This is a genomic window from Bradyrhizobium hipponense, from assembly GCF_008123965.1.
Lineage (GTDB): Bacteria > Pseudomonadota > Alphaproteobacteria > Rhizobiales > Xanthobacteraceae > Bradyrhizobium > Bradyrhizobium hipponense.
Window position 1 is genome coordinate 1 of sequence record NZ_VSTH01000023.1, and the last position, 57,671, is coordinate 57,671.

General features: G+C 64.3%; 45 protein-coding genes (1 of these 45 running past the window's edge). 19 read left to right on the forward strand and 26 right to left on the reverse strand.

What is annotated here, in order from left to right; translation table 11 throughout:
* Positions 1 to 61: 61 nt before the first annotated feature.
* Together FXV83_RS08540 and malQ are read right to left on the reverse strand one after the other, a co-directional pair.
* Positions 62 to 1,861 carry a glycoside hydrolase family 15 protein gene (locus FXV83_RS08540; protein ID WP_148738747.1) on the reverse strand — a complete coding sequence of 600 codons (1,800 nt, stop codon included), beginning with the start codon at positions 1,859 to 1,861 and terminating at the stop codon, positions 62 to 64.
* A gap of 30 nt (positions 1,862 to 1,891) precedes the next feature.
* Complete coding sequence (gene malQ, locus FXV83_RS08545) at positions 1,892 to 3,871, reverse strand: 4-alpha-glucanotransferase (RefSeq protein ID WP_148738748.1); 1,980 nt, start codon at positions 3,869 to 3,871, stop codon at positions 1,892 to 1,894.
* 206 nt (positions 3,872 to 4,077) lie between these two features.
* Here malQ and FXV83_RS08550 point away from each other — a divergent pair, with 206 nt between their 5' ends.
* From FXV83_RS08550 to treY, 6 genes are read left to right on the forward strand one after another with little or no spacing between them, the layout of a single operon-like run.
* Positions 4,078 to 6,024, forward strand: coding sequence for a maltotransferase domain-containing protein (locus tag FXV83_RS08550; protein ID WP_148738749.1), 1,947 nt, complete (start codon positions 4,078 to 4,080; stop codon positions 6,022 to 6,024).
* 11 nt (positions 6,025 to 6,035) lie between these two features.
* A complete protein-coding gene (gene treS, locus FXV83_RS08555; protein ID WP_148738750.1) occupies positions 6,036 to 9,329 on the forward strand; it encodes a maltose alpha-D-glucosyltransferase in 3,294 nt (1,097 codons plus the stop codon).
* Positions 9,322 to 11,469: a 1,4-alpha-glucan branching protein GlgB gene (gene glgB / locus FXV83_RS08560; RefSeq protein WP_187435757.1), complete on the forward strand. Its 2,148-nt coding sequence runs from the start codon at positions 9,322 to 9,324 to the stop codon at positions 11,467 to 11,469. Before treS ends, glgB begins: the two co-directional genes overlap by 8 nt.
* Before the next feature lie 3 nt (positions 11,470 to 11,472).
* Positions 11,473 to 13,551 carry a glycogen debranching protein GlgX gene (glgX, locus tag FXV83_RS08565; protein WP_148738752.1) on the forward strand — a complete coding sequence of 693 codons (2,079 nt, stop codon included), beginning with the start codon at positions 11,473 to 11,475 and terminating at the stop codon, positions 13,549 to 13,551.
* Positions 13,548 to 15,302, forward strand: coding sequence for a malto-oligosyltrehalose trehalohydrolase (gene treZ, locus FXV83_RS08570; RefSeq protein WP_148738753.1), 1,755 nt, complete (start codon positions 13,548 to 13,550; stop codon positions 15,300 to 15,302). The genes glgX and treZ overlap by 4 nt, the downstream gene beginning before the upstream one ends.
* A 1-nt stretch (position 15,303) precedes the next feature.
* A complete protein-coding gene (treY, locus tag FXV83_RS08575) occupies positions 15,304 to 18,087 on the forward strand; it encodes a malto-oligosyltrehalose synthase (RefSeq protein ID WP_148738754.1) in 2,784 nt (927 codons plus the stop codon).
* A gap of 3 nt (positions 18,088 to 18,090) precedes the next feature.
* Here treY and FXV83_RS08580 read toward each other — a convergent pair whose 3' ends face one another.
* On the reverse strand, positions 18,091 to 18,408 hold the full coding sequence (locus tag FXV83_RS08580) for a polyhydroxyalkanoic acid system family protein (protein ID WP_148738755.1): 318 nt from the start codon (positions 18,406 to 18,408) through the stop codon (positions 18,091 to 18,093).
* Between the two features lie 160 nt (positions 18,409 to 18,568).
* Between FXV83_RS08580 and FXV83_RS08585 the strand changes: the two genes are divergently transcribed.
* Positions 18,569 to 18,733: a DUF3309 family protein gene (locus FXV83_RS08585; protein ID WP_084292022.1), complete on the forward strand. Its 165-nt coding sequence runs from the start codon at positions 18,569 to 18,571 to the stop codon at positions 18,731 to 18,733.
* Positions 18,734 to 18,788: 55 nt separating this feature from the next.
* On the opposite strand, the gene ligD is transcribed toward FXV83_RS08585, so the two are convergent.
* Positions 18,789 to 21,467: a DNA ligase D gene (gene ligD, locus FXV83_RS08590; protein WP_148738756.1), complete on the reverse strand. Its 2,679-nt coding sequence runs from the start codon at positions 21,465 to 21,467 to the stop codon at positions 18,789 to 18,791.
* A gap of 119 nt (positions 21,468 to 21,586) precedes the next feature.
* Between ligD and ku the strand changes: the two genes are divergently transcribed.
* Positions 21,587 to 22,468 carry a non-homologous end joining protein Ku gene (gene ku, locus FXV83_RS08595; RefSeq protein WP_148738757.1) on the forward strand — a complete coding sequence of 294 codons (882 nt, stop codon included), beginning with the start codon at positions 21,587 to 21,589 and terminating at the stop codon, positions 22,466 to 22,468.
* Positions 22,469 to 22,601: 133 nt separating this feature from the next.
* Here the strand turns inward: ku and FXV83_RS08600 are convergent, their stop codons facing one another.
* The 6 genes from FXV83_RS08600 to FXV83_RS08625 all read right to left on the reverse strand — a co-directional run bounded on the left by FXV83_RS08600 (position 22,602) and on the right by FXV83_RS08625 (position 30,816).
* Complete coding sequence (locus FXV83_RS08600; RefSeq protein WP_148738758.1) at positions 22,602 to 23,291, reverse strand: response regulator; 690 nt, start codon at positions 23,289 to 23,291, stop codon at positions 22,602 to 22,604.
* Positions 23,288 to 26,011 (reverse strand): sensor histidine kinase, encoded by a 2,724-nt coding sequence (locus FXV83_RS08605; RefSeq protein WP_148738759.1) that lies wholly within the window; start codon positions 26,009 to 26,011, stop codon positions 23,288 to 23,290. Before FXV83_RS08605 ends, FXV83_RS08600 begins: the two co-directional genes overlap by 4 nt.
* Positions 26,012 to 26,048: 37 nt before the next feature.
* Positions 26,049 to 26,651 carry a K(+)-transporting ATPase subunit C gene (locus FXV83_RS08610; RefSeq protein WP_148738760.1) on the reverse strand — a complete coding sequence of 201 codons (603 nt, stop codon included), beginning with the start codon at positions 26,649 to 26,651 and terminating at the stop codon, positions 26,049 to 26,051.
* A gap of 111 nt (positions 26,652 to 26,762) precedes the next feature.
* On the reverse strand, positions 26,763 to 28,877 hold the full coding sequence (kdpB, locus tag FXV83_RS08615) for a potassium-transporting ATPase subunit KdpB (protein ID WP_148738761.1): 2,115 nt from the start codon (positions 28,875 to 28,877) through the stop codon (positions 26,763 to 26,765).
* 33 nt (positions 28,878 to 28,910) lie between these two features.
* On the reverse strand, positions 28,911 to 30,614 hold the full coding sequence (kdpA, locus tag FXV83_RS08620) for a potassium-transporting ATPase subunit KdpA (RefSeq protein ID WP_148738762.1): 1,704 nt from the start codon (positions 30,612 to 30,614) through the stop codon (positions 28,911 to 28,913).
* A gap of 112 nt (positions 30,615 to 30,726) precedes the next feature.
* On the reverse strand, positions 30,727 to 30,816 hold the full coding sequence (locus FXV83_RS08625) for a K(+)-transporting ATPase subunit F (RefSeq protein ID WP_038965694.1): 90 nt from the start codon (positions 30,814 to 30,816) through the stop codon (positions 30,727 to 30,729).
* 506 nt (positions 30,817 to 31,322) lie between these two features.
* Between FXV83_RS08625 and FXV83_RS08630 the strand changes: the two genes are divergently transcribed.
* The 5 genes from FXV83_RS08630 (at position 31,323) to FXV83_RS08645 (ending at position 34,805) form a co-directional block, all read left to right on the forward strand.
* Positions 31,323 to 31,790: a hypothetical protein gene (locus FXV83_RS08630; RefSeq protein WP_187435758.1), complete on the forward strand. Its 468-nt coding sequence runs from the start codon at positions 31,323 to 31,325 to the stop codon at positions 31,788 to 31,790.
* Positions 31,791 to 31,971: 181 nt separating this feature from the next.
* Positions 31,972 to 32,241 (forward strand): hypothetical protein, encoded by a 270-nt coding sequence (locus tag FXV83_RS42540; protein WP_187435777.1) that lies wholly within the window; start codon positions 31,972 to 31,974, stop codon positions 32,239 to 32,241.
* A gap of 1 nt (position 32,242) precedes the next feature.
* Positions 32,243 to 32,371 carry a hypothetical protein gene (locus FXV83_RS44895; RefSeq protein WP_283811701.1) on the forward strand — a complete coding sequence of 43 codons (129 nt, stop codon included), beginning with the start codon at positions 32,243 to 32,245 and terminating at the stop codon, positions 32,369 to 32,371.
* A gap of 166 nt (positions 32,372 to 32,537) precedes the next feature.
* Positions 32,538 to 33,173 (forward strand): uracil phosphoribosyltransferase, encoded by a 636-nt coding sequence (gene upp / locus FXV83_RS08640; protein ID WP_148738765.1) that lies wholly within the window; start codon positions 32,538 to 32,540, stop codon positions 33,171 to 33,173.
* Between the two features lie 48 nt (positions 33,174 to 33,221).
* Positions 33,222 to 34,805 (forward strand): AMP-binding protein, encoded by a 1,584-nt coding sequence (locus tag FXV83_RS08645; protein WP_148738867.1) that lies wholly within the window; start codon positions 33,222 to 33,224, stop codon positions 34,803 to 34,805.
* A gap of 74 nt (positions 34,806 to 34,879) precedes the next feature.
* On the opposite strand, the gene FXV83_RS08650 is transcribed toward FXV83_RS08645, so the two are convergent.
* Complete coding sequence (locus tag FXV83_RS08650; protein ID WP_148738766.1) at positions 34,880 to 36,046, reverse strand: acyl-CoA dehydrogenase family protein; 1,167 nt, start codon at positions 36,044 to 36,046, stop codon at positions 34,880 to 34,882.
* 324 nt (positions 36,047 to 36,370) lie between these two features.
* On the opposite strand from FXV83_RS08650, the gene FXV83_RS08655 reads away from it, so the two are divergent.
* The gene (locus tag FXV83_RS08655; RefSeq protein ID WP_187435759.1) at positions 36,371 to 37,222 is read left to right on the forward strand and encodes an HpcH/HpaI aldolase/citrate lyase family protein; all 852 of its coding nucleotides are present in this window, start codon (positions 36,371 to 36,373) and stop codon (positions 37,220 to 37,222) included.
* A 114-nt stretch (positions 37,223 to 37,336) separates the two neighbouring features.
* On the opposite strand, the gene FXV83_RS08660 is transcribed toward FXV83_RS08655, so the two are convergent.
* Together FXV83_RS08660 and FXV83_RS08665 are read right to left on the reverse strand one after the other, a co-directional pair.
* A complete protein-coding gene (locus tag FXV83_RS08660) occupies positions 37,337 to 37,726 on the reverse strand; it encodes a hypothetical protein (RefSeq protein ID WP_187435760.1) in 390 nt (129 codons plus the stop codon).
* A gap of 140 nt (positions 37,727 to 37,866) precedes the next feature.
* Positions 37,867 to 38,664: a fumarylacetoacetate hydrolase family protein gene (locus tag FXV83_RS08665; RefSeq protein ID WP_148738768.1), complete on the reverse strand. Its 798-nt coding sequence runs from the start codon at positions 38,662 to 38,664 to the stop codon at positions 37,867 to 37,869.
* A gap of 210 nt (positions 38,665 to 38,874) precedes the next feature.
* On the opposite strand from FXV83_RS08665, the gene FXV83_RS08670 reads away from it, so the two are divergent.
* The gene (locus FXV83_RS08670; RefSeq protein WP_148738769.1) at positions 38,875 to 39,774 is read left to right on the forward strand and encodes a LysR substrate-binding domain-containing protein; all 900 of its coding nucleotides are present in this window, start codon (positions 38,875 to 38,877) and stop codon (positions 39,772 to 39,774) included.
* A gap of 141 nt (positions 39,775 to 39,915) precedes the next feature.
* Positions 39,916 to 40,131 carry a hypothetical protein gene (locus FXV83_RS08675; RefSeq protein WP_148738770.1) on the forward strand — a complete coding sequence of 72 codons (216 nt, stop codon included), beginning with the start codon at positions 39,916 to 39,918 and terminating at the stop codon, positions 40,129 to 40,131.
* A 256-nt stretch (positions 40,132 to 40,387) separates the two neighbouring features.
* On the opposite strand, the gene FXV83_RS08680 is transcribed toward FXV83_RS08675, so the two are convergent.
* The 12 genes from FXV83_RS08680 to FXV83_RS08735 all read right to left on the reverse strand — a co-directional run bounded on the left by FXV83_RS08680 (position 40,388) and on the right by FXV83_RS08735 (position 52,906).
* Positions 40,388 to 41,503, reverse strand: coding sequence for a trypsin-like peptidase domain-containing protein (locus FXV83_RS08680; RefSeq protein ID WP_430648929.1), 1,116 nt, complete (start codon positions 41,501 to 41,503; stop codon positions 40,388 to 40,390).
* A 153-nt stretch (positions 41,504 to 41,656) separates the two neighbouring features.
* Positions 41,657 to 41,992 carry a hypothetical protein gene (locus tag FXV83_RS08685; RefSeq protein WP_148738772.1) on the reverse strand — a complete coding sequence of 112 codons (336 nt, stop codon included), beginning with the start codon at positions 41,990 to 41,992 and terminating at the stop codon, positions 41,657 to 41,659.
* 88 nt (positions 41,993 to 42,080) lie between these two features.
* Positions 42,081 to 42,572 carry an Hsp20/alpha crystallin family protein gene (locus FXV83_RS08690; protein ID WP_148738773.1) on the reverse strand — a complete coding sequence of 164 codons (492 nt, stop codon included), beginning with the start codon at positions 42,570 to 42,572 and terminating at the stop codon, positions 42,081 to 42,083.
* Positions 42,573 to 42,649: 77 nt separating this feature from the next.
* Positions 42,650 to 43,108: an Hsp20 family protein gene (locus tag FXV83_RS08695; RefSeq protein WP_148738774.1), complete on the reverse strand. Its 459-nt coding sequence runs from the start codon at positions 43,106 to 43,108 to the stop codon at positions 42,650 to 42,652.
* A 232-nt stretch (positions 43,109 to 43,340) separates the two neighbouring features.
* Positions 43,341 to 44,831, reverse strand: a complete 1,491-nt coding sequence (locus FXV83_RS08700) for an amidase (RefSeq protein ID WP_148738775.1) — start codon at positions 44,829 to 44,831, stop codon at positions 43,341 to 43,343.
* A 15-nt stretch (positions 44,832 to 44,846) separates the two neighbouring features.
* The gene (locus tag FXV83_RS08705; RefSeq protein WP_148738776.1) at positions 44,847 to 45,644 is read right to left on the reverse strand and encodes an FAD binding domain-containing protein; all 798 of its coding nucleotides are present in this window, start codon (positions 45,642 to 45,644) and stop codon (positions 44,847 to 44,849) included.
* 11 nt (positions 45,645 to 45,655) lie between these two features.
* Complete coding sequence (locus tag FXV83_RS08710) at positions 45,656 to 48,043, reverse strand: xanthine dehydrogenase family protein molybdopterin-binding subunit (RefSeq protein ID WP_148738777.1); 2,388 nt, start codon at positions 48,041 to 48,043, stop codon at positions 45,656 to 45,658.
* A 2-nt stretch (positions 48,044 to 48,045) separates the two neighbouring features.
* Entirely contained in the window at positions 48,046 to 48,537 is a 492-nt protein-coding gene (locus FXV83_RS08715; RefSeq protein ID WP_187435761.1) for a (2Fe-2S)-binding protein, read from the reverse strand.
* A 21-nt stretch (positions 48,538 to 48,558) separates the two neighbouring features.
* Entirely contained in the window at positions 48,559 to 49,665 is a 1,107-nt protein-coding gene (locus tag FXV83_RS08720) for an ABC transporter ATP-binding protein (RefSeq protein WP_148738779.1), read from the reverse strand.
* 7 nt (positions 49,666 to 49,672) lie between these two features.
* Positions 49,673 to 50,563, reverse strand: coding sequence for an ABC transporter permease (locus FXV83_RS08725; protein WP_148738780.1), 891 nt, complete (start codon positions 50,561 to 50,563; stop codon positions 49,673 to 49,675).
* Positions 50,560 to 51,462 (reverse strand): ABC transporter permease, encoded by a 903-nt coding sequence (locus tag FXV83_RS08730; RefSeq protein WP_148738781.1) that lies wholly within the window; start codon positions 51,460 to 51,462, stop codon positions 50,560 to 50,562. Before FXV83_RS08730 ends, FXV83_RS08725 begins: the two co-directional genes overlap by 4 nt.
* Positions 51,463 to 51,544: 82 nt before the next feature.
* Positions 51,545 to 52,906, reverse strand: a complete 1,362-nt coding sequence (locus tag FXV83_RS08735; protein ID WP_148738782.1) for an ABC transporter substrate-binding protein — start codon at positions 52,904 to 52,906, stop codon at positions 51,545 to 51,547.
* A gap of 247 nt (positions 52,907 to 53,153) precedes the next feature.
* Between FXV83_RS08735 and FXV83_RS08740 the strand changes: the two genes are divergently transcribed.
* Positions 53,154 to 54,644, forward strand: a complete 1,491-nt coding sequence (locus tag FXV83_RS08740; protein ID WP_187435762.1) for a glycosyl hydrolase family 79 N-terminal domain-containing protein — start codon at positions 53,154 to 53,156, stop codon at positions 54,642 to 54,644.
* A 6-nt stretch (positions 54,645 to 54,650) separates the two neighbouring features.
* Here FXV83_RS08740 and FXV83_RS08745 read toward each other — a convergent pair whose 3' ends face one another.
* On the reverse strand, positions 54,651 to 55,952 hold the full coding sequence (locus FXV83_RS08745; RefSeq protein WP_148738783.1) for an MFS transporter: 1,302 nt from the start codon (positions 55,950 to 55,952) through the stop codon (positions 54,651 to 54,653).
* 390 nt (positions 55,953 to 56,342) lie between these two features.
* On the opposite strand from FXV83_RS08745, the gene FXV83_RS08755 reads away from it, so the two are divergent.
* Positions 56,343 to 57,557: an ABC transporter substrate-binding protein gene (locus FXV83_RS08755; RefSeq protein ID WP_148738785.1), complete on the forward strand. Its 1,215-nt coding sequence runs from the start codon at positions 56,343 to 56,345 to the stop codon at positions 57,555 to 57,557.
* 7 nt (positions 57,558 to 57,564) lie between these two features.
* On the forward strand, positions 57,565 to 57,671 hold the 5' end (the start) of the coding sequence (locus tag FXV83_RS08760) for an FAD-dependent oxidoreductase (protein ID WP_148738786.1). It continues 1,627 nt past the right edge of the window; only the first 107 of its 1,734 coding nucleotides appear in the window; it begins with the start codon at positions 57,565 to 57,567; the stop codon falls past the right edge of the window.

A 57,671-nucleotide genomic window follows, 5' to 3' on the forward strand; every position in this document is an offset into this window, starting at 1 on the left:
AGCGGGAGAGGGGGCGCACCTGCGCCCGTGGAACCAATCAAGACTAATTCTGCCAGGGTCATTATTGCGACCGCTGCACCGCCGGCTTCTCGCTCTCCTGCCTTGCCGTCGACAGGTTATGCGCGGTGTTGATCAGCGCGATATGCGTCAGCGCCTGGGGAAAATTTCCGGTCTGGCGGCGCGCAACTGAGTCGTACTCCTCGGCCAATAACCCGACATCATTCGCGAGCCCGGCCACGCGGTCGAACAGCGCCTGCGCCTTGTCGAGATCGCCTGACAGCACATAGGCATCGGCCAGCCACAGGCTACACGCCAGGAACGCGCCCTCGATCGGCTGCTGCTCCTCGGAGGCCTCGCGCGGATCGTGCCGCAGCACGAAGCCGTCGCGCATGAGGCATTTTTCGACGGCCGCGATGGTGCCGCGGATGCGCGGATCAGACGTCGGCAAAAAGCCGACCGCAGGCAGCAGCAGTACGCTGGCGTCGAGCAATTTCGAGCCATAGGACTCGACGAACGCATTCTGACTTGCGTCAAAACCTCTGTTGCAGACATCGCGGTGGATGGCATCGCGCAGGGTGCGCCAGTGAAGCAGCGGCGCCTTGAAGCCGAAGGTCTCGGCGCTCTTGATGCCGCGGTCGAAGGCCACCCAGGTCATCACCTTGGAGAAGACGTAGTGTTTCGGCTGGCCGCGCCGCTCCCAGATGCCGTGGTCGGGCTCGTCCCAGAACTCGGCGAGATGATTGAGCACGGCGCATTCCAGCGCCCAGGTCTCATCGTCGAGCTTGAGCTTGGCCATTCGCGACTGGTGGAACGCATCGATCAGCTCGCCGTAGACGTCGAGCTGGAGCTGCGCATGGGCGGCATTGCCGACGCGCACCGGCCGTGCACCCTCATAGCCCTCGAGCCAGCCCGCCTCCCATTCCAGCAGCCGCCGCTGGCCCCAGATGCCGTACATGATCTGCATGTTCGACGGCGAGCCGGCGGCTGCGCGCAGCAGCCAACTGTGCCAGGCCGAGGCTTCCTCGGTATGGCCCGAGTTGATCAGTGCCAGCAGCGTGAAGGTGGCATCGCGCAGCCAGCAGAAGCGGTAGTCCCAGTTCCGCATCCCGCCGAGCTTTTCCGGCAGTGAGGTCGTCGGTGCGGCAACGATGCCGCCGGTCGGGGCGAAGGTCAGCGCCTTCAACGTGATCAGCGAGCGCATGACAAGGTCGCGATACGCCCCGTCATGCGTGGAGCGGCACCAGTCCTTCCAAAATCTTTCGGTCTCCTGAAGCGCGACCTCCGGGTCGATCGGCTCGGGCGGAGCCAGATGCGAGGGGCCATAGCTCAGCACGAACGGCACGGTCTCTCCGGCCTTCACCTCGAATTCAGCAACCGTCGTCAGATCCTCGCCGTGGGTTTGGGCCGGCGTATGCAGCACCGTCATATCCTGGCCGGCGATCGCCAGCAGCGATCCGTCCTCGGAGCGGCGCACCCAGGGAATGCTGACGCCGAAGCCGAATCGGATCACGAGTTCCATGCGTAGTTTCACCGAACCGCTCACGCCGCGGACCAGCCGCACGATGTCGGACGCCTTGCCGCGCGGCGGCATGAAATCGATCAGCGCAACGGTGCCGCCCTTCGTCTCAAAACGCGTCTCGAGGATGAGCGTGTTGCCGAGATAGCGGCGCGACGTACCGATGACGTCCGCGGTGGGCGCGATCAGCCAGCGGCCATTCTTGCGCGTGCCGAGGATTGCGGCGAAGCAGGCATCGGAATCGAAGGCCGGCCAGCAGAGCCAGTCGATCGAGCCGTTGCGCCCGACCAGCGCTGCGGTCTCGCAATCGCCAATCAGTGCGTAGTCCTCGATCTTCTGAGACAATGTCCTGCGAGCCTGAAAATACCCGGCGCTTCAACTCCCGACGCCGAGTGAACGTTCCCGTGTCGCGGCCTTCAAGGCCACGAGATCGACCTTGGAGGCGATCTTGTCGAGCGTGACCGGCAGACGCTGACGCCAGTTCGGATGCTCGTCGATCGTACCGGGAATGTTGGGCTGGTCGATCACGCCAAGCAGATCCTCCAGCGACACCGCCAGCAGCCGCGACGGCGTGCGCGACAGGAAGGCGAGCACCGAATAGAGGTCGTTGGCGTTGATGCCGTTCTGATGCAGGATCTCGTCGAGCCTGCCGAGCGCATCCCAGCGCGCCTGGTCGTCTTCGCCGGGATCGAGCCCGAGCGAACGCTTCATCTCGAGATCGCTGAAGGAGCGCCAACCGGCGTAGGTGCACAGATCATGCGTGTTTAGCGTCACCAGCGCATTGGGGCGGTAATGATCGATGTTGCGGAAATGGCCGGCGTCGTCGCGCTCGAACATCATGACGAGGTAGGACCAGATGCCGAAATCCTGCATGGTCTCGCGGAACCCTTCGGGCACCGTGCCAAGGTCCTCGCCGATCACAATGCATTCGTGAGCCACGCTCTCGCGCACCACAGCGGCAAGCAGCGCCTCGAACGGCATCTGCACATAGGCGCCGTTGTCGGGCTTGAAGCCGCGCGGCACGAGATACAGCCGCTTCAAGCCCAGCACGTGATCGAGGCGGATGGCGCCGGAATGCCGCATCGAGGCCGCCAGCATGTCGGCGAACGGCACGAAGGATTGGGCCTCTAATCCGCCTGCGTTGAAGCCGGCAAGGCCCCAGTCCTGGCCGATAGTGTTGAGCACGTCGGGCGGCGCGCCGACGGCGAGATGGCGGGAAATCGCCATCTGCTCGTTCCAGGCATCGAAGCCGTTGGATTGCACGCCGACGGCGACGTCGAGATAGAGCCCGACCCGCATGCCGAGCTGGCCGGCGAGCTCCTTGGCGGCATGCAGCTGGCTATCTGCCGTCCATTGCACGAATTCGACGAACTCGACCTCGCGCCTGTCGGGACCGCTGCGCAGCTCGGCGCATTTCGCATCGGTCGGCTGCTGCCATTCCACCGGCCATTCCCACCACGGCCCGGTGAAGCGATGGCGCAGCACCTCGAAGCAGGCAAAGCGGGACAAGAGCGGCGCGCGCGCGGCGCGGAAGGCGTCGAACTGATTGCGGCGGGCCGCCCTCGCGCTCGTCACGAAGCTGTTGAAGGCAGCGCGCAGGGCCAGCCATTTCAGCGCGGCCATATCCGCATAGGGCACACGATCGCCTTCACGGAGCCGCGCGGCGGTCGCGGCGGCGTCAGGGACGAGATCGGCGGAAAATTCCGGGATCGCCTCGACGTCGATGTAGAGTGGATTGAGAAAGAGCCGGCTGTTCGGCGAATAGGGACTGCAATCGGCGGGCTGGTCGTCGAACAACACGTGCAGCGGGTTGAGCCCCACACCATCGGCTCCGAGCTGCTTGGCGAGGTGGACGAGATTCGCAAGGTCGGTGAAATCGCCGATGCCCCAATTGCGATCCGAACGGACACTATAGAGCTGCACCGCGAGCAGCCAGCCGCGGTCGAAATCGCCGCCGAAAGCCCGCTCGGGCGCCACAATCATCGGCACCTCCTCGGTCACGCCCGCGGAATCGGTCAGGGTCAACCGGTGGTAACCGAGCGGCAGACCGGTCGGCCAGGCGATCACAGGCTCGCGCGTCTCACCTTGCGCGATCACATTGGCGCTGCCAAGGATCAGGGCGCTGGCGGTGATTTTCCATTGCAGCGGCGCGGCACCGGTGGTCACCAGCTCGGTGCGCGGATGGCCCAGGGCGCGAACGACCACGGGCCCGCTGACGAACCGATAGACCCGCTTCTCCGGCAGGGCGTCGAGGATGGATTTGAGGGCGACGGGATCGGTGACCCGCAGCTTTCCGAGGGCATCGACGAATTCGGACTGAACGCCCTTGATCTGGGCTTGAGCTAAAAGATCCATTCGGCACGCAGCTTGCAGGCCACTCTTTGGCCGGGGGCATCGATTTTGATGAGGTCGCAGAGGACGTTAGCCAAGGTTAACTCGCAAACCGCGCCTGCCGTTCCCAGGGGGAACTAATGACACACAAGCGGCTTTCTATATAGGGTATCAAGTGCAGGTTCCCGACAAGGGAAACGGGCGTCTGCTTTCTTGTCAATGGCATCACCGTGAACAAGACAATTCAAACTGTCGAGAGTGCCGCAGCCGGCGGTGCTTTCCTCATCGAAGACATCTATCCGTCGATCGATGGCGGCCGCTTCGCCGTGAAACGGATCGCGGGCGAGCGGATCGAGGTCTGGGCCGACATCTATCGCGACGGCAATGACGTGGTCGGCGCCGTGCTAGTCTGGCGCGGCGAACAGGACCGGGAATGGCGGAGCGAGCCGATGGTCCATCACGACAATGACCGATGGTCCGGCACGTTCACCCCGGTCGAACCCGGTCAATATGTTTATGCCATCGAAGCCTGGACCGACGAATTCGCAACCTGGCGTCATGCCCTCGCGCGAAAGCAGCTCTCCGGCGTGGATATCACACTCGACGCGATCGAAGGTGCCGGCCTCCTGACCAAGGCGCATGGCGCCCGGCAGGACGCTGCGGCAGTCATCGTCAGACAGTGCGAGGACTATCTTCAGACCGGCGAAGTCATGCCGCTGCTCGCAGCCGAGCTTGGCGAGGCCATGGCGGAGAGCCAGTCGCGGCCCGACCTGACCCGCTCGCCGCCTTTGCCCCTGATCGTCGACCGCGACAAGGCGCGCTTCAGCGCCTGGTATCAGATGATGCCACGCAGCCAGAGCCAGCTACCGGGCCAGCACGGCACGCTGAGAGACTGCATCGCGCGCGTGCCCGACATCGCCGCGATGGGTTTCGACGTGCTCTACTTCACGCCGATCCACCCGATCGGCCGCACCCGCCGCAAGGGCCGCAACAATTCACAGGTGGCGGCCGAAGGCGATCCCGGCTCGCCTTATGCGATCGGTGCCGCCGAGGGCGGGCACGATGCGCTGCATCCCGAGCTCGGCACGATCGAGGATTTCCGCGCGCTGGTCGCGACCTGTCTCGAATACGACCTTGAGCTCGCGCTCGACTTCGCCGTGCAATGCTCGCCTGACCATCCTTGGCTGACGCAGCATCCGGAATGGTTCAAGTGGCGGCCGGACCGCTCGGTGCGGACGGCTGACGGGCCCTATCCGGATATCGTCATCCCCGATTTCACATCCGTCGACAGGATCGGGCTGTGGAACGCGTTCCGCGACGCCATGCTGTTCTGGATCGACCATGGCGTGACCATCTTCGCTATCGACAATCACGACACCGCGCCGTTCCAGTTCTGGGAATGGCTGATCCGCGACATCCGCCGCCGGCATCCCCAGGTGATCCTGTTCTCCAAGACGTACGCGCGACCGAAATTGATGAACGGTCTGGCAAAGCTCGGCTTTACGCAATCCTTCAGCTATTTCCCCTGGCGCACCGAGAAATGGGAACTCGAGCAGTATCTCGGCGAACTCACGCGCTATCCCGAGCGGGACTACTATCGGCCGAACCTGTTCGTCAACACACCCGACCTCCTGCCCTATCACCTCCAGAGCGGCGAGGCCTGGATGTTCAAGTCGCGCGTTGCGCTGGCCGCGACGCTGTCGGGCAATTACGGAATCTACAGCGGCTTCGAACTGCTCGAGCATGAAGCCATCCCCGGCCGCGAAGAGTATCTCGATTCCGAGAAGTATCAGATCCGGCAGCGCGACTGGGACAAGGCGGGCAATATCAAGAGCTACATCACCGAGTTGAACCGAATCCGCAACGAGAACGCGGCGCTCCGGCAGACCGCCAATCTGCGCTTTCTCGGCATCGAGGATGGCGAGACGATCGGCTTCGTGAAGCAGGCAACCGATCCGGCGAACACCGTCGTCGCCGCCATCGCGCTCACGGGCCATGCGCGCGAATTCTGGTTGCCGCTCGGCGACCTCACCGTCGACGTCGGCGGCGAGCGTCGCCACGTCACCGCACTCGAAAATCTCCTCACCGGCGAACAGTCCCGCATCGAATGGGGCGGCATCAGGTTGCGTATCGATCCCGACCGCGATCCTGCGCTCTTGTTCCGCTGCCTGGCGTAAGGGCGCACGCCATGAATGTTTTGTCTTCCGTCGACACCAAGAAGGCTGACGCTGCGGAGATCGTGGATGAGCTCTGGTACAAGGACGCCATCATCTACCAGCTTCACGTCAAGGCTTTCGCCGACAGCAACAATGACGGCATCGGCGATTTCGCCGGGCTGACCGAGAAGCTGGCCTATCTCCAGGATCTCGGCGTCACCGCGCTGTGGCTGTTGCCGTTCTACCCCTCACCCGGCCGCGACGACGGCTACGACATCGCCGATTACGGCGCTGTCAATTCCGATTTCGGGACGATGAAGGATTTCAAGCGTTTCATCCAGGAAGCGCAACGGCGGGGTTTGCGGGTGATCACCGAGCTCGTCGTCAACCACACCTCGGACCAGCACAATTGGTTCAAGCGCGCACGGCGCAGCCCGGCAGGATCGAGCGCCCGCAACTGGTATGTCTGGAGCGACACCGACCAGAAATACCAGGGCACGCGCATCATCTTTACCGACACCGAGAAATCGAACTGGACCTGGGATACCGAGGCGGGCGCGTTCTATTGGCATCGATTCTTCTCGCACCAGCCGGATCTCAATTTCGACAATCCGCGCGTGGTCAGCGCCCTCATCCAGGTGATGAAGCGCTGGCTCGATGCCGGCGTCGACGGCTTCCGCCTCGACGCGATCCCCTACCTCTGCGAGCGCGAGGGGACGTCGAACGAGAACCTCCCCGAGACGCATGCGATCATCAAGCGCCTGCGCCAGGAGCTGGATGCCTACTCCAAAGGCAAGCTGCTGCTGGCTGAAGCCAATCAATGGCCCGAGGACGTGCAGGAATATTTCGGCCGCGGCGACGAGTGCCACATGGCCTATCACTTCCCGCTGATGCCGCGCATCTACATGGCGATCGCGCAAGAGGACCGCTTTCCGATCACCGACATCCTGCGCCAGACCCCGGACATTCCCGCAAGCTGCCAATGGGCGCTGTTCCTGCGTAACCACGACGAGCTGACGCTGGAAATGGTCACAGACGTCGAACGCGACTATCTCTGGACCACATACGCCAACGACCCGCGGGCCCGCATCAATGTCGGCATCCGCCGGCGCCTTGCGCCGCTGATGGACAACGACCGCCGCAAGATCGAGCTGATGAACTCGCTGTTGCTGTCGTTCCCGGGCACGCCGATCATCTATTACGGCGACGAGATCGGCATGGGCGACAACATCTATCTCGGCGACCGCAACGGCGTGCGCACGCCGATGCAGTGGAGCCCGGACCGCAATGGCGGCTTCTCCCGCGCCGATCCGGCCCGCCTCTATGCGCCGCCGATCATGGACCCGGTCTACGGCTACGAATCGGTGAACGTCGAGGCGCAATCGCGCAGCCTGTCCTCGCTGCTCAGCGCGACCAAGCGGCTGATCTCGGTACGCAAGTCGACGCTGGCCTTCGGCCGCGGCACCATGACCTTCATCCGCCCGTCCAATCGAGCCGTGCTCGCCTATGTCCGGCAGTATCGCGACGAGGTGATCCTCTGCGTCGCGAACCTCTCGCGCGCCGCGCAGGCGACCGAGCTCGACCTGTCGCCGTGGAAGGACCGCATTCCGCAAGAGATGCTCGGCCGCACCCGCTTCCCGGCGATCGGCGAGCTGCCCTACATGATCACGCTGGGTCCTTACGGCTTCTACTGGTTCCAGCTGCTGGAGCGCGACAAGTCCGAGCCGGTGATCCCGCGGGCGGTGCCGGAATTCGAGACGCTGGTGGTGCCGCTCAACTCGACCTGGGTCTCGCTGGCGCGCGAACGCGGCGTGTTCGAGCGCGACGTGCTGCCGGGATTTTTGTCGCGGACGCGGTGGTATCCCGAGCACAATCCGCGGCAGATCCGGCCCACGCTGACGTCGGCGATTCCGTTCTGCGACATCGGCGACAACCGGCCTTGGATCGCGTTCTTCGAAGCGGCACAATATGGCGTTGCGACGCGCTACGTGCTGCCGATGCAGATCGAATGGGTGCGCTTCGACCGCGAACGCTTCAATCCGAAAGCGCTCGCCGCCGTGCGCCAGGGCGCGCGCGAGGGCACGCTGCTCGATGTCGCGACCGACCAGATCTTCATCGGCCTGTTCCTGCGCAACCTGTCGCAGCACCTAGTCGTGGAGGAGAACAATCTGCGGCTGGAGTTCAAGCCGACCAGCCTGTTCTCCGAATACACCGTCAAGGAACCCGAGCGTATTCGCGCGATTGAACAGTCGAACAGCACCGCCCTGGTCGACAACCAATACGTTGCCAAGATCTATCGCCGGCTCGAAAGCGGCATCAATCCCGAGATCGAGATGGGCCGCTATCTGACCGAGGTTGCGCGCTTCACCAACACGCCGGCGCTGCTCGGCACGGCCGAATTGGTCGAAGGCGACGAGCGCAGCACGATCGGAGTCCTGCATGCCTATGTCGAGAACCAGGGCGACGGCTGGGCCGTGACCGCGGGCTTTCTCGACCGCTACGTGGATGAGCTGCGCCTGCTGCCGGCGGGCGAGACGTCGCCCGCAACCCCGGACCAGGCGCCCTATCTGCATCATCTGGCGCAGACCGGCCGACGGCTCGCCGAGTTGCACATCGCGCTCGCCGCCGCAAACACCGGCGATCTCGCCGCCGAGCCAATCAGCCCGGCACACGTCGAGCACTGGACGTCGGACCTCAAGACACGCGCCGAGCACGTTTTCGAGCGGCTGATCGAAAGCCGCGAGGGCTTGCGAGAAGCCGACCGGCCGCTGGTCGATCAGCTCGCCACGGCGCGCGCGGGTCTGTCCGACCGGCTAAATGCGCTATTGCCACCCGACATCGGCGGGTTGAACATCCGTCATCATGGCGACTTCCGCCTTGGGCAAACTTTGATCGTGAAGGACGATATCTTCATCATCGATTTCGACGGCGATCCGCGTCTGCCCCTGGCCGAGAAGCGGCGCAAGGCGCCGGCCGCGCGCGACGTCGCCGGCCTGATCCGCTCGATCGATCTGTCGGCCGCCGCGGCGCTCAACCGTGCGTTCTCGGGCCCCTCGGACGAGCAGGAGCGGATTGCGGCTGCGCTCAGTGAGTGGCGCGAGCGCGCCACCTCGACGTTCCTGTCCGTGTACCGCGAGGCCATGACCGATCGGCGGCTGTGGCCGGAAGACCCGCATTCCGCGGAAGGCCTGTTAAGGTTTTTCCTGCTTGATCAAGCGTTCGACGAAGTAGAATACGAGCTGTCCCACCGGCCGGAAGGGCTCCATGCGCCGCTGAGCGGACTGCTTCGCATTCTGTCCGATACCGAGAGCGAAGCCCATGCCTAAACTGCCCGCCGAGGCCTATGCGATCATCGAGGGCCGCCATTCCGATCCCTTCCACTATCTCGGGCTGCACCCCGAGGGCGGCAAGAGCGTGGTGCGCGCGTTTCTCCCCGAGGCCTCCAACGTCGAGGCGGTCGGCGAGCATGGCGAGGTGGCAAGGCTTGACCGCGTCCACGACGCCGGCCTCTTCATCGGCGCCCTGCCCAACGGTTCCAGGCATTACCAATTGCGCGCGAAGTTCGGCGACAATGTCGTCGAGTTCGAGGACGCCTACCGCTTTCCGCCGATCCTGACCGACTTCGACCTCTATCTGCTCGGCGAAGGTACCCATCAGCGCCTCTACGACAAGCTCGGCGCGCATCCGATGACGCTCGAAGGCGTCGACGGCATCGGCTTTGTCGTGCTGGCGCCGAATGCGCGACGCGTCGCCGTGGTCGGCGATTTCAACTTCTGGGACGGACGGCGCCATCCGATGCGGGTGCGCGGCTCCGGCTACTGGGAGTTGTTCATCCCGCACGCCAAGGCCGGCGACCACTACAAGTTCGAGATCGTCGGGCCGCACGGCCATTTGCTGCCGCTGAAATCCGACCCGATGGCGTTTGCGAGCGAGCTGCGTCCGAAGACGGCCTCCATCGTCTTTGACGAAGCGCATCTGCCGCGCCCCCGTCCGGCGCCGGACGGCATCAACGCACTATCGGCGCCGATGTCGATCTACGAGGTCCATCTCGGCTCGTGGCGGCGCAAGAACGGCGGCGAATGGCTCACCTACCGCGAGCTCGCCGAGCAGCTGCCGGCCTATGCCCGCGACATGGCTTTTACCCACCTTGAATTCCTGCCCGTAAGCGAGCATCCCTTCGACGGCTCGTGGGGCTATCAGCCGACCGGCCTTTATGCGCCGACGAGCCGCTTCGGCACGCCGGAGGATTTTGCTGCGCTGGTCGATGCCTGCCACCGCGAAGGCGTCGGCGTGCTGCTCGACTGGGTGCCCGGTCACTTCCCCGACGATCCGCACGGGCTCGGCAGCTTCGACGGCACATCGCTCTACGAGCACGCCAACCCGCTGCAGGGCCGTCACCTCGACTGGGGTACGTTGATCTACAATTACGGCCGCACCGAGGTGACGAACTTTCTGGTGTCGAACGCGCTGTTCTGGCTCGAGCGCTACGCGATCGATGGCCTGCGCGTCGATGCGGTCGCCTCCATGCTGTATCTCGATTACAGCCGCCCGCCGGGCGCCTGGATTCCGAACCAGTATGGCGGGCGGGAAAACATCGAGGCGATCGCGTTCCTGCGACGCTTCAACACCGAGCTGTTCGCCCGATTCCCGCAAGCGACCACCGCTGCCGAAGAATCCACCGCATGGCCGCAGGTCTCCCGTCCGGTCGAATTCGGCGGGCTCGGCTTCGGCTACAAGTGGAACATGGGCTGGATGCACGACACGCTGAGCTACATCAGCAAGGATCCGATCCACCGCAAGCATCATCACGGCGAAATCCTGTTCGGTCTGCATTACGCGTTCTCGGAGAACTTCATCCTGCCGCTGTCGCATGACGAAGTCGTGCACGGCAAGCGCTCGATCCTAGGCCGGATGCCCGGCGACGAGTGGCAGCGCTTTGCGAACTTGCGCGCCTATTACAGCTTCATGTTCGGCCATCCCGGCAAGAAGCTGCTGTTCATGGGCGCGGAAATCGCGCAAAGCCGCGAATGGAATCACGACCAGTCGCTCGACTGGCACCTGCTCGAATACAAGTACCATTCTGGCGTCCAGGCGCTGATCCGGGACCTCAACCGGCTTTATCGCGCAGTGCCGGCGCTGCACCAGATGGATTGCGACCACGCCGGCTTCGAATGGCTGATCACGGATGATGCCAACCGCAACGTGTTTGCCTGGCTGCGCAAGGGTTTTGACGAGAACGCGCGCTGCCTGGTGATCGTCAACTTCTCGCCCAACGTCTATCGCAACTACCGCGTTCGCGTGCCATTTGCCGGCAAGTGGAAAGAGGCGCTCAACTCCGATTCGGCCCATTATGGCGGAAGCAATGTCGGAAACATCGGCGAGGTTCATGCCGTCAATGGCAAGGCGCCCGAGCTTCGCCTTACCATTCCGCCGCTGGCCGCGATCTTCCTCGTTCCGGAAAGCTGACCGATGCGCCTGACTGCTGGATCGCCCGCACGCCTCGGTGCAAGCTGGGACGGACGCGGCACCAATTTCGCGCTGTTCTCCGCCAATGCGCAGAAGGTGGAGTTGTGCCTGTTCGACAGCCAGGGCCGCCGCGAGCTCGAACGCGTCGAATTGCCGGAGCGTACCGAAGACGTCTGGCACGGCTATCTCAACGACGTCTCGCCAGGCCAGCTCTACGGCTATCGCGTGCACGGCCCCTACGAGCCCGAGCACGGCCACCGTTTCAATGCCAACAAGCTGCTGCTCGATCCCTATGCCAAGCGGCTCGCCGGACGGCTGGTCTGGAGCGATGCGCATTTCGCCTACCGCACCGGCAGCGCGCGCGAGGATCTGTCGTTCGACCGGCGCGACAATGCCCGCGGCATGCCCAAAGCGGTCGTCGTCGACGAGACCTTCAACTGGGGCCGCCGCGAGATCCGCCCCCACATCGCCTGGGAAGACACCATCATCTACGAGGCCCACGTCAAGGGCCTGACGCAGAGGCGCGCGGACGTGCCGCCGAACCTGCGCGGCACCTATGGCGGCCTGTCGTCGCCCGCGATGATCGAACATCTGAAGAAGCTCGGCGTCACCACGATCGAGCTGCTGCCGATCCACAGCTTCGTCGACGATCGCATTCTTGTCGAGAAGAAGCTCTCCAATTATTGGGGCTACAACACGTTGTCCTTCTTCGCGCCGGAGCAGCGCTACGCCCAGGACAATGCCCTGGATTCCTTCCGCACCACCGTGGCGCGCCTGCACGATGCCGGCATCGAGGTGATGCTGGACGTCGTCTACAACCACACCGCCGAAGGCAATCACCTTGGTCCGACGCTGTGCTATCGCGGCATCGACAACGCCTCCTATTACTGGCTGAACCGCGAGAATCCGCGCTACTATGACGATTTCACCGGCTGCGGCTCGTCGGTCAACCTCACCCATCCGCGCGTGCTCCAGGTGGTGATGGATTCGCTGCGCTACTGGGTCGAGGTCTGCCACGTCGACGGCTTTCGTTTCGACCTCGCCACCACGCTTGCGCGCGGGCCGAACGGTTTTGATCGCGGCAGCTCGTTCCTGACCGCGGTCCGGCAGGATCCTGTGCTCGCCACAGTCAAGCTGGTCGCCGAACCCTGGGACCTCGGCCTCGGCGGCTACCAGGTCGGCGCGTTTCCCTCGCAATGGTCGGAATGGAACGATCGCTATCGCAGCGCCATGCGGCGCTATTGGAGCGGCGAAGGCAGCCTGATCGGCGACATCTCCAGCCGCATGACCGCGTCCTCCGATCTATTCAATCATGACGGGCGGCGGCCGCGCGCCAGCATCAACCACATCACCGTGCACGACGGCTTCACCCTCGCCGACCTCTTCAGCTACAACGAGAAGCACAACGAGGCCAACGGCGAGGACAACCGCGACGGCTCCAACGACAACCACAGCAACAATTGCGGTGTCGAGGGCCCGACCGACGATCCGGAAATCCTCAGCCTGCGCCGGCAGCTTCGCAAGAACGTGCTGGCCTGCCTGATGCTGGCGCAGGGCATTCCCCTGATCCTCGCCGGCGACGAGGTCGGCAACTCGCAATCCGGCAACAACAACGCGTATTGCCAGGATAACGAGGTGGGCTGGGTGGGCTGGGACAATCTCGGCAAGGACGGCGACGATATGATCGATTTCGTCGCTCATCTCGCCGACATCCGCCGCCGATTCTCGCAACTCCGCAGCCACCGCTGGCTCGACGGCCGCCCCGCGGATGGCGTCGCCTACGGCGTGTTGTGGCTGACGCCGGCCGGTGACGAGATGACGGAAAGCGACTGGAATTTCCCGGAGGGACGGTTCCTATCCTATGTGATGGGGCCGATGGAACCCGGCGGGGCTGCGATCTTTATCATCCTGAACGCCGCCCCCGAAGAGATCGCATTCAAATTGCCCAATATGACCGGATACAAGAGCTGGCAGCAGATCCTCAACACGACCGAGGCCAAGCTGAACACGATTGACTTTCAGCCCGGGAGCGACAGCAAGGCGCCGCCGCGCTCCGTGCTCGCTTTTGCGGGCGCGCTATGAGGCCATCCTTCGGCGCCAGGCCGACGAAGGACAGCGTATCGTTCCGGCTATGGGCCCCGGGCGCAAGACGCGTCGATCTCCTGCTCGACAGAATGCATGCGATGCAGCGCCGGCAGGATGGCTGGTACGTGGCTGACATTTCCGGCCTGACCGCCGGCAGCGCCTACAAGTTCAGAATCGACGACGAAATCGACGTGCCCGATCCCGCCTCGGCGTTCCAGCCCGAGGACGTGTTCGGTCCGAGCGAGGTGGTCGATCATGACGCCTTCACGTGGCGCGCGCGCGATTGGCGCGGACGCCCCTGGGAAGAGACGGTGCTGATCGAAACCCATGTCGGCACGTTCACGGCGGAAGGCACTTACCGCGCCATGATCGCCAGGCTCGATCATCTCGTTGCGACCGGCATCACCGCGCTGGAATTGATGCCACTTGCGGATTTCGCGGGCCGGCGCGGCTGGGGCTATGACGGCGTGCTGTGGTATGCACCCGACAGCGCCTATGGCCGTCCGGAAGACCTGAAGACGCTGATCGACGAAGCGCATCTGCGCGGGCTGGTGGTGTTTCTCGACGTGGTGTACAATCATTTCGGCCCCGAAGGAAATTACCTCGGCCGCTACGCCCCGACCTTCTTCACCGACGCCCACACACCGTGGGGCAGCGCGATCGACTATCGGCTGCCGCAGGTGCGCGCGTTTGCAGTCGAGAACGCTCTGTCCTGGCTTACCGACTACCGCTTCGACGGCCTGCGGCTTGACGCCGCCAACCATATCATGGCGATCCCCGGCGAGCAGTCGATGCTGCAGGATCTCAGCGTCGCCACGGGCGAACTCGCCAAGGCGACCGGGCGGCACATCCATCTGGTGCTGGAGAACGGCGACAATCGCGCAAGCTTGCTCGATGCCGCGCAGGATCCGCCGAACGGCAAATATCGTGCGCAGTGGAACGACGACTACCATCACGTCTGGCACGTGATGCTGACCGGCGAGCTCGCCGGCTACTATGCCGACTACCAGACGCCGCGCATGGATCTCGCGCGTGCGCTGGCGTCCGGCTTCGTCTACCAGGGCGAGATCTCGGAATTCTGGGGCAAGAAGCCGCGCGGCGAGCCGAGCGGCGAGCTGCCGCCGGCCACCTTCGTGAATTTCCTCCAGAACCACGACCAGATCGGCAACCGCCCGCTGGGCGACCGGCTCGAAAGCCTGGCATCGCCGCAGCAGATCGAGGCTGCGCTGGCGGTGACGCTTCTGGCTCCCATGATACCAATGCTGTTCATGGGCGAGGAATGGGGCTCGACGGCACCCTTCCCGTTCTTCTGCGACTTCCAGGGCGGGCTCGCCGATGCCGTGCGCAAGGGCCGCCGGCAGGAATATGCCTGGGCCTACGAGAAATACGGCGACGAGGTGCCCGACCCGCTTGATCCGGCGACGCTGAAATCGGCCGTGCTCGACTGGACCGGCCGCACGCCGGAGCAGGAGGCGCGGCTCGCTCTGGTGCGAGACCTGCTCGCGCTCCGTCGCAAGGAAATCGCGCCGCGGCTGAAGGGCGCGATCTTCGGCGATGCCGAGGCCGCCGACAGCGGCTTGCTCACCGCGCATTGGCGCATGGGCGACGGAACGATGTTGCGCCTCGCCGCCAATCTGTCCGATCGGGAGATCGCGCATTCCAGCAATAACGCGGGCACGCCGATCTGGGGCGGCGCGGCCGGCGACCGGCTTCCGCCCTGGTCGGTGGTCTGGCGTCTCGGAGGTTAGCATGCCTCCGGCCATTCCCCTTGCAACCTATCGCCTCCAACTCACCGCGGATTTCGATTTCGACAAGGCCGCTGCGGTGGTGCCTTACCTGAAGGCGCTGGGGATCACCCATCTCTACACCTCGCCGGTGATGAAGGCCCGCAAGGGATCGACGCACGGTTACGACACCGTTGATCACAGCCAGTTCAATCCCGAGCTCGGCGGCGAGGCCGGCTTCGCGCGGCTGAGCGCGGCGCTGGCCACGCACGATCTCGGCCTCATCGTCGATTTCGTGCCCAATCATGTCGGCGTGCATTTTGCTGACAATCCCTGGTGGCTGGACGTGCTGGAATGGGGACCAAATTCGCCGCACGCAGTCGCCTTCGATATCGACTGGGACCTGCTGCCCCACCGCGCCCGCGGCGGCGTGCTGTTGCCGATCCTCGGCTCATCCTATGGCGACTCGCTCGAGCGCGGTGAGATCGAATTACGCTACGATTCCGATGATGGCAGTTTTTCCGCCTGGTATTTCGAGCATCGCCTGCCAATCGCGCCGGAGCGCTATGGCGAGATGCTGCGGATGATCGTGAAGGAGGCTGACGCCGCCGGGACGGAAGCGGGCCAGCGCATGCTCGCGCTTGCGGCGCGCTACACGGGACTGCGCCGTCCCAATCGCAAGGAAGCTCCCGCCTTCAAGAGCGAGCTCAGAGAGATCGCGGGAGGTGCCGATATCATCGCCCGCGGCCTTGGCGCCTATCGCGCGGCAAAGGACCGGCCGGCGCCGACCCTGGCGCTGCATCATCTGCTGGAGCGTCAGCACTACAAGCTCGGCCACTGGCGGCTTGCCTCCAGCGACATCAATTATCGCCGCTTCTTCGACGTCAACGGGCTCGCCGGTTTGCGTGTCGAGGATCCCGGTACGTTCGCGGCCACCCACAGGCTGGTGAAGCAATTGGTTGCCGACGGAAAGTTGCAGGGCATTCGCCTCGACCACATCGACGGCCTGCGCGACCCCGCGCAATATTGCCAGCGGCTGCGCCGGCTGGTTCGCGACGCGCAAGGCCCGAACAAGCCGTTCTATACCGTCATCGAGAAGATCCTCTGCGAGCACGAGCGCCTGCCGCACTTCGCCGGCGTTCACGGCACCACCGGCTATGAGTGGATGAACGTCATCACCCAAGTGCTGGTCGACCCGAAGGGACTGGAAGCGCTGGACGAGACCTGGCGGCAGGTCAGCAACCGGCCGCCGCGGCTTGCGCCTTACGTCAAGGACGCCAAGCGGCGCGTGCTGGAGACGCTTCTGACCAGCGAATTCACCGTGCTGACGCGGCTGCTCGCGCGCATCGCCAACGGCCACTACTCGACCCGCGACTTCTCGGCCGACAGCCTGCGGCAGGCGCTCGAACTCTACGTGCTGCATTTTCCGGTCTATCGCACCTATCTCACCACCGGCGCACCGACGGCGCACGACCGCAAGCTGATCGACGAGACAATCGCGCGTGCACGCGCAGAGTGGTTCGCTGCGGACGATGGCATTTTCGACTTCCTGCGCGATGCCCTCACCATGGACCTGCTCAAGCCCGGCCGTCCCCCGCACAGCGCCCCGCGGGTGCGCCGCTTCGCGCTGAAGGTGCAGCAGTTCACCGGGCCGCTGATGGCGAAGTCGTTGGAGGACACCGCCTTCTATCAGTACCACCGGCTGCTCGCACTGAATGAAGTCGGCGGCGATCCTGCGAGCGCGGGACTTGCGATTCCCGCCTTCCACGACGCCATGCAGGCCCGCGCCAGGGAATGGCCGCGCGGCATGACCGCAACCGCGACCCACGACACCAAGCGCGGCGAGGACGCCCGCGCACGGATCGCCGCGCTCAGCGAGATTCCCGGCGAATGGACCAGCGCGGTATCTCGCTGGAAGGTGTTGAACGCACCGCACCTCGCGCTGCGCGGCAATCTGCGCGCACCATCGGCGACGTTCGAGTACATGCTCTACCAGACCCTGCTCGGCGCATGGCCGCTTGAGGGACCCGACGCCGGGTTCGTCGAGCGCATCCAGGCTTACGCGCTCAAGGCCGCGCGCGAAGGCAAGGAGGAAACGAGTTGGCTCAACCCGCATGAGGCCTACGAGGCGGGCATAAGGGATTTCGTCGCCAAGGTCCTCGATCCTGCGCAGTCGGGCGAATTCCTGGAGGCGCTGCAAATCTTGGCGCGCCGCGTCGCGCTGCTCGGTACGTTGAACTCGCTGAGCCTGCTCACGCTCAAGACAACGCTGCCGGGCGTCCCGGACTTCTACCAGGGCACCGAATCCTGGGATCTGTCGCTGGTCGATCCCGACAATCGCCGCCCGGTGGATTTTGCCGCCCGGCGCGCGGCGCTGGTATCGCTGGAAGCTCCGGACTGGTCCGGCCTGATCAAGGCATGGCCGGATGGTCGGCTCAAGCTGGCTTGGACGCGGCACCTCCTCAAGCTGCGCAACGAACTCGCCGAAATCTTCACGCAGGGCGACTACCAGCCGCTGGAGGTGCGCGGCGCGCATGCCGACCACGTCATCGCCTTCGCCCGCCGGCGCGGCCGCGCCGCGGCGATCGTCGTGGTGGGGCGCCAGTTTGCGCCGTTCACGCAAGCGGGCCGGGAATGGCCGGTGCTCGAGGAATTTGACGCAACAGTCGATATCACGGGCCATGCTGCGACAGGGCTTGCCGGCAATGAATTGCCGATTGTGCAGGCCCTTCGCGATTTTCCCGCTGTTGTCATCGCGGCGCGCACGACAGGCGCGTTAAAGCCTGCACGACAGCGCGCCAGCCGCTGAACACTATTTCCCGCCGTCCTTCGTCAGCAGCAATTGCCCGCGCTTGCGGATTGTGGCCTGCGCCATTTCGGCGAAACGCTGCAGCAGCCACGGCAGCACCACCTCGACCCGGACGCTATCGTCGCCGACGTCGACCTGTCCGGTCGCGGTCTGTCCAAGCGCGCGGATGCGGAAATTCATCGTGTCGCCGCTCCAGCGCTCCTCCTCGACCTGCATCACTGGAATACTGGCTGCGGCTCGTCCGAGGCCGGTCTTGAGCCGACGCGCTGCCTCTTCGCGGCCGAGACGATGGGGAATTGAAACGACGAGCGGTGCGGACATGATCCTGCCCCGTGATGATTGATCCTCAACTCATTATGTCGGCCGCACAGGCAAAGGTTCCATGCGCTTCACCCTGCGGAACTTTCAAACCTGCGGCAAGTTGCCGTGAGCATAACAGACAAACACAACCCTTTCCGCAAAAGGGGTGGAGGAGATGCGCATGTCTATTGGTACAATTATTCTGATCATCCTGGTCATCGCCCTGCTCGGCGGCTTCAGCGGCATCGGCGGCGGACCGTTCTACGGCACCGGCTATTACGGCGGCGGCGGCCTCGGGCTCGTGATCATCATCCTGCTGATCCTGCTTCTGCTCGGACGGATCTAGCCGCCAGCGTCGTCCGGTGGGTTCGCTGCAAGGAGCGGAACCCACCCTACTTCATCTATTTCACTTTCGCCGCGAGCTTCTTCATCGCCGATTTGACCGGCGCGGCCGCATCGTCATAGCCCTCCCACGCCTTCGAGCGCGCCAGCAATCCCGGCACGGTCCGTAGTGTGTATCGTTTCGGATCGAGATCGCCCTTCACCTGCGTCCACGTGACAGGCATCGACACGGTCGCCGCGTCGCGCGCGCGGGGCGAGAGCGCCGCCACCGCCGTCGACATCCGATCATTGCGCAAATAGTCGAGGAAGATTTTTCCGTTGCGCAGCTTCTTCGACATGTTGAGCAGATAGCGCTCGGGATCGTCATCGGCCATCCATTGGCAGACGCCTTGCGCAAACGCCTTGGCTTCCTTCCAGCTGACTTTGTCGCGCGCGCCATAGAGCAACGGCACCACGACATGCAGGCCCTTGCCGCCAGTGGTTTTGCAAAAGCTGTCCATCCCGAGATCGGTCAGCCGCTGCCGCATCTCCTTAGCCGCTTCGACCACGCCGGCAAATTCCACATCCGGCGCGGGATCGAGGTCGAACACCAGCCGGCCCGGCGTGTCATAGGCGTAAGGTGCACAATTCCAGGGGTGCAGCTCCACGCCGCCGATCTGCGCCACGGCCGCGAGCCCCTCGACGCGGTCGATCTGCAGATAGGGCTTACGGTCGCCGGAGACCCTCGCGAGTTCCAGAAGATTCGACGCCCCCTGCATGGCGTGGCGCTGGAAGAAGCACTCGCCCTTGATGCCATCGGGCGCGCGGATCAAGGAGCAGGGCCGTCCCTTCAGGTGAACGATCATCCATTCGCCGACGGCTTCGAAATAGCGCGCCAGATCCAGCTTGGTGACCGGCTCGCCATCACCGCCGTCGGGCCAGAGCTCCTTGTCCGGCTTGGAGATGACGACGCCCATCACCTCCGCATTTTGGCCGTTCTGTTTCGGGCGCCCTGCGGACTTCGCCTTCGCGCGTGACTTCGTCCGCGTGTCGGTGGAAGGCTCGGCCAGCTCGGTATCGACGGGCGTTTCCGCCTCGACCTCCTCGGCCGGTTTGTCCTGCCGCAGCCCCTTGAAGGCAGCCTGGCGAACGTTGCCGTCGGCGGTGAAGCCGGCGAACTCGATCTCCGCGACGAGCTCCGGCTTCAGCCAGTGCATCTCGCGGGTTTTCTTTGGCGCATTCTTGCCGCCGAATGGACTTTGCTTCGCTTCCGCCGCCTTCAACAGCGGCATGATGCGCTTCACCTTGTCGGCGCCGAAGCCGGTACCGACCATGCCGACAAACGCGAGGTGATCGCCGCGATGCACGCCAGCCATCAGCGAGCGGAATTTGCCGTTGGTGGTCTTGTAGCCGCCGATCACGACTTCATGGCCGGCCCGGCATTTGGCCTTGGTCCAGCTTTCGGTCCGGCCGGAGCGATAGGGTGCGTCGAGCTTCTTGGACACGACCCCTTCCAGCTCGAGCTTGCAGGCCGATTGCAGCACGGCATCGCCGCCACTCTCGAAATGCTCGACATAGCGGATCTGGCTCGATTTCCGCTTGCGTGCTTCCAGCAATTCCTTGAGACGCGCCTTGCGCTCGCCGAGCGGCAGGCGGCGGCAGTCGAGACCTTCCGCGAACAAGAGATCGAAAGCAAAGAAGATGAGGTCTTCGGTCCTGCCATCGGACAACGCCGCCTGGAGCGAGGAGAAGTTTGGCGCGCCGTTATGGTCGAGCGCGACGATCTCGCCGTCGATCATCATATCCGGCAACCCGCCCGCCTCCTTCACAATCGAGGCGAACTTGTCGGTCCAATCGAGGCCCTTGCGGGTCTTCAGCGTCGCCGTGCCGTCCTCGACGCGAAGCTGAACACGGTAGCCATCGAACTTGATCTCGTGGCACCAGCCTTCGCCGGGTGGCGGGCGTTCGACCGACGTGCAGAGCTGCGGCGCCACGAAGTCCGGCATCTCCGAAACCGCCTTGGCGGTCGCCGCCTTAGTTGCTTTCTTGCCGCCCTTCAACGCCGCACGCGGCGCCGGCTTGACGGTACGCCCTTTCGGCTCCTCGGCGCGATTGGACTGCCAGATCGCATTGGCCTTGCCCTTGCCGCCAGTTGCCAACATGAAAGGTTTTGGTGCGCGGCCCTTGCCCTCGGCGATCTGCTCCATCGCGCGGCCGGAGGCGACCGACTTGTCTTCATCGAGAATGGTGTTGTCCTTACCCTCTTGCGCATACTCGTCGCGATGCTTGATCAGGAGCCAGTTGGTGCGCTTGCCGCCGGTGCGGTCGTTGCGCATCCGCACCAGCACCCAGCTGCCATGCAGCTTGTCGCCGTGCAGGGTGAACTTCAGGTCGCCCTTCTTGAAGCCGCGTTCGGGATCCTCCGCCTCCCAATAACCGCGGTCCCACAGCATCACCGTGCCGCCGCCATACTGGCCTTCCGGAATGGTGCCTTCGAAATCGCCGTAGTCGAGCGGGTGGTCTTCGACCTCCACGGCCAGCCGCTTGTCGTGCGGATCGAGCGAGGGCCCCTTCGTCACGGCCCAGGACTTGAAGACGCCGTCGAACTCCAGACGAAAATCGTAATGGAGCCGCGTCGCATCGTGCTTCTGAATCACGAAACGCCGCTGCTTCGACGGCGCCACCGCCGTCGTCCCGGAGGGCTCGGGCGTGATCTCGAAGTCCCGCTTCTTGCGATAGGTGGAGAGGTTTCTCAGCACGATTGATCCTGCATTCTTGCGCGCGTACCCAAGCCTATCATGGGCAAAGTCCCACCCGGAACCAAAACCCCCAACCTGGGTTGGAGTTCCGAAACGCCTTGAAAACGCTGGAGAATGGAATGGCTCTCCGCGCCTATTGGAAAGGGACGCTGAAGCTCTCGCTGGTGAGCTGTCCGGTGATGCTCTATCCGGCCGCGACCGCGGCCGAGAAGACCCGGTTTCACCTGATCAACCGCGAAACCGGGAACCGGCTGAAACAGCAGATGATCGATTCCGAGACCGGCGACGTCGTCGAGAGCGACCAGAAGGGGCGCGGCTACGAGCTGCGCAAGGGCAAATATGTCGAGATCGAACCGGAGGAGCTCGAGGCGGTCCAGATCGAGAGCAATCACACCATCGACATCGAGAGCTTCGTGCCGCGCGAGGAGATCGACCAGCGCTACCTCAACCATCCCTACTACATCGCGCCCGACGGCAAGGCCGCGGTCGACGCCTTTGCTGTGATCCGCGACTCCATGAAGGATCAGGACCGCGTCGCACTCGCCAAGATCGTGCTCACCAACCGCGAGCATGTTATGGCGATCGAACCGCTCGGCAAGGGCCTGCTCGGCACTACGCTGCGCTATCCCTACGAGCTGCGCGACGAGGACCAGTTCTTCGACGACATCAAGAACCCGAAGATCACCAAGGACATGGTCGATCTCGCCGGCCACATCCTCCACACCAAGGCCGCGCATTTCGACCCAGGCAAATTCAAGGACGAGTATGAGGATGCGCTGAAGGCGCTGGTGAAGCGGAAGGCCAGTGGCAAGAAGATCCAGCTTCCGGAGCCCGAGGAGCGGCCGAGCAACGTCGTCAGCCTGATGGATGCGCTGAAGCAGAGCTTGAAGCGACGCGGCGGAGGAAAGTCCGCCAAGTCCCATGCACGCCGGGCGGCCGGGCGGCAACGAGCTGCGAAGAAGGCGCACCGTTCGACGGCGCGGCACCGCAAGGCGGGATAGCGATCCCTCTGTCAACCCTCATGGTGAGGAGGCGCGAAGCGCCGTCTCGAACCATGCAGGCCCCACTGCCGCAGCCGGGCCTTCATCCTTCGAGACGCGCGTTCCGCGCTCCTCAGGATGAGGAGATACAGCGTCAATCCCCCGCCCTTAGCCGATACCCGATCCCCGTCTCGGTCAGCACATATTGCGGCCGTTCCGGATCGGCTTCGATCTTCTGGCGGAGCTGGCGGACATAGACGCGTAGATATTGCGCGTCGGTCAGCTCGTCCCAAAGCTCCCTAAGCAGGAAGCGATGGGTCAGCACCTTGCCGGCGTGCTGCACCAGCACGCGCAAGAGGTCATATTCCTTCGGCGACAGTTTTACCTCGCGCTCACCGACCTTGACGATCCGGCGCACCAGATCGACGGACAAATCGCCGCTGCGGAACACCGGACGCTCGCCCTGGACCTGGAGTTGGTGCCGTAGCGCGGCGCGCAAGCGCGCCAAGAGCTCGTCCATGCCGAACGGTTTGGTCAAATAATCGTCGGCGCCGAGATCGAGCGCCTGCACCTTGCCGGCCTCGTCGCCGCGGCTCGACAGCACCACGATCGGCACGGCTTCGTTGCGGGCGCGAATGGTGCGAAGCAGCTCATGACCCCCGATATCGGGCAGACCGAGATCGAGGATGATCAGCGCCGGCTCTTCGGTGAGCTTTTCCAGCGCGATCTTGCCGTTCGACGCCTCCAGAACCTCATAACCCTGCGTCGTCAGCCCCATCCGCAGCAGCTTGCGGATCGGTGGCTCGTCGTCGATGACCAGAACCCTGATCGGAGCAGCACTCATGCGGCGGTATCCAATGCCTGGGTTTGCGCCGGAACGGGCAGACGGATGGTCAAAACCGCGCCGCTCCGGTCGCTGCGATTGGCAGCCGAGATCGTGCCCCGCATCGCCTCGACGAAGCCGCGGGAGATAGCGAGCCCGAGTCCGGTGCCGGGACGGACATGGTCGCCCTTCTGCGCGCGATAGAACTTGTCGAACACGCTCTCGAGTTCCTCAGGCGGAATGCCGTCGCCTTCGTCAGCAATCTGGAGCATCACGTGATCCCTGTCGCGCTGGCTCTTGATCGAGATCGTGGTGTCAGGCAGCGAATATTTGGCGGCATTATCGAGCAGGTTGAACAGGACCTGCTCGAACAGCACGGCGTCGAGCTGAAGCATCGGCAGATCGGCGGCCAGCATCAGGTCCACCTTGTGCGCGGTCAGTATCTTGCTTGCGCGCCGGAGCGCGCTGCCGACGATCTCGCCGAGATCGTGCAGCGCCGTGTTGGGTACGATCGCGCCGGATTCGAGCTTGGTCATGTCGAGCAGATTGGCGATGAAGCGGTTGAGCCGCTCGGACTCGTCGATGACGGTGGCGAGCAGGTCGCGCTTCTCGGTATCGGACAGCGCGCCGGCGAGATCGCGCATGGTCGAGGCGGCGCCGAGCACCGAAGCGAGTGGCGTCTTCAAATCGTGCGAAATCGAAGTCAACAGCGCCGAGCGCAGCCGCTCGGACTCGACGGTACGCTTGACGCGGTCCATGTCCTCGACCAGCAGCACGCGCTCGATCGCAAGCGCCCCCTGGTCGACCAGCGCGTCGAGCAGCCGGCGCTGATCCGGCGTCAACAGCGGACCGCTACGGTCGTTGTCGATACCGATGACGCCGATCGGGCCGCGCCCGGTGCGCATCGGCAGGAACAGGCGTTTTGCACCCGGCAGCGTATCCGAGCCGCGGCCGGCCGGCCGATCGTTGCTCCAGGCCCAGTTGGCGGCAGCAAGGTCGGCCTGGTCGAGCTGGTCCTCCGGGGGATAGCCGGATTTAACGGTCAGAAGCCCCTCTTCCGGGAGCAGCAGCACCACGCGAACCCTGAGCATCAGCGCGGTCTGATAGGCGGCCGCCCACAGCACGTCGTCCAGCGTTCCAGTACCGGCGAGCTTGCGGCTGAACGCATAGAGCTGCTCGGTCGTCCTGATGCGGCCGATCGCAGTGTCGGCCTGGGTCCGCACCCGCCCCGCTACATTCGACACCACGAACGCGATCAGCATGAAGAAGAAGAACGCCGCGACGTTGGTGGGATCGGTGATGGTGAAGGTATAGACCGGCGGCAGGAAGAAGAAGTTATAGGCCAGCGACGCCGCGATGCTCGCAAGCAAGGACGGCCACAAGCCATAGCGGACAGCCACGGCAACCACGGCGGTCAGGAACATCAGGTCGACGTTCTCGACGCCGAAATACGGCTTGATGATCATCGCTGCGGCAAGGCCGAGTGCGGTGATCCCGAGCGCCTTCAGATAAGGCAAGGCATCGAACGGCTCGGAACGTGCCGCGGTCTGCACCGCCGTCTTCGGCGCCGGCTCGCTCGTGAGCTCGTCGCCGGCGATGACGTGAACGCTGATATTGCCGGCGCGGCGCACCAGATCATGCACGACGGAACCGCGCGTCATCTCGAACCATCGCGAGCGGCTCGACTTGCCGATCACGATCTGGGTGACGTTGTTGCCTTGCGCGAAATTTACGACGTCGTCGGCGATGCGGCGGCCGACGGCAGGAATGGTCAGCGCCTCGCCGCCCAGGGACTCCGCAAGCCGCAGCGTATCGGCAAGCCGGTCGCGCTCCTCCTCGGACAGCTGCAGCGAACGCCGCGTCTCGATCGAGATCGCGGTGAATGGCGCATGCAGGCGGTCGGCCAGCCGCTTGGTGTAGCGCACCAACCCGGCCGCACGCGGATCCTCGCTGACGCAGACGAGGATACGTTCACCTGCCGCCCAGGGACCGGCGATGGCGTTCGCCTGCATGTGGGTGAGGAGCTGCTCATCCACCCGCTCGGCCGTACGCCGCAGCGCCAGCTCGCGCAGCGCGGTGAGATTGCCCGGCGAAAAATAATGCTCCAGCGCCCGCTCGGCCTGCCTGGGCACATACACCTTGCCTTCCCTCAGTCGCTGGATCAAATCATCGGGCGTGAGGTCGATCAGCTCGATCGCATCGGCGCGGTCGAACACCGAATCCGGCACGGTCTCGCGCACCCGCACATGGGTGATCTGGGCGACGACATCGTTCAGGCTTTCGATGTGCTGGATATTGACGGCGGTGTAGACGTCGATGCCGTGCGACAGCAGCTCTTCGACGTCGAGATAGCGCTTGGGATGGCGGCTGCCGGCCGCGTTGGTGTGGGCGAGTTCGTCGACCAGCGCGATCTTGGGGCGCCGTGCGATTACAGCGTCGAGGTCCATCTCCTCGACCGTCTGGCCGCGGTAGTCCAGCTTCCGGCGCGGGATCACTTCGAGGTCGCGCACCAGCGCCTCGGTCTCGGCACGGCCGTGAGTCTCGACGAAGCCGACCACGACGTCGATGCCGGCCTTGCGCTTGGCTTGGGCGCTTTGCAGCATCTCGTAGGTCTTGCCGACGCCGGGGGCGGCGCCGACGAAGATCTTGAGCTTGCCGCTCGCGCTGTCCTCCCGGCGCGCTGCTTCCAGCAGCGCCTCAGGCGAAGGACGTTGTTCGGGATCGCGGCGCTCTCGGACCATCAGCGCAATATAATCATCCGCGCGTGCTCAGCCTAGACTACTTCGCGGCGCGATCGAGCGCGAGATTTAGTGCCAATACGTTAACGCGGGGCTCGCCGATCAGGCCGATCAGACGGCCCTGGGTGCTGGAGGCCACGAGCTGCTTGACCTGGTCCTCCGGCATATTACGCGCCTTCGCCACGCGCGGCACCTGGAATTGCGCCGCATCCGGCGAGATATCCGGATCGAGACCGCTGGCCGAGGTGGTCACCAAATCGACCGGCACGGCGGCATTCGGATTCTCGCTCTTGAGCTTGTCCACATCTTCCTTCAGCCGGTCGGCCAGCGCCTTGCTGGTCGGGCCGAGATTGGAGCCACCCGAATTGGCGGCGTTGTAGGGCGCCGAGACCGTCTTGGTCGAATCATTGGGGTCTGGCGCGAGCGTCGCCGAGGGGCGGCCGTGGAAATATTTGTCGTCCTTGAATTCCTGCCCGATCAGGGCGGAGCCGACCACCTTGCCGTCCCGCTCGATCAAACTGCCCTGCGCCTGCACGGGGAAGATCGCGCCGGCGATAACGGTCATCGCGAGCGGATAGGCAAGGCCGGTGATGGCGGTGAGCAGCAGCAGCAGGACGATGGCGGGGCGGATTTCTCTGAGCATAATACGTCTCCTGTTTCTATCGTCATTGCGAGGAGCGAAGCGACGAAGCAATCCAGGCTCTCGGCCGTGGAGGCAGTTCTGGATTGCTTCGCTTCGCTCGCAATGACGGCGTTAAGCCAGGTGGAAGGCAACAACGACGAGGTCGATCGCCTTGATGCCGATGAAGGGAATGACGATCCCACCGAGGCCATAGATCAGCAGGTTGCGCTGGAGCAGCGCGCCGGCACCGACCGCGCGGTAGGCGACGCCCTTCAGCGCGAGCGGGATCAGCGCGATGATGATCAGCGCATTGAAGATAATGGCCGACAAGATGGCGCTCTGCGGGCTCGACAGGTTCATGACGTTGAGCACGTTGAGCTGCGGGTAGAACGCCAGAAACATCGCCGGGATGATCGCGAAGTATTTTGCGACATCGTTGGCGATCGAGAACGTCGTCAGCGCGCCGCGCGTCATCAGGAGCTGCTTGCCGATCTCGACCACCTCGATCAGCTTGGTCGGGTTGGAATCGAGGTCAACCATATTGCCGGCCTCTCGGGCGGCCTGGGTGCCGGTGTTCATGGCGACACCGACATCGGCCTGCGCGAGCGCCGGCGCGTCGTTGGTGCCGTCACCGCACATCGCGACCAGCTTGCCCTTGGCTTGCTCGTCGCGGATCAGCTTGAGCTTGTCCTCGGGCGTTGCCTGCGCCAGGAAGTCGTCGACGCCGGCTTCCGCGGCGATCGCGGCGGCCGTCATCGGGTTGTCGCCGGTGATCATGATGGTGCGGATGCCCATGCGGCGCAGCTCGGCAAAGCGCTCGCGGATGCCGCCCTTGACGATGTCCTTGAGCTGGATGACGCCGAGCAGCCTGCCGTCCCTGGCCACCGCCAGCGGCGTGCCGCCGGCCTTGGCGATCTCATCGGCGATGGTCTGCACCTCCCGGCCGATATCCGAAAGCAGCGCAGGCTGGATCGCGCGGGCCGTGGTGCCTGAGGCCACCGCCAGCGGCGCACCGCCACCGACATAGCTGAGCATGGCATCGACCGCGCCCTTGCGCACCGACGAGCCGCCGGCATCGACGCCGCTCATGCGGGTCTGCGCCGTGAACGGGATGAAGGTGGCGCCAAGCTCGGCCATGTCGCGGCCGCGGATGCCGTACTTCTCCTTCGCCAGCACGACGATGGAGCGGCCTTCCGGCGTCTCGTCGGCGAGCGAGGCAAGCTGGGCCGCATCGGCGAGTTCCTGCTCGGTGACGCCGCGAACCGGGCGGAAGGAGGTAGCCTGGCGATTGCCGAGCGTGATCGTTCCGGTCTTGTCGAGCAGCAGCGTGTCGACGTCGCCGGCGGCCTCGACCGCGCGTCCGGACATCGCCAGCACGTTGAAGCGCACCAGGCGGTCCATGCCGGCAATGCCGATCGCCGAGAGCAGCGCGCCGATGGTGGTCGGGATCAGCGTCACGAACAGTGCGACCAGCACCACCACCGAGATCGAGCCGCCGGCATAGGCCGCATAGCTCGGAATGGTGACGGTCGCGAACACGAAGATGATGGTCAATCCTGCGAGCAGGATATTGAGCGCGATCTCGTTCGGCGTCTTCGCCCGCTCGGCTCCTTCGACCAGCTTGATCATGCGGTCGATGAAGGTCGAGCCTTGCGCCGCCGTGATGCGGACGCGGATCCAGTCGGACAGCACCTGCGTGCCGCCGGTCACCGCCGAGCGGTCGCCGCCGGATTCGCGGATGACGGGCGCGGATTCGCCGGTGATCGCGGCTTCGTTGACCGAGGCCACGCCCTCAATCACCTCGCCGTCCGAGGGGATGGTGTCGCCCGCTTCGACCAGAACGAGGTCACCCACCTTGAGGCTGGTGCCCGGCACCAGCTTGAAGGTGCGGTCAGAGCCGGTCAGCAGCTTAGCCTGGCTCTCGGTGCGGGTCTTGCGCAGCGATTCGGCCTGCGCCTTGCCGCGGCCTTCGGCGACGGCCTCGGCAAAGTTGGCGAACAGCACCGTGAACCAGAGCCAGAGGATGATCTGGAAGGTGAAGCCGAGATTGGCACCGCCGGTGGCGAGATCACGCAGGAAGATCACGGTGGTGAGCGCGGCTACGATCTCGACCACGAACATCACGGGGTTCTTGATCATCAGCCGCGGATCAAGCTTGACGACGGACGCGCGGATCGCGGGCACGACAATCTTTGGGTCGAGCATCGCCGAGACTGACGCGCGTCTTTGCAGTTTCATGGTGTCCATGAAGGTCACTCCAAACAATCAGAAGGCTGTCGATCAGAACAGTTGTCCGGCATTCATCGCGAGATGCTCGACGATCGGGCCGAGCGCGAGGGCCGGGAAGAAGGTCAAGCCACCGATAATCAGGATCACGCCGACGACGAGGCCGACAAACAGCCCGCCCGTAGTCGGAAAGGTGCCGGCTGACGGCGGAATCGATTTCTTGGCGGCCAGCGAGCCCGCAATCGCCATCGCCGGAATGATCATGAAGAACCGGCCGACGAACATCGCGCTTGCGAGCGTGAGGTTGTAGAACAAGGTGTTGCCGGTGAGGCCCGCGAAGGCCGAGCCGTTGTTGCCGGTTGCCGACGTGAAGGCGTAGAGCACCTCGGTGAAGCCGTGCGGCCCGGCATTCGCCATCGAGGCGGCCGCCGAGGGATAAACCACGCCGACGGCGGTCCAGCCCAGATACATCAGCGGCAGCACCAGGATCGCGAGCATTGCCATCTTGACCTCGCGCGCCTCGATCTTCTTGCCGACATATTCCGGCGTGCGGCCGACCATGAGCCCTGCGACGAAGATCGCGAGCACGACGAACAGCAGCATGCCGTAGAGGCCGGCGCCGACGCCGCCGACGATGATCTCGCCGAGCTGCATGTTGATGAGCGGGATCATGCCGCCGAGCGCGGTGAAGCTGTCATGCATGGCGTTGACCGCGCCGCAGGAAGCCGCCGTCGTGATCACGGCGAACAGCGAGGACGCAACAATGCCGAAGCGAACCTCCTTGCCTTCCATGTTGCCGCCGGTCAGGCCGAGCGCATGCAGCGTCGAAGTGCCGCCCGCCTCCGCCCAATAGGTGACGGCGACGCCAGCGACGAACAGCACGCCCATCACGGCCAGGATCGCCCAGCCCTGGCGCTGATTGCCGACCATGCGGCCGAACACATTGGTCAGCGCCGCGCCGAGCGTGAAGATCGAGAGCATCTGCACGAAGTTCGACAGCGCCGTCGGGTTCTCGAAGGGATGGGAGGCGTTGGCGTTGAAGAAGCCGCCGCCATTGGTGCCGAGCATCTTGATCGCGACCTGAGAGGCGACGGGGCCGACCGCAATGGTCTGCTTGGCGCCTTCCAGCGTGGTGGCCTCGGCATAATCACCGAGCGTCTGCGGGATGCCCTGCGAGACCAGGAACAGCGTGTAGACGACACAGATCGGCAGCAACACGTAGAGCGTGCAGCGGGTCACATCGACCCAGAAATTTCCGACCGTACGCATCGAGGCGCGCGAGAAACCGCGGATCAGGGCCACCGCGAGCGCGATGCCGGTTGCCGCCGACAGGAAGTTCTGGTGGGTCAGGCCTAGCATCTGCACGAGGTACGAGACCGTGCTCTCGCCGCCGTAGTTCTGCCAGTTGGTGTTGGTGATGAAGGAGATCGCGGTGTTGAACGAGAGATCCTCGGCAACCGCGCCTTGACCGGCCGGATTGAGGGGCAGCACGGACTGCAGCCGCATCACGCCATAGATCACGAGGAAGCCGCCGACGTGGAACAGCAACATGGCGACGGTATAGGTCAGCCAGTGCTGCTCGCGCTTTTCGTCGACCCCGGAGAACCAGTAGATACCGGCCTCGATCGGGCGCAACACCGGCGACAGGAACGTCCGCTCGCCGTTGAAGACACGCGTCATGTACCAGCCTAGCGGCTTGGCCAGCGCGACGATGACGACGCAATAGAGAATGATCTGGAGCCAACCGATCGCAGTCATTGCATTAACCCTTTAGGACTTGTGCCCTGCGCAGAAGCGGCAGGAGCAACGCCAGCAGACCCGCGGCGAGCGCGGCGTCCGCCAGCAGCAATTCGAGAAGCGGCAGCACGGGTCAGAACCGCTCGGGCCGCAGCAGCGCGTAGGTGAGGTAGAACAGCAGGCCGAACGAGACGGCACCGGCAAGCGCATAATCAAAAATCATGATCCGCCCCTCACAACCGTTCGCAGGCATAGGTGTAGCCGATCGCGAGCGCGAAGAAGCCGAAGCCCAGCGCCAGCATCAGTATGTCCATCATGGCGATACTCCTCGTTGCGCCCTCGTGTCCGGCGCAACCGTGTCTCAGGCGGCCGGCAAGCGTTAGGGAAAACGCAACGCGTTTCCAGGACGCCCGCCAGATTTCTCACCGCGCTGAAGTGCCACCACGACCATAGGTTTTCGAGATGAGGGCTTTGGCGAAGTTATAGGAATCTCATAAAGGGCCCAGCTGATGGCGCGGTCAGACGATGCTCGCAATTTCCGCCGTCGTCCCGGCGAAAGCCGGGACGACGGTCGAGAAGGCGGCAGCAGATTGCGTCCCTTACCCGATGCCCCGCACACTTATGAAATCCCTATATTTCCCGTCCCCTCCTCATCTCGTTTTCAAATGCCGTTTTGGCCATCTTGGAGAGGCCGGCCGACTGACCGACGCCGATTCCAGGAGGCCTGACGTGACCGCCGCTCTTCGACATTACGATCCGCCTTCGCTGAGTAAACGCCTGCGCAATGCGCATGCGATGACGCGACCGCTTATATTCGACATCATCGAGCACGCCTGCCGGCGCCTGCCCCCGCTCGGACACAGCGAGCGCACTGCGCGCATCATGCGGCTGATCGATGCCGAGGCCTGGACCGATGCCGCGCTGGCGCTGATGGCGATCGAGCTGCCGCTATGGCAGGTCCGGCGCATCGCCTACGATGAGGGCGAGTGGCATTGTGCGCTTTCGCGTGAACGCGAATTGCCCGACTGGCTGGACGCCGCGGTCGAAGCGCACCATGCGGATCTAGCGCTCGCCCTGCTGTCCGCCTTCGTCGAGGTGCAAGCATTGGCCGTGGAGATGTCGCGGCCCAGCGTCCCTTCCGTGCGTCCGTTGCTGTACCCGCTCTACGAGCCGGCCGCCTGCGACAATTTCGGCTAGCGGCGTGGCGCACTTATGGCGTTCCTATTCAAAAGCGGCAGCTCGCGTCTCGCATTCCTATGCCGCCCCGCCCATCATACGAGGCAACTTGGAGCGGCCATCTCGCCGAACCAAGCATGAGGGCTCCCGAAATGTCGATGCTGACACATGGTTTTGAACAGTCCTTTGACAGGACAGAACGATGGCCGAGAGCAAAAGCGCGCCGGGCCCAGCTCAGGCGCTTCGCCTTGCGCGCGTTAGCCGTGCTCTCGATGGGCAGCGTGCTTGCCGCGCTCATAGCGCTGAGGACCGCGATCTACGTCTGGCACCTCCACGCCTGATCGACGCGGAAGACCGTCAAGACGTTGCAGATAACATCATGGTCGAAATCAAGATCATTATCCTCGTCGCATTGATGGGCGCGCTGCTGTTTGGCATGCGGATCAGTGCGAAAACAACCGCGGACAGCTAGCGTGCAGCCGTTCAAGGGAAACCTGGAGCAGGCGATCACCGCGGCCATCCTGACCGTGACGCTCAGTATAATCTGGGGCGGGATCCTGACGCTCGTGATCACGCTTGCCGCGCGCGGGCTCGGTGTCTAGCCCTTCGTCGCTGCGCGCACCGCGACTGGGCAGGAGTTGCCTTAACTGCCCACGGGGCGAGCAGCCGGGTTCGAACGGCGGTCTCGATGGCTGCCTGGGCCACGTATCCGGCGGAAAAAGCCGGACCGATCTGGCGCAGTTTCACGGAACCGTGTAGATCGGTTTCATGAGCATCAGCAACGTCAATGTCGTCGCCCATCCCCTGATCCAGCACAAGCTCTCCCTGATGCGGGAGAAGGACCGCTCGACCAAGAGCTTTCGCGAGATCCTGAACGAGATCGGGATGCTGCTCTGCTACGAGGTGACGCGCGACCTGCCGCTGGAACTGGTCGAGATCGAGACGCCGATCGCGCCGATGCAGGCGCCGAAGATCGCCGGCAAGAAGCTCACGCTGGCGCCGATCCTGCGCGCCGGGGTCGGCTTCCTCGACGGCATGCTGGCGCTGATGCCGTCGGCGCGCATCGCCCATATCGGGCTCTACCGCGACCCTGAGACATTGCAGGCCGTCGAATATTACTTCAAGGCGCCGCAGGACCTGTCCGACCGCACTGTGATCCTGATGGATCCGATGCTGGCGACCGGCAATTCGGCCTGCGCCGGCGCGTCCCTGCTCAAGGCGCGTGGCGCCCGCGACATCCGCTTCGTGTGCCTGCTGGCCGCACCGGAAGGCATCGCGCAGTTCCAAAAGGAGCATGCCGACGTGCCGATCTGGACCGCCGCGATCGATGAGCGGCTGAACGACCACGGCTACATCGTGCCGGGCCTCGGCGATGCCGGCGACCGGATGTTCGGCACCAAGTAGACAGGCACCAAGTAGACAGTTTTGCGCGATCGGGTTACTCCGGTCGTCATGCACGCCGACGATTTTTCACTGCAATCGCTGATCAGGACCGAGACCGCCGGTGCCGCCTTCGTGTTTGACGGCACGCCGGTCTCGCGCGCCGAGTTCTCGCAAAAGGTCGAGCAGACCGCGGCCTGGCTCGCGGCGCAGGGCATCGGTAAGGGCGACGTGGTCGCGGTCTGGCTGGTCAATCGGATCGAATGGATCGCGCTGCTGTTTGCCGCCGCCCGCCTTGGCGCCGTCGTCGCCGCCGTCAATACCCGCTACCGTAGCGCCGAGCTCGCGCATCTGCTGAAGGTTTCCAGCGCCAGGCTCATGGTGGTCGAGGCCGCGTTCCGCTCGATCGATTTCGCCGCCATTCTCGCCGATGTCGCCAAGGCCGAGGTGCCCGCGCTGCAAAAGCTCGCGGTGGTCGGCGCGGACGTGATCCCCGCGCACTGGCCTTGCGTACGCTTCGACGCGTTCGAGAAGCCCTGCCCGCCGCGCCCGCCAGCCGAGAGCGACGTCGACCTCCCAGTGCTGCTCTATACGACCTCGGGCACGACCAAGGGGCCGAAGCTGGTGGCGCATTCGCAGCGGACGCTTTCCACGCACGCCGTCTCGATCGCCGAAGCGCTGACGCTCTCGCCGCAGCGCCATTCGTTGCTGGCGATGCTTCCGTTCTGCGGCACGTTCGGCATGACCAGCTTGCTTGCCTTCCTCGCCGCCGGCGTGACCATCCATGTGCTGGACGCCTTCGAGGCGGCGCCGGCGCTGACAATCCTCAGCGAGCACAGGATCACGCACGCCTTTGGCTCCGACGAGATGTTCCGCCGCATCCTGGCGCTGACCGATGCGCCGCGCCCGCTTCCGAAAGCGGAGGTTTTCGGCTTCGCTGCGTTTCAGCCCGGCTGGCGTGAGCTGGCCGCGGAGGCCGAGGCGCGCGGCGTGCCGCTATTCGGCCTTTACGGTTCGAGCGAGGTGCAGGCGCTGTTCTCGATCGGCCGCGCCGGCGACGCCTTTGCCGAGCGCATCGAGGGCGGCGGCTGGCCGATGTCGCCGCAAGCCAGGGTCCGTGTCCGTGACACCGAGACCGGCTCACTTGCGCCTCACGGCGTTTCCGGCGAGATCGAGATCAGCGCCCCGTCGCGCTTTCTCGGCTATTTCCACAATCCCGAGGCCACGCGTGATGCGATCACCGCGGATGGCTTCTTCCGCACCGGCGACATCGGCCGTCTTCGCGGCGATGGCTCGTTCGTCTATGAGACCCGTGCGGGCGACGCCATGCGGCTCGGCGGCTTCCTGGTCGCGCCAGGCGAGATCGAGGATGAACTCAAATCCTGTCCTGGCGTTGCCGACGCCCAGGTGGTTGCTGTCGATCTGAAAGGACAGGCGCGCTGCGTCGCCTTCGTGATCCCGGCCCAAGAACCACAGCAGGAGCCGCCGCAGCCGGAGGCGCTTGTCGCGCGCCTGCGCGAGCGGCTCGCCGGCTACAAGGTGCCGGCGCGGATCTACTTCGTGGGTGCCTTCCCGGTTACCGACAGCGCCAACGGCATCAAGATCCAGCGTACCAGGCTCCGCGCTATGGCAGTTGATCGGATCGCTTCCGAATAAGCACGGCCAACTCCGGATAGCTCGCACGGTTCGTCGCCGACCAAATGGTCGCGCATTAGCTTAGTACGACTTGTTTAGTACGACTTCGCCAGCCCCAGCACCTTTTCCGCGATGAAGCTCAGCGCGAGTTGCGGGCTGACTGGCGCGATGCGCGGGATCAAGATTTCGCGCAAATATCGCTCGACGTGGAATTCCTTGGCATAGCCGAAGCCGCCATGGGTCATGACGGCCTGCTCGCAGGCATGGTATCCGGCCTCTCCCGCCAGATATTTTGCGGCGTTGGCGGCGGCGCCGCACGGCAAGCCCTTGTCGTACTGCCAGGCCGCCGACATCACCATCAGCCAAGCCGCCTCGAGCTCAACCCAGTTCACCGCGAGCGGATGCTGGATGCCCTGATTCTTGCCGATCGGGCGGTTGAACACGATTCGCGTCTTGGCATATTCGGTGGCGCGCGACAGCGCGAGCTTGCCGAGGCCGACCGCTTCCGCGGCGATCAGGATCCGCTCGGGGTTCATGCCTTCGAGGATGTATTGGAAGCCGCGGCCCTCTTCGCCGATGCGGTCCTCCATCGGGATTTCAAAATCCTCGAAGAACAGCTCGTTGGAATCGACGACCTTACGGCCCATCTTCTCGATCTCGTGGACCTTGATCTTGTTGCGGTCGAAATCGGTGTAGAACAGGCTCAGCCCATGCGTCGGCGAGCGCACCTCCTCCAGCGGCGTGGTGCGCGCCAGCAGGAGGATCTTGTGCGCGACCTGCGCGGTCGAGATCCACACTTTCTGGCCATTGACGATGTAGCGGTCGTTCTTGGCCACCGCACGCGTCTTGAGCTGTGTGGTGTTGAGGCCGGTGTTGGGCTCGGTGACGGCGAAGCAGGCCTTCTCGCGGCCTTCGACCATCGGCGGCAGCATGCGCTTGCGCTGCTCCTCAGTGCCGAACACGACGACGGGATTGAGCCCGAACACGTTGATGTGCACCGCGGAGGCGCCGGACATGCCCGCGCCGGATTCCGCGATGGTGCGCATCATGATCGCAGCTTCGGTGATGCCGAGGCCCGAGCCGCCATAGGCTTCCGGCACGCAGATGCCGAGCCAGCCGGCATCGGCCAGCGCCTTGTGGAAATCGTGCGGGAAGCCGCCGTCGTGGTCCTTCTTCAGCCAATAGGCATCGTCAAAACCTTCGCAGATCTTGGCGATGGCATCGCGAATGGCTTCCTGCTGATCGGTGAGCGCGAAATCCATGTTTTTGATCTCCTTGATTGGAGCCGCGACGGCCCGTAGCTTAGCGCCCCATCTGCGAGGGGGGCCAGAGAATGATCGAGGAAACGGCCACCGCGATCCAATAGCGATCAGGTGCGCGATGAGATGCAGGAAGACGCCGTGGAATACTCCCGCCACCATATATCCAAAACTTCAAAGCCATATATATATATATGAACTTGGCATGCGACCATGCATTGTTGCCGGACGGCTGGCACGTCGAGTTTAAGTACCAGGCCTGAAATCAGAACAACGAGATCGTCGCAAATTCCGCCGCATGGCGATGATGCACAAGGGGCCGGTCTGATGCGTTCGATGCTGTTCGTCCCGGGCGATTCCCCGCGCAAATTCGAGAAGGCGAGCCAAGGCAAAGCCGACGCGCTGATCATCGACCTCGAGGACTCCGTCGTCACCGAGAAAAAGGAAGAAGCGCGCACGCTGACGCTGGCGATGCTGAGAGGGCCCCGCGGCCCGCACCTTCTCTATGTTCGCGTCAACGCACTTGACACCGGCATGACGCTCGCCGATCTCGCCGCGGTGATGCCCGGCGCCCCGGACGGCATCGTGCTGCCGAAGTCGCGGAGCGGCGACGATGTGCGCCAGGTCGCGACCTGGCTCGAAGCCTTCGAGGCGGCGGCCGGCAGCACGGTCGGCTCGACCCGCATCGTCTGCGTTGCCACGGAAACCGCCGGTTCGATCTTCGGGCTCGGCACCTACAAGGATTGCTCCCCTCGCCTCGCCGGCCTGATGTGGGGCGCCGAAGATCTCTCCGCCTCGCTCGGCGCGACCGAGAAAGCCTCGGGCGGCGTGTTCCACAGCCCCTATCGTCTCGCGCGCGATCTCTGCCTGATGGCGGCGGCCGCGGCCGACGTCGCACCGATCGATACCGTGTATACCGATATCGAAAACCTTAGTGGCCTTGAGCAGGAAACGCGCGCCGCGCGGCGCGACGGCTTTTCGGCAAAGGCGCTGATCCACCCCAAGCACGTCGACATCGTCAACGCGGCGTTCGAGCCGACCGAAGCCGAGCGCATCTGGGCGGAGAAGGTGATTGCGGCCTTTGCCGGCAATCCCGACTCCGGCACGCTGCGGCTCGACGGCATGATGATCGACAAGCCGCATCTCCGCGCCGCGAAGAAAATCCTGGGCGAACGGTAGATCCGGGACGCGCCGCGACAGACGGGATCGTGCATGAAGGTCGGCGAGGTCGCCGCCCTGATCGCAAGGACGATCGATCGGCTGCGGCCGAAGACCACTACTTGGACGGCGGCGTTACTCGAATCCCTGGACGGGCGGCGTCGAGGCCTGCGGCGACGGCGCAGGAGCGGCTTGAACCGGCGGATTGGCGGCCGCTCTCATCTCACCGTTGGCCTCCATCGCCTCGCGGGTGCGCGGCGGCGCACCGGCCGTGGCAGCGCGGCTCGCCTCGCGACGCGGCGGCTGCCGGTGTCTTGCCGACCGCGAGCCTCTGAGACCCCATGACCGCGCAATCGAAGGTCCGGCGGTGTAACCGACCAACGCTCCCGCCACGGCACCGACCGGCCCAAGCACGATGGCACCGGACACGGCCCCGAGCGCCGCATCGCCCGCGCGCTCCTGCGCGACGACACTTGCAGGCACGCAGGCCAGCATCACGATGGCAGCGATCAGAGATTTGTTCATCAGAGTGCCTCCCTCACGGAAGATCACTCTTACGCAAATATGGCCGTACGACGTTCAGTTGCCGGCGATCAAACGGCAATCGGCCAATGGAACTCGGGCCATTCGACGGCGGCCGCGGCGGAGCTCGATTGGCGCCGCCACTAGACGATCTTGATCGACATGTCCGGCAGGCCCTCGAGCTTGCACAGCAGCACGTCGCCCTTCACCACCGGTCCGACATTCTCCGGCGTGCCGGAATAGATGATGTCGCCGGCCTTCAGCTCGAACGCCTCCGACAGCTTCGCGATCTGCTCGGCCACGCTCCAGATCATCTTGCTGAGATCCGAACTCTGTTTCACAGTCCCGTTGATCGAGAGCGAGATCGCGCCCTTGTCGAAATGGCCGGTCTTGCCGGCCGGATGGATCGGGCCGATCACCGCGGCGTGGTCAAAGCTCTTGCCGATCTCCCAGGGCTTCTTCTCCGCGGCCATGCCGTTCTGGAGATCGCGGCGGGTCATGTCGAGGCCGAGCGCGTAGCCATAGACATGGTCGAGCGCCTTATCGGCCGGAATGTTGGTGCCGCCGGATTTCAGCGCGGCGACCAACTCGACTTCGTGATGATAGTTCTTGGTCAGCGACGGATAGGGATGGTCGGCGACCTCGCCGACCGCGACGTTCTGGATTGCGTCGGTCGGCTTCTGGAAGAAGAACGGCGGCTCACGGTTCGGATCCGAGCCGCGCTCGATCGCGTGCGCCGCGTAGTTGCGTCCGATGCAGTAGATGCGGCGGACCTGAAACACTTGGGTCTCGCCGACGATCGGGATCGTCACCATCGGCACCTGGAAGATCGGCTTGGGTCCCACCTGCGCCGCGGCAGGCGCAACGTCCGCGATCGAAGCTGCGCTTGCCGCCGCGGCAATTGCGAGCACCTCGCGTCGCGTTGGTGATATCTTTTTCATGTCTTGCGCTCCCTTTTTCTATTCCTTGGGCAGCCTTATGCGCGCCGGTTCGGCTGATAGTCGATATTCCGTATGCCGGCAACGCTGGACGGGCGCGACACGGCATCGTCTTATGGATGAGAGCGGGCCGCCTGCCGCTGAGTCTTTCAAGCCTTCCCTAGCCGTCCCTAGCATGGAACTTGCATCAATTCTGGGCGAGATGGACGCCGCATGAACCTCATCAGCCTCGACATCCGCATGCTCCGGTCGCTGATCTCGGTGGTCGAGACCAGCAGCATCACCGAGACCGCGCGACGGCTGGGCCGCACCCAGCCGGCAATCACCCTGCAGCTGCAGCGCCTGGAGGAGCTCACCGGCAAGCAATTGTTCGAGCATGCTGGCCGCAGGCTGACGCTGACGGAGGACGGCACCACGGTCCTCACCTACGCCAAATCGATCCTGCGGTTGCACGACGAGCTGATTTCGCAGCTGGCCTCGCAGGAGATCGAGGGCCAGGTCGTGCTCGGCACGCCCGATCTCTACGCCGCCTTCATGCTGCCCTCGATCCTCAGCGTATTCCGAAAATCCTTTCCGCGCGTCCAGGTGCAGCTCAATTGCGCGCTGTCGACGCCGCTGGTCGGCCTCGTCAAGCGCGGCGACGTCGACATCGCGCTCGTCACCCGCATGAACGACTTTACCGGCGGCCAGGTGGTGCGGCGCGAGCAACTGGTCTGGATGACAGGCGAGCAATCCGCCGCGCACCAGGAGCGGCCGATCCCGCTGGCGCTGCTGCCGCCAGGCAACATCTATCGCGACTACGCGATAGACACGCTCGAGCGCGCCAATTTGCGCTGGCGCATCGCCTGCGTCAGTGAAAGCGTTGGCGGCCTGCAGGCTGCAGCCTTCGCCGGCATGGCGGTCACCGTGCTCGGCCGCAGCGCATTGGTGCCTGCGATGCGCGAGATCGGGCCGAATGAAGGCCTGCCGCCGCTGCCGAAGATCGAGCTCCTGCTTTACAAGTCGAGCGGCGCTACCTCGAAAGCGGCGACCGCGTTGCACGACTATCTCGCGCACTATCTGCGCCTCGACGAAGAGCTCAGCGGCAGGGGCGTTCCGATCGAGCTGTCTTGACGGGACCTGGCGTTCGCAGGTGCGGCGATCGTCTCAAACATCTTGACACCGATTTCCCGCAGCATATTTTTCGCGCCGAGAAATCTCTTTCTCACCCTCTGGATTTCAAAGGACTCAACGCGACCGTCTGGGGAGACGACGATGCTTGATGATAATTTTTCCCGCCTTCGTGCGCACCGCAACAACATCCACCGCTACCGGCGACTGCTGAAAACCAGGCTGTCGGAGCTGGAACGTCAGTTCATCGAGAGGCGTCTCGCAGAAGAGCAATCGGCCATCGATAGCCTGACCGCCGCGACATTCCCGATTTCCTTCGCCTTGAAGGCGCCGATCGATGCGGCGGGGGCAGTGCGATGACCGGCTAGCAAGAGTTGCTCATTCGGGGCAGCGAGAAGGTGATCGACCATTTGCGAACTCCTTCTTGGAAACGCGAAGACCGAGCACGAGCGCGCGCCCTATCGGCAGCGGATAGAACGCGAGTGGCTGCTGATCGGGGACCTCCACGGCGAGCCGGATCACCGCGCGGCTTGACCGCCCGGCATTCGCCGGATCGCGCGCTCGCAGGGGACCGAACCGCCGGGCTCGGCTGCGGTTCAGGTCTCCTGCGGCCCATCTAGCGGACGAGGCGATTGCGCCCTGCAAGCGCATTGTTCGATTCAAGCGCCGGCGCTATTCTCACGACAGCCGTAAGAGGCGCACCATTGCGCAGCAGGGCGAGCTTCACATCCTCGCCGACGCGAGCAAGGCCGATCATGTTGCGGAGCTGCGCGGCGCTGCGGATCGGGCGGCCGTCCGCCGCGGTCACGATATCGCCCTTGCGCAGGCCTGCCTTTTCGGCGGGGGAATCCGCGGCAATTTCCGCGATGGCAGCGCCTTCATTACGTCCATTGCTGACGGACGGATGCAGATCTTTCAGCGACACGCCGATGCGGCCGCGCTCGACCCGGCCGGTAGCGATGATCTGCTCCATCACCTTGCGCGCCATGTTGACCGGAATAGCAAAGCCGATGCCGACATTGCCGCCGGCGGGCGAGATGATGGCCGAATTGATGCCGACCAGTTCGCCGTGCAGGCTGACCAACGCGCCGCCGGAATTGCCGGGATTGATCGCCGCGTCGGTCTGAATGAAATCCTCATAGCCCTGCTTGCCGAGGCCGGTTCGGCCAAGTGCGCTGACGAGGCCTGACGTCACGGTCTGTCCGAGCCCGAAGGGATTGCCGATCGCGAGCACGAAGTCGCCGACTTCGAGCGCGTCGCTGTCGCCGATGGGAAGCGCCTTGAGCCCGGCCGGGTTCTGGATCTGGAGCACCGCAACGTCGGTCGGCGGATCGCGGCCGACGACCTTTGCGGAGAACTGCCGGCCGTCCTTGGTCGTGATCTGGACGGCGGAAGTGCCTTCGACCACGTGGTTGTTGGTCAGCACATAGCCGCTGCGGGCATCGACGATCACGCCGGAGCCCGTCGCGCTGACTTCCTTCTCGATTTGCTTCGGAACATCGAAGAACTCGCGGAACAGCGGGTCGCGATAGAGCGGATTGTCTTCGCGTACGCGGCCGTGCACGGAGATATTGACCACCGCCGGCGTCACCTGGCGGACCAAAGGCGCCAGCGTCGGGACCGAGCCGCCCGTCTTCAGATCGGGGAGCTGGCCTGCGGCAGGATGCGACGCCGTCAGCGTCAGCACCAGCAACGCCAACGAGAACAAACGCACAGCATACGTCTTCATCATAACCTATCGTATCGCCCGAGATTGAAATTAGAGAGCCGCCTCACGCGCTATCGTGCGGCGCGTCCGTCCAGCCTTGCAAGGCCAGAAACGGAACGGAAGAGGCCGCTGAGACCTGGCCGAGCAGCACCAGAGCCAGAACGGTCTGCCCGAGCATCATGCCCCTCGCCGTTCTGCGGCGGCCCAAGGCCGCCGCAGCCGCATCGGAACGCCGCCGCCCCGCGGCGGGTCGTCGTTGTCATTGTCGCCGTCGAGCCGGCGCAGGGCGACGAGAATATCCGCGAGCTGGACCGTATGGCTCATGCCGGGAATTTCGCGCAAGGCGGGACAGGATTCGACCGCGTACATGTCGGACGCCCAGGACGACAGGATGATCCGCTTCTCCGGCGTGGAGAGCTCGTCTGCGTTCAGGACATCAGCGGGCGAGTCATAGTGGGCCGCGGGATGAAACAGCGGATTGAGATTGCCGAAATTCGTATTCACGTTTGTCATCGGTTGTGCCTCCCCTGACGCTCCTTTCAAAGGGATGGGTATGTTGATGATCGGATGGCGGCGGGCCTCGCCGCCATCCATGTTGGCGCTAGTGCGTGTTGATCGCGATGCGCCTGACACCTTCCCGCGGCTTGTCGGATCTCGGCAGCGACACGGTCAGAACGCCGTTCTTGAACGACGCCTCGGCCTTGTCTTCCTCGACGTCCTCGATCGGAATTTGCCGCTCGAAGGCGCCGTAGTAGCGCTCGGTGAAATACCTGCCTTCGCCGTTGCGCTCGGCTTTCTTCTCGCCGCGGAGCGTGAGGACGCCGTTGGCGATTTCGACCTCGACGTCCTTCTCCGTCAGCCCCGGAAGTTCGGCCGTGACGGTCAGCATCTTGTCGGTCTCGCTGAGCTCGACCTTGGGCCAACCGAACCGGCCTTCCATCATGGGTGACAGGTTGCTTCCGGCAAAGCCGCGAAACACGTCGTCGAACAGACGGTTCATCTCACGATGAAGCGTCAGGAACGGATCGAAGCTGTCGCGGACCGGCGCAAGCTCCTGGTTCCTTGACCAGGGAATAAGATCACGAAAACCCATGGTTCTCTCCTTCATGCATCCGGGAGCGCGGCGCGCACATCTGAGCGCCGCGTTCCGCCAATCCATCGATCAAGCGTCTAGGCTGCTCTCTTCTCGATCTGCGATGCCGCAGGTGCGCCGCCCGCGATCTCGATCCGGCGCGGCTTCATTGCTTCCGGGACCTCGCGGACGAGGTCGACGATCAGGAGACCGTCCTGGAAGGAGGCCTGCCTCACCTGGACATAGTCGGCGAGGTTGAAGACGCGCCGGAACGGACGCGCCGCGATGCCCTGATAGAGATATTCGTGCGTGGCGCCGTCGGGCTTCCTGCCCTCGATCGTGAGCGCGTTCTGCTCGGCGGTCACGGTGATATCGTTGATGCCGAAGCCCGCCACGGCGAGGCTGATCCGGTAATGGTCTTCGCCGGAACGTTCGATGTTGTAAGGGGGATAGTTGTCCTCGGTCGCCTGGCGCAGCGTGCTGTCGACGAGATCGGCCAGATGATCGAAGCCGATGGTGGAGCGCCACAGGGGCGCGAAATCTAAGGTGGTCCTCATAGCCAAGTCCTCCAAAGAGCAAGTTGGATACGAAGGAGCGCAGGACAGGGGTTTCAGACGGGGTCCGAAGACAACGGCCCGGCGCCCGTGCCGGGCCCTCGCGGGCACCCGGCACGCCGCTCTCGCGGCGAAAAGTGACTTAGAAGAACGGAAGTCGGTTTCAAGAGGGCTGTCGAAAAATTTTTTGGACCGAGGCGGACCGCGGCCGGCCAGTTCCAGGCCCGATTCCCCTTCACGCCTTGGCGCGGGCACGGTCCGGTTCACGTAACGCCAGCGACGGCCAGAATCTTGCCCAGGGCTGGGCCGCTTCGAACGCCGCGGCGATCCGGAAAATCGTTGGCTCGTCGAGCCAGGGCGCCACGATCTGCAAGCCGATCGGCAGGCCATCGCGATCAAAGCCGCAGGGCAGCGTCGCCGCCGGAAGGCCGGCGAGATTGATCGGCCAGGTAAAGGGCGACCAGCCCAGATGCGGATCGACCCTGGTGCCATCAATCCGGTCGACGCCGATCTGGCCGGCCTCGAACGCGGTCACCGCAACCGTCGGCGTCACCAGCGCATCGACGCGCTCGAACAGTTTTAAGAACGCGTTGCGCGCCTGGCCACGGCGATAGCCGGCCTCGATATAGTCGGTGCCGCTGTAGTTACGGCCGGCGCTGATGACGTCGCGATAATCCGATTCTGAGCCGGCGAGATCGGCCGTGGCCTTGCCCGCGACGGCGGCCGCCTGCTCGGTGAAGGCGATCGGCTTCAGCGTATGCTCGAGGATGCCGGGATCGAGGTCTGGACCGTCGATGGTGACCTGCGCGCCGCAGGAGTCGAGAATGGCCAGCGCCTTGTTGAAAGCCGTGCGGACGTCCGGGCTGACCGCGGCGTAGCCGAGATCGACGCTGGCGCCGATGCGAATGCCGTTCAATGACGCAGCTTTGACATCGAACCTCCGCGGCGACACCGGAAGGCTCGCGGGATCGCGCAAATCGTAACCGGCAATGATTTCGAGCGTGAGCGCGGCATCCGCCACCGTGCGCGTGATCGGTCCCGTATGGGCGAGCGAAGCCCAGGACGGCGGCGAGAAGCCGGGCGAGCGTGGCACCAGGCCGAAGGTCGGCTTGAGCCCGAACACGCCGCAGAACGACGAAGGCACGCGGATCGAGCCGACGCCGTCGGTGCCGATCGCGATCGGCCCGCAGCCGGCCGCCACGCCCGCCGCTGCGCCGCCGCTCGACCCGCCACTTGTGCGGCCGGGATTCCAAGGGTTTCGGGTGGCGCCGGTGACCGGACTGTCCGCCGTGAGCTTGTAACCGGCCTCGCAGGTCGTGGTCTTGCAAGTGATGATCGCGCCGGCCGCTTTCAACGTCGACACAACGGCGGCATCGACCTCAGGCACGAACGCCTTGTTCATCGGCGAGCCGCCATAGGCCGGCACGCCCGCGACGAAGACGAGGTCCTTGATGGTAACAGGCACTCCGGCGAGCGGCCCCTTGGCTTCGCCCGCGCGCATCTCCCTGGTGAGACGGTCGGCATCCGCCCTCGCCTGCTCGTACATCGGCGTCACCACCGCGTTGCACGCCTGGTTGGTCGCCTCGAGCGCAGCGATCGTGTCGTCGACGACGTCGCGCGGGGTGAACGCCTTGCGCCGGTAGCCGGCCATGATCTCGGTAGCCGAAAGCGCGCCAAGGCCAGTCGGCGCCGGCGGAAAGGCCGTTCGGCCGGAACCATCAGTCATCATCAACCCTAAGAGCTAGCTGAGCGCCGCGTCGACGGCGCGCTTGGCCATCACCGTGACGAGATGCGCACGGTAATCGGCTTCGGCGTGGATATCGGAGGTGAGGCCGTCGGTGTCGATCTTGATCGCCGCGACCGCGGACGGATCGAAATGTTGCGACAGCGCCGCCTCCATCGGCGGCACCCGGAACACGCCGGAGCCTGCTCCGGTCACCGCCACCCGGACGCCGTCGGCGAATTTCGCGGCGAATACGCCGACCAACGCGTAGCGCGAAGCCGGCGCCTTGAATTTGGCGTAGCCTGCCTTGAGCGGTACGGGAAAGCGGATTGCGGTGATGATCTCGCCCGGCTCGAGCGCGGTCTCGAACAGGCCGAGGAAGAACTTGTCGGCTGCGATCTCGCGCGCGCTGGTGACGATGGTCGCACCCAGGCCGAGGACGCCGGCTGGATAATCGGCCGCCGGGTCGTTGTTCGCGACCGAACCGCCGATGGTCCCGCGGCTGCGCACCGCGGGATCGCCGATCATCGAGGCCAGCGCAGCGAGCCCCGGGATTTTCGCTTGCACGAGCTTGGAGGCAGCGACCACTGCGTGCGGCGTCATCGCGCCGATGCTGATCGTCGCACCGTCATCAGTGATGCCTTTGAGGTTTGGCAGCTTTGAAAGATCGACTAGTGCCACGGGGCTTGCCAGCCGCTGCTTCAGCGTCGGGATCAGCGTCATGCCGCCGGCGACCAGCTTGCTGTCCTCAATCGAGGTCAGCAGCTTTGCAGCGTCGGGAACCTGGTTTGGCTGGTGATAGGCAAACGGTTTCATTTCTGTCCTCCCTATTCCGCGGCGACCGGCAGCGACGCGTTTTGCAGCAAGCGCCAGATCCGGTTCGGCGTCGCCGGCATGTCGACGTGAGTGACGCCGAGATGCGACAGCGCATCGACCACCGCGTTGATGACGGCGGCGGGCGAACCGATGGTGCCGACCTCGCCGCAGCCTTTCACGCCCATCGGCGTGTGCGTGCACAACGTCGAATGGGTCGCGACCTTCATCATCGGCATGTGGTCGGCGCGCGGCATGCAGTAGTCCATCAGCGAGCCCGACAGCAGCTGGCCGGAGCCTTCGTCATAGACCGCGTTCTCGAACAGCGCCTGGCCGACGCCCTGCACGATGCCGCCATGCAGCTGCCCCTCGACGATCATCGGGTTGATGACCGTTCCGACGTCGTCCACCGCGGTATAATTGACCAGCGTCACCGTGCCGGTTTCGGGGTCGACCTCGACCTCGGCGATATGACAGCCGCCGGGATAGGTGAAATTGACGGGGTCGTAATACGCCTGCTCCTCCAGCCCCGGCTCCAGCACTTCGAGCGGGTAATTGTGCGGCACGTAAGCGGCGCCCGCGATCTCCTCGAAGGTCTTGGTCCGATCCGTGCCGGCAACCGAGAATTTTCCGGCCTCGAACTGGATATCGACTTCGGCAGCCTCTAATAGATGCGCCGCGATCTTCTTGCCTTTCGCGACCACCTTGTCCGTCGCCTTCGACAGCGCCGCGCCGCCGACCACCAGGGAGCGCGAGCCATAGGTGCCCATGCCGAACTGCACGCGATCGGTATCGCCGAACACGATGTCGACATTCTCAAAGGACACGCCAAGCTTTTCCGAGACGATCTGCGCGAACGTCGTCTCGTGGCCCTGGCCGTGATTGTGGGTGCCGATCATCACCGTGACCTGGCCGGTCGGATGCACGCGCACTGTAGCGCTTTCATAGAGGCCGCCGCGTGCGCCCAGCCGTCCCGCGAAGCGCGACGGTGCGAGACCGCAAGCCTCGACATAGGTCGAGTAGCCGAGCCCGCGGAATTTGCCCTTGCGCGCTGATTCCGACTTGCGGATGCCAAAGTTCTTGACGTCGGCAGCGACCAGCGCGCCGTCGAGGCATCCAACCGGATCGCCGGAATCGTACTGCACCAGCACCGGCGTCTGGTACGGATAGCCCTCCTTCGGGATCATGTTGCGGCGGCGGATCTCGACGCGATCGAGCCCCATCTCGCTGGCTGCGACATCGACGATACGCTCCAGCACGAAGGTCGCTTCGGGCCGGCCGGCACCGCGATAGGCGTCGACAGGAACGGTATTGGTGAACACCACCTTCACATTGCAGTAGATCGCCGGCGTGGTGTAGACGCCGCCGAGCAGCGGGCCGTAGAGATTGGTCGGGATGTTCGGCCCGAAGGTCGAGAGATAACCGCCCATATTGGCGAGCGTCTTGACACGGAAGGCCAGGAACTTTCCGGTTTCGTCAAGCGCAAGCTCGGCCTCGGTGACATGGTCGCGGCCGTGGCGGTCGGAGACGTAGCCTTCCGAGCGGCTCGCCACCCATTTGATCGGTCGCATCACCCGCTTGGCGGCCCAGGTGATTACGGCTTCCTCGCCGTAATGGAATTGCTTGACACCGAAGCCGCCGCCGACATCGGGCGCGACCACCCGCAGCTTGTGCTGCGGGATGTTCAGCACCAGCGCGCCCATCAGGAAGCGCACGACGTGCGGGAACTGGCTGGTGGTCCACAGCGTGAACCGATCGGTACCCGGCTCATATTCCGCGATCGCCGCGCGCGGCTCCATCGGATTGCCGATCAGGCGGTTGTTGACCAGGCTGAGCTTTGCGACATGCGCGGCCTTGCGGAACGCGGTTTCGACCGCGGCCTTGTCGCCGAGCTCCCAGTCGCAGCAGATGTTGTTCGGCACGTCGTCGAACAATTGCGGTGCGCCAGGCCGCACGGCCTCGAGCACCCCAACCACCGAGGGCAGCACCTCGTAATCGACCGTCAGCAGCTCGGCTGCCGCATTCGCCTGGTCCGACGTCTCAGCAATGACGAAGGCCACCATGTCGCCGACGAAGCGCACCTTGTCCTGCGCCAGCATCGGGAACGGCGGCTCCTTCATCGGCACGCCCTTGGCGTCGGTGATGCCCCAACCGCAGGGAAGCGAACCGAGGCCATCGTCGGCAACGTCATCCCCGGTCAGGACGGCGATGACGCCCGGCGCTGCGAGCGCCGCGCTCTTGTCGATGCCGCGCAGTTTCGCATGTCCATGAGGCGAGCGCACGAACACGCCGGCGGCCATGCCGGGGCGCTTGATGTCGGAGACATAGTTGCCGCGTCCGGTGAGGAAACGCTGGTCTTCCTTCCGCTTCGGTGACGCGCCGATCCCGATTACATTGCCCATAGTCACTCTCCCTTGGCAGCGTTCATGGCTGCGGCGCCGGCCAACACTGAAACGACGATGTTCTGGTAGCCGGTGCAGCGGCAGATGTTGCCTTCGAGGCCGTGACGGACGTCGGCCTCCGTCAGCGCCGGCTTCTCGGTCGCAAGCGCCACCGCCGTCATCAGCATGCCGGGCGTGCAGAAGCCGCATTGCAGGCCGTGATGCTCGCGGAAGGCTTCCTGCATCGGATGCATCCGGTTCGAACCCGGCGCGCCTTGCAGGCCTTCGACGGTGAGCAGCGTCGCGCCGTCCAGCGCAGGCGCCAGCAGCGTGCAGCTTTTCACAGGAAGTCCGTCGAGATGCACGACGCAGGCGCCGCACTGGCTGGTGTCGCAGCCGATGTGGGTGCCAGTGAGGTTGAGCTGCTCGCGCAGGAGTTCGGCAACGTGCGTCGCCGGCTCGACATCCACCGTGGTTGGCCGTCCGTTGAGTGTGAAGGATATCTGCACGATCATACTCCTGTGCGCGACGGGGCTTTAGGCGAGTGGAAGCGCGCTGCCGGTGGCCCATGTGGCCATCACGACATCGCCGACGGTGAAGGGATCTGCGAAGAAGGTCTTTTCCGGCACGTAGGCCACGAACGCATCGTCGGGCACGGTGTCGAGCATGACCTTGACGAAATAGCCCTGGTATTCGATCGCGAGCACCCGGCTCGGCAGCGAATTGGTGTAGCCGGGCGGCAATTCCTTGCCAGACCTGACCAGCACAACGTCGTCCCGGCGCACGGCGATATCGACCTTGTCGCCGACGCTGACCGTCGAGCGCGCCTGAAGCGGCACCTCGATGCCCGAGGGGGCGGCCTGTGCGAGCGTAAAGCTCGCGCCGTTGACCTTCTCGACGCGGCCCGACAGCACGTTCTGGCCGCCCATGAACTCGGCGACATAGCGGTCGTGCGGGTGGGCGTAGACTTCGCGCGCCGCTCCCGCCTGCTTGATCCTGCCCTGCTCCATCACCACCACGAGATCGGCCAGCGCTATCGCCTCGAGCTGAGTGTGAGTGACGTGGACGAAGGTAATGCCGAGCTCCTGCTGCATCCGCCGCAACTCCTGCCGCATCTGCACACGAAGCTGCTCGTCGAGCGCCGACAGTGGCTCGTCGAGCAGCAGCACGCGCGGCTCCGTGATCGCCGCGCGCGCCAATGCGACGCGCTGCTGCTGACCGCCGGAGAGCTGCGCCGGCAGCCGGTCGGCAAATTGCGTCAGCCGCACTTTTTCGATCATGGCGTCCGCCGCCCGCAGGCGATCTGCCTTGGACATGCCGCGCACGCGTAGTGCAAAGGCAATATTCTCGCGCACGGTCAGGTGCGGAAACAGTGCATAGGACTGGAACATCATCGCGGTGCGCCGCTGCACCGGCGCGAGCCCGACGACGTTCTGGCCACCGATCACGATCTCGCCCGCGGTCGGATCCTCATGGCCGGCGATCATGCGCAAGATCGTGGTCTTGCCGCAGCCGGACGGGCCGATGAAGCAGCAATAGGCGCCGTCGGCGATCCTGAGGTTGACGCCGTCCACCACGTTGGTGACGCCGTCAAAGCTCTTGCAGACGCCCGCCAGTTCGATATCGCCGCGATCGCTCTTCATTCCCAGCTCAACCCTTTGCATTGCTGCCGCGCTTCTTCTGGATCAGCACGATGCTGCCCAGGCTCGCACCGATGACAATGAAGGAGACGATGGTCGTCACCGTGCCGAGCGCGTAGAGCGAGGGCGAGGTAACGTTCAATGTCATGCTCCAGATTTCCAGCGGCAGCGTGTTCAGCGATCCGGCGGTCTGCAGGCTGCGGGCGAATTCGTCATGGGACAGCGTGAAGCCGAACAGCGCGACAGCAACGAGGCCGGGCGCTAGTACCGGGATCATCACCAGCCGGATCGACTGCCAGCGGCTGGCACCGAGATCGTAGGCCGCCTCCTCCCAGACGTGGTTGAAGCGCGACATCACCGCGAACATCACCAGCACGCCGAACGGCAGCGTCCAGGACAGCTGCGCGCCGAGGGCCGAAGTGTACCAGCTCGCATTCAGTCCGAGCGCCTGGAACAGGAGCCCCGTGCCGAGACCGAGCACGAGGCCGGGCGCGACCAGGCTGCCGATCATCGTGTAGAAGACGACCGTGTCGCCGCGAAAGCGCTTGCGGAAACCGAGCCCGGCGAGAAACGACACCACCACCGTGATGATGGTGACGATGACCGCGAGCTTGATCGAGCGGTCGAACGAGCCCTTGACGTCGCCGGTCCGCACCTGGGTGAAGAGATCGACGAACCAGTGCAGTGACTGTCCCTTCATTGGAAACACCAGGCCGCCGCGGATGTCCTGGAACGACAGGATGTAGATGCAGAACATCGGACCGTAGAGCGCCAGCACATAGAGCGCGAACAGCGTCGCCAGCACGTAGAACGTCCAGGGTCGCCCACCCTTGCTCGGCGCGATCGCCTTGGTGGTCGCAGGCGCAACTGTCTCGGGCATGTCGGCCAGCACCGCGCTCATCGCGTGATCTCCTGCCGGATGTCGACGGTGCGCAGGATCAGCGAAACGATCGCGACCAGCACCAGCGTCAGCAGCACCGCGCTGGCGGCCGCGGTCGGGTATTGCAGCACGCCGACGTCCTCGTAGAACGCGCTGACCACCGAGGCCGAGCCGCCCCCGGACATCACCTTGACCACGAAGAAGTCGCCCATCACGATCGAGACCACGAAGATGGTGCCGAGCGCGATGCCGCTCTTGGACATCGGCACCACGATCAGCCGCATGATGTCGAACCGGCTGGCGCCGGCGTCGATCGCGGCCTCGATCAGCTTCTTGTCGATCCGCGCCATGGAATTGAAGATCGGCACGATCATGAAAATCGTGAGCTGGTGCACATAGGCGATGACGACCGCAAGGTCGGAAAACAGCAGCACCTCCAGCGGCTGGCGGATGACGCCCGTTGCCAGCAGCGCCTGATTGATCAGGCCTTCCTTGCCGAGCAGCGGAATCCACGAGATCATCCGGATGATATTCGACGTCCAGAACGGCACCGTGCACAGCAGGAACAGGCCGATCGCCAGCAGCTGGTTGCGGACGTGGAACACCAGGAAATAGGCGACGAAGAAGCCGATGATGAGCGTGAAGACCCAGGTCAGCAGCGTGAACTTGATCGTCGCAAGATATAGCTTCAGCGTCAGCGCCGAATGCAGCACCTCGACATAGCTTGCGAGCGTGAAGCCGGGTGTCAGACCGCCGAAGCCGTCGGTGGCGAAGAAGCTTGCGGCCAGCACCACCAGGATCGGCGCCACGAAGAACGGCACCAGCACCAGCACAAGCGGCGACACGTAGAGCCAGCCGGCGAGATTGGCGCGTGATGTGGTTTGAGCGAGACTTGGAGCTGAACTTGGACCTGGCTGCATATCGGCGAACGCCTCGAAGTCGCTTCTCTTGCACCGGCGCGTCACCGCGCCGGCGCTCTCGTTACGTCAGGGAAAGCAGGTTTCAGGCCACCTTGAAGTCGTTCCAGCGCTTGTTCATGTAGGCGGCCTCGTCCATCAGCGTGTTCCAGCACGAGATGTTCTTGACGCGGTCAAGGAACGAGCCGCCGTCGCGCTTGGTGCCGGTCTTCTCCATCGGCACGCCGTAGGGATCGTTGACGACTTCCGGCGCCGGCTGGCCCTCGTACCAGAACGCCCATTCGGCAGGCGTCAGGAATTTCTTCGCGGTCGACGGCACCGGGCTGTAGTAGCCGTAGCGCGCGACGAAGCCGCCCTGCCAGCCCGACAGATACCAGTTGAGATATTCGTAGGCAGCGTCGAGCTTCTTGCCGGAGAGGTGCTTCATCAGCCCCATGCCGTTGCACCAGCCGCGATAGCCTTCCTTGCCGTTCTTGACGTTGACCGGCGCGTAGACGCAAGGGATCTCCTTGACCCGGACGGCGGCAACCGCCGGCGACCACATCGACTGGATGACGACCTCGCCCGCCGCCATCAGCTGCACCGACTGGTCGAAGGTGGTCCAGGTCGCACGGAACTGGCCCTGCTTCTTCAGCTCGATCAGCTTGTTGCAGGTGAAGTCGATCTCCTCCTTGGTCATGTTGCCCTTGTTGCCGTACTTGATCAGTCCGGCGCTTTCGAAGCAAAGCGCGGCATCCATGATGCCGATCGCAGGCACGTCGAGGATCGCGGCCTTGCCCTTGAATTTCGGATCAATCAGATCTTTCCATTCCGTGACTTCATGGCCGACGAGGTCGGGGCGATAGCCGATGGAGTCGGCGTTGTAGACTTGCGGCAGGAAGGTCGCCCATTCGGTGACGCCGTCGTTGAGGTCGGCCGAGTCGGGCTTTGCGATATACATGGCCTCGTAGGGCGAGATGCCCTGGCGCGGGATCTTGTGGCCGTCGATCTCGCCCTTGGTGAAGATCGGCAGGATGTTGTCGAACTCCTTGATCTTCTTGACCTCGATGCCCTGGATCACGCTGCGCTTGGCGGCGAGCTTGGCCTGCCAGCCCTCGAGATCGGCGATATCGACCGTATTAGGTTGGCTTATGAAGCGGTTGATGGCGGCGGAGGTGTCGAGGTTCTGCATCGTCACCTTGAAGCCGAGGTCCTTGGCGGCCTGGTCGCCGATCGCCTTCACCACCGAATAGGAGACGCCGACATGGCGCAGCTCGATGTCCTTGATCTCCTGCGCCCAGATGGTCGGAAATCCGCTGATCGCGTCCGATCCTGCGGCTGCGCCCGCAACTGCCGCAGCTCCCTTCAACAGCGTGCGCCGGCTCAGCTTTTTCCTCGACCCGACGTCCGCCTTGGCCCCCGTCCCCACCGGATCGGAAGTGGACGTCCCCTTAACCTTGTCAGACATGGCAACCCTCGTTGGCTACGATGAACGCTGCGCACCGGTCGCCATTGACCGGCTGCGGATGTGATCAGTTGCGGGCGAGGCTATGGGCGGGATCTTGCGAAGTAAAATTGGAAGTAGAAATTCGCCATATAAACGGAGCTAATGGTTCGGGTCGGTGCATTTGGATTTGGCACGGCGCATAAGAAGGCATCAGGACGTGCATACAAGGCGGCGAAATCAACGAGGCGGGTCGCTTCGCGTAGCGCCTGTGACAGGGCTTGCACTGCTCGTTGCCGCGACGTCGTGCGCGGCGCGTGCCAGCGAATTGGCGATCGCACCCGCGGATTTGAAAGCGATCGGCACGATCGACCCGCGCTTTCAGTCGTACAACATCGAGATGGTCGAGGTAACGGGCGGCCGATTCTGGAAACCGTATCCACGCACGACACGCGCGCTTGATCAGCACGATCGTTACAGCGACAGACCTCCGATCGATCTCGCCAACGATCGTCTGCGCAGGCTCGCTGCAGCTCTGTCGCCGGCGTATCTGCGCGTGAGCGGGACCTGGGCCAATGCGACGTTCTTCGCCGACACCGAACCCGCACCGGCCACGCCGCCACTGGGATTCAACACGGTGCTGAATCGTGCGCAGTGGCGCGGCGTGATCGACTTTGCGCGCGCGGTCGATGCGGAGATCGTCACCTCCTTTGCGGTCAGCGCCGGCAGCCGCGCTGCGGATGGCGCGTGGAGGCCGGATCAGGCGCAACATCTTGTCGATGACACGCGATCGCAGGGCAGCCGGATCGCCGCAGCCGAACTCATGAACGAGCCGACGCTGGCAGCGGCGAATGGTGCGCCGCCCGGATATGATGCAAAGGCCTATGGCCGCGATTTCAGAATATTTCGCGAGTGGATGCAGCGCGCCGCGCCCGAGACGCTGATCGTTGGCCCCGGTTCGGTCGGCGACTCCGCCGCGCCGTCCGTACCGGGCATTCGCACGCACGATCTGCTCGCGGCGTCAGGCGAAGGCATCGACCGCTTCTCCTACCATCATTACAACACGGTCTCGCCGCGCTGCGGCGGAAGCGATGAGCCGGCGCAGGCGCTCTCGGAAGAATGGCTCGCCCGCACCGATGCCGCGCTCTCGGTCTATCGCGGCTTGCGCGATCAATTCGCGCCGGGAAAGCCGATCTGGCTGACCGAAACCGCCGATGCCGCCTGCGGCGGCAACCGCTGGGACAAGACCTTTCTCGACACATTCCGCTATCTCGACCAGCTCGGACGGCTGGCAAAGGCCGGCGTTCAGGTGGTGATGCACAACACGCTGGCCGCGAGCGATTACGGCCTGCTCGACGAGGGCACGTTCCATCCGCGCCCCAATTATTGGGGGGCGCTGCTCTGGCATCAGCTGATGGGAACGACCGTGCTCGATGCAAGCGCGGCGACGGCGCCTGGCCTCCACGTCTACGCACACTGCCATCCGTCGACGCCCGGCGCCGTGACGGTGCTCGCGATCAATATCTCGCGGAACGCATTCCGCACGATCGTGCTGTCGCTTCCGTCCGAGCGCTACACCTTGCGGGCCGCAAAGCTGCAAAGCGCGATAGTGCAATTGAATGGCTCGACGCTCGCACTCGCCGACGGGAATGAACTGCCGCGCCTTTCCGGGCACGCAACGGCGGCTGGCCCGATCCGGCTCGCGCCGGCAACGATCACTTTCCTCACCATCCCGGGCGCCGCGAACCACGCGTGCCGATGACGGGGCTCACGATCTGAGCGAATCCCGCGCGGTCTCCGGCGCCATCAGCGTTGCGATGAGCGTGATCACCGAGAGCCCGACGATGTAGAGCGATACTGGCCAGTAGGAGCCGGCCCATGCAAGCAGCGCCGCGGCGATCAGCGGCGAAAAACCGCCACTGAGCGCGGCGGCGACATTGGCGCCGAGCGAAGCGCCGCTATAGCGCACCTGGGTGCGGAACAGTTCCGGCATGAAGGCGGCCTTCGGCCCGAACAGCATTGCATGCGTCAACGTCATCGTGACGACGAGAGCAAGCGTGATCAGCGCCGGCTCCCTGGTGTCGAGGAACCAGAACAACGGAAACGCCAGCGCCACCGAGAACACACCGCCGGCAAGATACAGCGCCTTGCGGCCAAAAATGTCCGACAGCCAGCCGGCCAGCGGCAGGGTCGCGAACTCGACGACCGCAGCGCAGACGACCGCATCCAGAATTACTTGGCGCGGAAGGCCGAGTTTTGTGGTGGCGTAGACCACGGTGAAGACGGTGAGAAGATAAGCGAGCCCGACTTCAGAAACCGTGATGCCGATCGCGAGCAGAAAACTGCGCCAGTCCCGACGCAGCACCTCGAGTACCGGCTGCGCCAGCACCTCCTTGCGCTCGACCACTTCCTTGAAGTGCGGCGTTTCCGCGAGTTTGAGCCGCACAATGAAGCCGACGCCGACGAGCAGAATGCTGATCAGGAACGGCACGCGCCAGCCCCAGCTCAGGAACTCCGCCTCCGGCAATTTCGTCATCAGGCCGAAGATGCCGGTGGAGGCGGCGACGCCGACCGGAAAGCCGATCTGCACCAGGCTGCCGTAGAAGCCGCGGCGGTTGCCGGCGTGCTCGACCACCATCACCACGGCGCCGCTCCATTCGCCCCCGAGCCCGATGCCCTGGATGAAGCGAAGCATGACGAGGAAGATCGGCGCCCAGACGCCGATCTGGCTGTAGGTCGGCAGGCAGCCGATCAGGAAGGTGCCGAGCCCCATCGCGATCATGGTCGCAACCAGCATCTTCTTGCGCCCGAGCCGGTCGCCATAGTGCCCGATGATGGCGCCGCCGATCGGCCGCGCGACGAAGCCGACCGCATAGGTCGAGAACGCCGCCAGCGTGCCGACGAAGGGATCGAAGCTCGGAAAGAACAGCTTGTTGAACACCAGGGCTGCCGCGGTGCCGTAGATCAGAAAGTCGTACCACTCGATCGCGGTCCCGAGCGCACTCGCCCACACCACATGCGCCGTCGTCGATCTCTCCGCCGCGCCGGAGACCCCCGTTGCTGTCGTCATGCCACGCCCCAAGATTACCGATTGGCATCATGTCTAATCGCGATGATGGTTGCAACCTGCCCGCGTGCTTGCTTTTGCCGCGCGATTCACGGGCGGCTGCTTCGACACCGTCATTGCGAGGAGCCCTTGCGACGAAGCAATCCAGACTGTCGCCGCGGAACGATTCTGGATTGCTTCGCTGCGCTCGCAATGACGACGGTCGGAGTTGTCAGAGCACGCTGTGGCCCGCATTGCATCCAACAATAGGTGGCTGTGGCTATGGGTCCTGGCCTTTGCCAGGACGACACCGGAACCTTTATTTCGTCATTGACAAATCTATTCGCTAATATCTAATCTCCCCGCCAACTCCATAACCAACCGCGGGATGCGGATAAACGAGAGGAAACAACGATGAGAGGGCTTTTGGCCTGCGCGATGCTCGCGGCCGTAACATCGGCTGCCATGACAACGGCTGCCACCGCGCAAGTTTCCGACGACGCGGTACGGATCGGCGTGCTGACGGATTTGTCGAGCTGGGGTCGCGACAACAGCGGGCCGGGGTCGGTCGAAGCGGCGAAGATGGCAGTGGAGGAATTCGGGCCGACCGTGCTCGGCAAGCCAATTGAGATCATCAGCGCCGATCACCAGATGAAGACCGACGTCGGCGTGCAGATCGTGCGCGGCTGGTTCGACAACGGCAAGGTCGACGCGGTCGTCGATATCCCCAATTCAGGTATCGCGATCGCCGTCCACAACATGGTGCGCGAGCGGGGCAAGATCGCGCTGCTGTCCGGCCCCGGCGCGAGCTCGCTGACCGACGAACTGTGCAGCCCGAATACGGTGCACTTTACCTACGATACTTACGCGCTGTCGAAGGTGACGGCCTCTGCCGTGGTCAAGGAAGGCGGCAAATCATGGTACTTCATCACCGCCGACTACGCCTTCGGCCAGCAGCTCGAGAAGGATGCAACGCGCTTCATCAACGAGATGGGCGGCAAAGTGCTGGGCGGCGTGAAGCATCCGACCAACACCGCCGACTTCTCGTCCTTTGCGCTGCAGGCGCAGAGCTCGAAGGCCGACGTCGTCGCCTTCGCCAATGCCGGCCAGGACACCGATAACGCGATCAAGCAATCCGGCGAGTTCGGCCTGGTGCAGGGCGGCCAGAAGCTCGTCGGTCTGTTGATGTTCGACACCGACGTGCACGCAATCGGGCTCAAGGCTGCGCAGGGCACCTACATGACCACGGCCTCGTACTGGAACATGGACGAGGCGACCCGCGCCTGGTCGAAGAAATTCTATGAGCGCACCAAGGTGATGCCCACCATGATCCAGACCGGCGTCTATGGCGCTGTGCTGCATTATCTCAAGGGCATCAAGGCCGACGGCACCGACGATCCGACCAAGGTGATGGCCAAGATGCGCGAGCTGCCGATCGAGGATATGTTCGTCCATGGCGGCAAGTTGCGGGAGGACGGCCGCGTCATCCGCGACATGTATCTCGCCAAAGTGAAATCCCCGGCGCAGTCCAAGGAACCCTGGGACTATCTGGAGATCATCAAGACCGTGAAGGGCGAGGATGCCTTCCGCCCGGCCTCCGAGTCCAAATGTCCGCTGCTGAAGAAGTGAGGCCCGCATGACCGGCAACGAGCGCAACGCAGGCGAAACCTACGAGTGCGATGTGCTCGTGGCCGGATCGGGCGCCTCCGGCATGTCGGCCGCGATCACCGCGCGCTATCGCGG

Excerpts from the sequence above, each read along its gene's own strand:
- upp (WP_148738765.1), top strand. The coding sequence starts at position 32,538 with ATGAGCATCAGCAACGTCAATGTCGTCGCCCATCCCCTGATCCAGCAC.
- FXV83_RS08660 (WP_187435760.1), bottom strand. The coding sequence starts at position 37,726 with ATGAACAAATCTCTGATCGCTGCCATCGTGATGCTGGCCTGCGTGCCT.
- FXV83_RS08675 (WP_148738770.1), top strand. The coding sequence starts at position 39,916 with ATGCTTGATGATAATTTTTCCCGCCTTCGTGCGCACCGCAACAACATC.
- FXV83_RS08680 (WP_430648929.1), bottom strand. The coding sequence starts at position 41,503 with ATGATGAAGACGTATGCTGTGCGTTTGTTCTCGTTGGCGTTGCTGGTG.
- treZ (WP_148738753.1), top strand. The coding sequence starts at position 13,548 with ATGAGGCCATCCTTCGGCGCCAGGCCGACGAAGGACAGCGTATCGTTC.
- FXV83_RS08725 (WP_148738780.1), bottom strand. The coding sequence starts at position 50,563 with ATGAGCGCGGTGCTGGCCGACATGCCCGAGACAGTTGCGCCTGCGACC.
- glgB (WP_187435757.1), top strand. The coding sequence starts at position 9,322 with ATGCCTAAACTGCCCGCCGAGGCCTATGCGATCATCGAGGGCCGCCAT.
- FXV83_RS08730 (WP_148738781.1), bottom strand. The coding sequence starts at position 51,462 with ATGCAGCCAGGTCCAAGTTCAGCTCCAAGTCTCGCTCAAACCACATCA.
- FXV83_RS08755 (WP_148738785.1), top strand. The coding sequence starts at position 56,343 with ATGAGAGGGCTTTTGGCCTGCGCGATGCTCGCGGCCGTAACATCGGCT.
- FXV83_RS08655 (WP_187435759.1), top strand. The coding sequence starts at position 36,371 with ATGCGTTCGATGCTGTTCGTCCCGGGCGATTCCCCGCGCAAATTCGAG.
- treS (WP_148738750.1), top strand. The coding sequence starts at position 6,036 with ATGAATGTTTTGTCTTCCGTCGACACCAAGAAGGCTGACGCTGCGGAG.
- kdpB (WP_148738761.1), bottom strand. The coding sequence starts at position 28,877 with ATGGACACCATGAAACTGCAAAGACGCGCGTCAGTCTCGGCGATGCTC.
- FXV83_RS08645 (WP_148738867.1), top strand. The coding sequence starts at position 33,222 with ATGCACGCCGACGATTTTTCACTGCAATCGCTGATCAGGACCGAGACC.
- FXV83_RS08710 (WP_148738777.1), bottom strand. The coding sequence starts at position 48,043 with ATGGGCAATGTAATCGGGATCGGCGCGTCACCGAAGCGGAAGGAAGAC.
- treY (WP_148738754.1), top strand. The coding sequence starts at position 15,304 with ATGCCTCCGGCCATTCCCCTTGCAACCTATCGCCTCCAACTCACCGCG.
- kdpA (WP_148738762.1), bottom strand. The coding sequence starts at position 30,614 with ATGACTGCGATCGGTTGGCTCCAGATCATTCTCTATTGCGTCGTCATC.
- FXV83_RS08735 (WP_148738782.1), bottom strand. The coding sequence starts at position 52,906 with ATGTCTGACAAGGTTAAGGGGACGTCCACTTCCGATCCGGTGGGGACG.
- FXV83_RS42540 (WP_187435777.1), top strand. The coding sequence starts at position 31,972 with ATGGCCGAGAGCAAAAGCGCGCCGGGCCCAGCTCAGGCGCTTCGCCTT.
- FXV83_RS08665 (WP_148738768.1), bottom strand. The coding sequence starts at position 38,664 with ATGAAAAAGATATCACCAACGCGACGCGAGGTGCTCGCAATTGCCGCG.
- FXV83_RS08600 (WP_148738758.1), bottom strand. The coding sequence starts at position 23,291 with ATGAGTGCTGCTCCGATCAGGGTTCTGGTCATCGACGACGAGCCACCG.
- FXV83_RS08705 (WP_148738776.1), bottom strand. The coding sequence starts at position 45,644 with ATGAAACCGTTTGCCTATCACCAGCCAAACCAGGTTCCCGACGCTGCA.
- glgX (WP_148738752.1), top strand. The coding sequence starts at position 11,473 with ATGCGCCTGACTGCTGGATCGCCCGCACGCCTCGGTGCAAGCTGGGAC.
- FXV83_RS08610 (WP_148738760.1), bottom strand. The coding sequence starts at position 26,651 with ATGCTCAGAGAAATCCGCCCCGCCATCGTCCTGCTGCTGCTGCTCACC.
- FXV83_RS08625 (WP_038965694.1), bottom strand. The coding sequence starts at position 30,816 with ATGATTTTTGATTATGCGCTTGCCGGTGCCGTCTCGTTCGGCCTGCTG.
- FXV83_RS08650 (WP_148738766.1), bottom strand. The coding sequence starts at position 36,046 with ATGGATTTCGCGCTCACCGATCAGCAGGAAGCCATTCGCGATGCCATC.
- FXV83_RS08605 (WP_148738759.1), bottom strand. The coding sequence starts at position 26,011 with ATGGTCCGAGAGCGCCGCGATCCCGAACAACGTCCTTCGCCTGAGGCG.
- FXV83_RS08580 (WP_148738755.1), bottom strand. The coding sequence starts at position 18,408 with ATGTCCGCACCGCTCGTCGTTTCAATTCCCCATCGTCTCGGCCGCGAA.
- ku (WP_148738757.1), top strand. The coding sequence starts at position 21,587 with ATGGCTCTCCGCGCCTATTGGAAAGGGACGCTGAAGCTCTCGCTGGTG.
- FXV83_RS08690 (WP_148738773.1), bottom strand. The coding sequence starts at position 42,572 with ATGGGTTTTCGTGATCTTATTCCCTGGTCAAGGAACCAGGAGCTTGCG.
- FXV83_RS08720 (WP_148738779.1), bottom strand. The coding sequence starts at position 49,665 with ATGAAGAGCGATCGCGGCGATATCGAACTGGCGGGCGTCTGCAAGAGC.
- FXV83_RS08670 (WP_148738769.1), top strand. The coding sequence starts at position 38,875 with ATGAACCTCATCAGCCTCGACATCCGCATGCTCCGGTCGCTGATCTCG.
- FXV83_RS08685 (WP_148738772.1), bottom strand. The coding sequence starts at position 41,992 with ATGACAAACGTGAATACGAATTTCGGCAATCTCAATCCGCTGTTTCAT.
- FXV83_RS08700 (WP_148738775.1), bottom strand. The coding sequence starts at position 44,831 with ATGACTGATGGTTCCGGCCGAACGGCCTTTCCGCCGGCGCCGACTGGC.
- FXV83_RS08745 (WP_148738783.1), bottom strand. The coding sequence starts at position 55,952 with ATGACGACAGCAACGGGGGTCTCCGGCGCGGCGGAGAGATCGACGACG.
- malQ (WP_148738748.1), bottom strand. The coding sequence starts at position 3,871 with ATGGATCTTTTAGCTCAAGCCCAGATCAAGGGCGTTCAGTCCGAATTC.
- FXV83_RS08715 (WP_187435761.1), bottom strand. The coding sequence starts at position 48,537 with ATGATCGTGCAGATATCCTTCACACTCAACGGACGGCCAACCACGGTG.
- FXV83_RS08585 (WP_084292022.1), top strand. The coding sequence starts at position 18,569 with ATGTCTATTGGTACAATTATTCTGATCATCCTGGTCATCGCCCTGCTC.
- FXV83_RS08695 (WP_148738774.1), bottom strand. The coding sequence starts at position 43,108 with ATGAGGACCACCTTAGATTTCGCGCCCCTGTGGCGCTCCACCATCGGC.